Below are 57,671 nucleotides of genomic sequence, written 5' to 3'. Positions count from 1 at the left end.
ATCCGAGGCGATGCTTGACCGTATCATGCTTAATGAACAGCGGATCCAAGGAATGGCTGAAGGGATTCTGCAACTGATCCAACTGAATGATCCAATTGGTGAAACGCTGGAGACAATTGAAAAAGAAAACGGTTTGCGCATCGAAACAAAACGTGTGTCGATCGGTGTCGTCGGGATGATTTATGAGGCAAGACCGAATGTTACGGTGGATGCAGCGACGCTTGCGATCAAAACCGGGAATGCGGTCATTTTACGAGGCAGCTCATCTGCCAAACATTCCAATCTGGCATTGATGAATTCGATTCACGCTGCACTTGAAAAAAGCGATTTGCCGAAAGATGCGGTGCAATTGATCGAAGATACGAGCCGGGAAACAGCCAAAGAATTGTTCCGCCTGAATGACTATTTGGATGTATTGATTCCAAGGGGCGGTAAAACGCTTATTGAAACGGTTGTCCGTGAAGCGACGGTGCCGGTCATTCAAACGGGCGCAGGGAATTGCCATGTATTTATCGACGAATCGGCGGAAGTTGAAATGGCGGAAAACATTGTATTGAATGCTAAAATCCAGCGTCCTTCCGTTTGTAACGCAATCGAAACGATCATTATCCATAAAAACTGGTTTACAGCACATGGTTCGGCGTTAGTAGCGAAATTGCAGGAACAAGGCGTTGAGGTTTTCGGTGAAGAGATGGTTGTCCAAACCTGTCCAGGTGTCAAACGAGTAGCCGATGAGGATTGGTCTACGGAATTCCTTGGACTGGCGATCCGAGTGAAAATCGTTTCCAATGTAGAGGAAGCGATTGAGCATATTAACCGCTATGGTACGCAACATTCGGAAGCGATCATTACGATGAACAAGCAGCATGCGGAGCAATTCCTTGCACGTGTCGATGCTGCCGCTGTCTATCATAACGCTTCGACCCGTTTCACAGACGGATTCGAGTTTGGATATGGGGCTGAAATTGGTATTAGCACACAAAAGCTACATGCGCGCGGACCGATGGGATTGAAAGCGTTGACTACTAGTAAAATCATGATATTTGGCGAAGGGCAGATAAGAGGGTAAGATAGTAGAGAAAGCACTAAAGTAAGTTGTCTTAAAATATGGTACTGGGGTGGCTATCATGGCAGATCGTATTACAAGTTTCAAAGAAGTGATGGGGAATTACCCGACAGGAGTCACGGTCATTACGGCTTTTGACGAGCAAAATAATCCGATCGGACTCACGGTCAATTCTTTTGCGTCCGTATCATTGGATCCAATGCTCATTTTATGGTCCATCGATAAGAGAAGCGCTTCTTATGATTCCATTTTGAAGGCGGATCAATTCGCGGTCAATATTTTGGCGGAGGATCAAAGTGATCTTTGTGTATTATTTTCAAGTAAAGTGGCCAATCGATTCAGCCAATGTGAATGGACAAAATCTGAATTGAATCTCCCGCTTCTTTCCAATTCATTAGCAGTTCTACAATGTAATACATTCAAACAAGTGGATGCTGGCGATCATACAATTTTGATTGGAGAAGTTGTAGATATCCAAAAAGCAGTAAAGGATCCACTACTTTATCATCGAAGAAAATTCGGTCCGATACCGGAAGTATTTCATAACTAAAAAACCGCGCACTGGGAATATAATTTCCAGTGCGTTTTTTATCGTCTAGACTCCGGGCGCCTGTCGCGACTAGGCAGGCGCCCTGCGCTTTTATTCTTCAATCGTACAAACTATCAATGAATTGACACCCTTGTTTGTGACATACAGTTGTAATGGTTGTGTAGAGATGAGCATGATTTCCTAAGTCACTCCATTCATCTGTAGGCATCATGAAAAGGGAAGGGGTCATACATGATTATTGATGGTGTATTTTCCGGAGGTGGTTTGAAAGGCTTTGCACTGGTGGGGGCTTATCAAGTGTTGGAGGAGAAAGGTTATCGATTTCGGAGAGTTGCCGGCACAAGCGCAGGATCCATCTTAGCCAGTTTCATAGCAGCGGGTTATTCGGCCAAGGAAATCGAGGAGTTGCTGGATGAGTTGGATACGTCAACTTTTCTGGATCCCCGCAGAACGATTCTTCCATTTTCATTCATGAAATGGCTCGGCTTGTATTGGCGGCTCGGTCTGTACCAAGGGAAAGCATTGGAAAATTGGTTTTTGGAGAAATTGGCAAAAAAAAATATTTACACATTTGCGGACATTGCGCCAGGTTCGTTAAAGCTTGTAGCTTCTGACTTGACGAATGGCAAGATGATTGTTCTACCGGATGACTTGGAACAGTATGGGATCGTCCCAGAAAACTTTCCGATTGCACGTGCGATGCGCATGAGCTGTGGAATTCCATTTTTCTTTGAACCGGTGAAATTGAAAGTCGGTTCCGGAGATACAATCGTTGTCGACGGAGGGGTGCTCAGCAATTTTCCGATGTGGATATTTGATGGTGATCATGGAAAACGAGAGCGTCAGGTCTTAGGCTTGAAATTGAGCCAAAATATTGAAGACATGGAAGGTCATCCTATACACAATGCATTGCAACTGTTCGAAGCACTATTCTCCACGATGAAGAATGCGCATGATAACAGGTATATTTCCCGTAAACATGAAAAAGACATCATTTTTATCCCTGTCGAAGGTTATCGTGCGACGGAATTCGATATGGATGAGGAAACAAAAAATGCCTTGATGGAAATTGGACGTGATCGAACGTTACAATTCTTGAAAACATGGTAATCCAGATTGTTGGAAGTCACCTCAGCCTGTCTTTCTTCTGAGCCCCCATTCACTCGAGATGTTCACGATTCATTCAATAAATCCATAAAATTCCCTATCTTATTTGCCTATTTTTTATTATAATAGACACATACCAAAGAAGGAGTTGGGGAAGGCTTGAAGCCTATTTCTACATTTACAGCAAAAATTGTCGTCCTGGTCCTCTTAGTCGTTGGAATTGCAACAAGTGTCGGATGGTATGTTTTTGGTGTGAATAAAGGGACCGCGATTTCCTTTTCGGCATTGGAACAAACAATCCAAGCCGAGAATGGTCAGCCGGTAACTTTGCGGGAAAAATCTGATGGAACGGTCTATTTGCAAACAGATGATGCGTTATATGTGACGCAAGTCCGTCCACAGAGCGAATTGGTTGAACAGTTAGTAGAAAAATATAATATCAATTATCAATATATAGATCAAAACGGTATCGGCGGGTTGCTCATGGGTGGGCTCCTCATTGCGGGGCTTATTACTTTGTTCATCCTCCATAAAAAAGGGAAGATCGGCATTGGCGCCTCTACGATGAAAAATAGTGCATCCAAAGCAACCCCTTTGCCGGATATTACGTTACGAGATATCGGTGGACTTCCAGATGAAATGAAAGAAGAGATCCACCAAACTTTATCCATCATTAAAGATCCTAAACGTTCTACACAACTAGGCATCGAAGCACCGAAAGGGATTCTATTGTACGGACCGCCTGGTACCGGGAAAACGTTGTTAGCGCAAGCGATGGCACGCGAAATCGGCGCCACTTTCTTTTCATCGAGCGGTGCGGCTTTTACAGAACTGTTTGTCGGTGTCGGAGCATCACGAGTGCGCACATTGTTTCAAAATGCAAGAAAGCAAACACCTGCCGTCATCTTTATCGATGAAGTGGATGCCCTTGCGGCAAAGCGGAAAGCGCATGGCGGAGAAGAAGCAGAGAAAACGCTGACGGAATTGCTTGTCCAGCTGGATGGTGGTAGTGATAATGACGGTATTCTGTTCATCGCGGCAACGAATCGGAAGGATATGCTCGATGACGCGTTCTTGCGTCCGGGGCGGATTGATTATTCATTCCAAGTGCCTTTGCCTGACACGACGGGTAGAAGGGAAATCATTGATATCCATGCGAAAGGCAAGTTGTTGGCAGCAGATGTCGTCGCCTCTTTGGATACGTTGGCTGAAAGTACATCCGGCTTTTCCGGTGCTGAGCTTAGCTCCCTATTTGAAACGGCGAGCAGAAGGGCGATCCGTGATGGACGTCAAGAAATCGATAAAAGCGATTTGGATTTTGCGATCGACCGCACGATTTTGGGAAGCACTTCCCGTACGATGAATGATCCAGAGACTAAAAGAAGAGTGGCCATTCACGAATCCGGTCACGCGCTCATCGCAGCGATCACCAAACCCGGTTCGGTCCGGAAAGCGACGATCATTCCACGCGGGCAAGCGCTCGGCTATGTCGCGCCACTGCAAAAAGAGCTTCATCTTTCCACATTCAGCGAATTGCTAGACCAAGTGAGCATGATTCTCGCGGGTGGTGTGGCGGAGCGTCTATATTTGGGTGAACATAGCATCGGTGTCAGTGGCGATGTTCAGCAAGCGAAAGATATCATTGAGCGGATGGTTGACACGGGTCTTTTGGAAGACGGTTTTACATTAACGTTCAATAAAGGTGAAAAAGAAGCGAAAATGCAACAAATTTTCGGAAATGCCCTTCAGAAAACAGAAACTTTATTACAGGAAAATGCTTCCCAGTTCGAACAGTTAGTCGAGGCGTTAATGCAAAAAGAAACGCTCGATGGGACAGAAGTTCAGTCGATTGTCGATAGGAAAGCTGCTGTGTTGGAAGAAGTCGGCGTTTGTTAAACATCAATTACGTCTTGGCGTAATTGCGTCCAGATTTTGAATCGAGCTTGCTCGATTAACTCCTTTCAAAATCTGTGACATCCGCGGGCCTACAGGATGTAGGTTATGCAGTCGTTGCGAATCGAACAGCGGAGGGTTCGATTTGCCTTAATTTCTGCGATCTTTGCAGAAATTAAGGCACTTTCCTTTTAGGACGTCGCGCACTTAGACTGCCTTCCATTATTCGTTCAGCTGGAGTTTGAACACCCGCTGAACAGGAAACAAAACCGCATTCATCTCGCTATCTATAGAGGTGAGTAGCTGACGCTTCGCTTTCAGTACAAAAAGATTTGCTGAATGAAGATAATAGAAGATAAAAAACAGCCATGCATGGCTGTTTTTTATCGTTTAGAAGACATGCTATGATGAATGGAACAGAATTATGAAATCAGATGGGAGTGAAAAGGGCATGTACGAACAAAAGACGAAGGAAACAGACGCAAGTGTCATCGAATTCATTGAAAATGTGGAGAGTCCTAAAAAACGGGAAGATGCATACCGATTGCTCGAACTTTTTAAAGAAGCAACGGGTTACGAAGCTAAAATGTGGGGGCCGAGTATCATCGGATTCGGTTCCTATCATTACGTCTATAAAACCGGGCATGAAGGGGATGCACCGTTAGTCGGATTTTCTCCGCGAAAAGCGAAAATCAGCTTGTATTTCGCGCCGGGGGAAACAGAACGGGAAAGCTTGTTGGCGCGATTCGGAAAACATACGACGGGAAAAGCATGCGTCTATATTAACAAATTGGACGATATCGATACGGATGTGTTAAAAGAATTGATCACAGCATCTGTAGAATTTTTACGGAAGCAATATCCTGAACAACCATGAATTAGTGAAGAAAAGGTGCTGTATCCCAAGTCTAAAAACGACTTCGGGGACAGCACCTTTTTCATTTATTTACAATTATAATATTACACGCCACGCTTATTTCCCCACACCAAAGCATGCAATTGCGGGAGCACTTTGGCATCGTTCATGACGGGGGAGTTGACAGCCAGTTCAATGAGCCATTCGTAGCGGTGCAGTAATTTCGGTACGAGGAAGGCGTCGTCTGTTGTGGTGATGTCGTCGTTACCGGTTTGTAAAAAGAAAGGGACTGTCGGGTAACGGAGATGGACCTCTTCCGCAAATTTGAAGTCGTCCTCATCAAAAATGACGATTTTCAGGCTGGCGTTTGCATCTGCTAGTTTTTCCAGGAATCGGTCCAGTTTGCTAAAATCCGTTATCATCCCTGAACTTGGTGGTTTCGGAGACAGCGTAATATCATCGATGTTCAATAACCAATCTTGCCAGAACGAAGCCTGTGTTTCGACCCCGACTTTCCATCCTTCTGCATGACAAAGGTCGACGAGCTCCCCGATTCCTTTATGCAACGCTGGATTTCCTCCTGAGATCGTTACATGTGAAAACAATTGTCCGCCAATCGCTTTTAGTTCTTCGATGATTTCCGGCGGCCGTTTCGAGACGCTTTTGCCTGTTCCATCCCATGTGAAACTGGAATCACACCAAGAACAGGAATAATCACAGCCTGCCGTACGGACAAACATCGTTTTTTGCCCCACGACCATCCCTTCGCCTTGGATCGTCGGACCGAATACTTCCATTACAGGAATTTTCATAGCAAATCCTCCTGTCTTGGACGGTAGATAACATAGCTGGTCGGCGTTTCCCGAACGATCACTTGCAGGCAAACCGGACGATTTTCCCTTGTCCGTAGCACATCTTGAATGGTCGTCCAAATCGTTTCTGCCAATATCTCTGTTGTCGGAAAGCGATGTTGGAATTCGGGATGATCATTCAATACAGAATGGTCATACTTTTTATGGATCAAGTCTTTCAATTGTTTAAAGTCGATTAAAAAACCGAGCGGATCCAATTCATTTCCGCCAATGGTCACATTGATATGGTACGTATGGCCATGCATCACTTGGCATTTCCCAGCATCTTCATCGGGAATGAAATGAGCCGCCGAAAAATGCATATCTTTGTTTAATTCAAATCGATAGCTATGTTGGACTTGTGGGTAAAATTGCTGCATCATTTGGCAACACCTGCAGACTTTTGAGATAAATATGTCGCGAGACCTTCATTACGCAACACGCATGCCGGGCATTCCCCACAACCTGAGCTCGGAACCCCGTTGTAGCACGTGAGTGTTTTCTCTTGTACAAAATCGAGTGCACCAAGTTTGTCCGCCAAAGCCCATACTTCTGACTTATCGAGCCACATTAACGGTGTATGAATGACAAAGCGCCCATCCATTGCCAAATTCAACGTTACATTTAATGATTTGATAAAATTATCACGGCAATCCGGATAGCCGCTAAAATCCGTCTCACTGACACCGGTGATCAAATGTCGTGCGCCGATCGCATCTGCATAGACAGCTGCGAAAGAAAGGAACAGATGATTTCTTCCGGGGGCGAATGTCGACGGTAATTCGCCATCCACTTCGGTCACTTCGATGTCATCCCGTGTCAAGGCATTGGCTGACAATTGATTGATTAATTGCATATCAAGCACTTTGAACGAGACACCGAGTTCCTCCGCTATTTTCCTTGCACATTCGATTTCATCCGAATGGCGTTGTCCGTAGTCGAACGTTACAGTTGCGACTTCCCGGAAATTGTCCAATGCCCAAAACAGGCATGTCGTACTGTCTTGGCCGCCACTAAAGACGACGACCGCTTTTTCATTTTTCAATATCTACATCTCCTTAGTTTTTTATAGAGGGAGTTTGCGAACCTCTTTTTTGAACCTTGTCCATCATACCATACGAAAAGAAAGGATGGCTTTACCTGGCGCATAAAAAGTATTTTTTCTCGCGATCTTGTGCATCCTACAAAAAAGGAGGTGTGAAGCCGTGGCTCAAGAAATTCTTTGTGAAGTGAACAACTGTAAATATTGGAGCTCAGGCAATAAATGTAGCGCCAAATCGATTTACGTTGTCAGCCAAAAAGGTAAAAAGGCAACGAGCAGTGAAGAAACCGATTGTAAAACATTTGTACCAAGAGATTGAACACGGCAGATTCTAAGTCGCGTCCGAGGAATTCAACCCTCAATTTGCATCTAGAATCACACATAAGAAGCCTTCTTAACAGGAAAACCTCCTTCTATGACGAACTCGTCATGGGCGGAGGTTTTTCTCGATGAATAGATAAAGAATTCAACTATTTGAATTGTTAGATAGATAGATGATACCTTTACATTATAAAGGAAAGGGGAAAGAGAATATGAATCAAGCAATCCCAGAAATACGATTAAATGACGGCTTAACGTTGCCTGCAGTAGGGTTAGGTACATATAAGCTGAATGGAAATGAAGGCGCGAATGCGATTAAGCATGCCATCGATCTTGGCTATCGGCTGATCGATACTGCCTATAACTATGAAAATGAAGGAACGGTAGGGGAAGGGGTTCGACGGAGCTCGGTACCTCGGGAAAGATTGCGGATCACTTCTAAACTGCCGGGGCGTTACCAAACGTATGACAAAGCGATGGTCACAATCCAAGAATCCTTATATCGTGCTAATCTAGATTATTATGATCTTTATCTGATTCATTGGCCAAATCCGAAGCAAGGTCTGTATGTGGAGGCTTGGCAGGCATTGATTGAGGCAAAAAAACAAGGACTCATCCGATCCATCGGTGTATGTAATTTCCTTCCTGAACATTTGGAGCGACTACAGAAAGAAACGGGTGAACTGCCGAGCCTCAACCAAATCGAATTGCATCCTTTTTTCAACCAAAAAGAACAACGGCAATTGCATGAGAAACATAATGTGGTGACTGAATCTTGGAGTCCGATTGCCCGGGCCAATGAACTGCTTGAAAACGAAATGCTTCAACAGATTGCCGATCAGCATGGCAAGTCGATATCGCAAGTGATTTTACGTTGGCATACACAACTGGGAGCCGTTCCGATTCCAAAGTCCGCCTCTCCAGAACGCCAACTGGAAAACATCTCGATTTTCGATTTCACCCTAAATGATGAAGAGATGGAGAGAATCGCAACGTTGACGCGTCCGGATGGGCGATTGAAAAATCAGGATCCGGCTGTTTATGAGGAATTTTAACTTGATTCAGCAAATGTTTTTGTACTGAAAGTAAAGCGTCAGCTAGAAAACTCTCACTTCTATAGATAGCGAGATGAATGCGGTTTTGTTTCCTGTTCAGCGAATGTTCAAACTCCAGCTGAACGAATAATGGAAGGCAGTCTAAGTGCGCGACGTCCTAAAAGGAAAGTGCCTTAATTTCTGCAAAAAAACGCAGAAATACGGCAAATCAAACCCTCCGCTGTTTGATTGGCAACGCCTGAGTGACCAACATCCTGTTGGCCTAAGCCTCCGGCGGATGTCACAGATTTTGAAGGGAGTTAATTGTGCTTATCTAAGTGCCTTAATTTCTGCAAAGAACGCAGAAATACGGCAAATCGAACCCTTCGCTGTTCGATTCGCAATTCAAAATCTGGACGCAATTACGCCGAGGCGTAATTGATTAGAATGAAGCGCATCGCTAAGAAGCGGTGTGCTTCATTTTTTTATAGATGTGGCACTTCATTTTCACGCTTTGTTGGCCTTTGAATAATCTAGATAGAGGCTCATTTGGATAGGAGGAAAAGTATGGTCAGTTTTTTATCGTTTAGTGGGACTGTCACGTCGATCAGTGATTTTCCAATCGGACAAAATGCCGGCAGTGAAGGTTGTTATACATTATTTACGGTAGATAACGGTTATGGAAATATCGTCAATTTTGTCGTGTCGCCTACGACTTATTTTGTGGATCAGTCAATAGTGGCAGTCGGGGATCGGATCACTGGATTTTATGATGCAAACGCCCCTGTGCCCCTCATTTATCCTCCGCAATATCGAGCTCTTGTTATGGCCAAGGACCATCCGTATCAAAATGTGAAAGTCGATTATTTCAACAGACAACTCGTCAGTAGTGATGGGATGTTGCAATTGAATCTTTCTCCCAATACACCAATCGTCCTCCAAAACGGGCAGGCCTTTAGGGGGGATCCTGCCAATCGGAATTTGATTGTGGTCTTTGGTGCGACGACTAGAAGTATACCTGCCCAAACGACGCCTTACAAAATAATCGTGTTATGTCCATAGGAGAATGGATAATTTTTTCCTATTTTGCGAAGGTTCGGATATCGTGTAAAATAGTTAGAGAAGAGGTGAATGGGAGAAGGGAGACATCACATGATTTCCGAACAGTTCTTTAATCATCAATTGCTTGATATCGTATTTGAAAGTGCCAATTATGGAACGGTCATTGTGGATCGGAATGGGAAAATCCAGTATATGAGTAACCAATATTGCGAGTTCCTAGAAGTGAATCGGGAAGATGTCATTGGGGAGTATGTCGCAAATCTGATTGAAAATACAAGGATGCATCTTGTCGTTCAAACCGGTCAATCGGAAATGGCGGATTTACAGTTTCTACGCGGTAGTTTCGTCATCGCAAATCGGATTCCCATTATCGAAAATAAAGAAATCATCGGTGCGATAGGGACAATCCTATTCCGTGATCTTCATGATTGGAAGGAAATGAATAATAATATAAAAGAATTATTGGCAAGGAACAATCTTTATCATCCCGAGGACGAACCAACAAGTGGAATCAACTATACAATACATGATTTGAAAGGGAACTCCAACGCAATAATAGAATTGAAAGAACGTATTAAAAGAGTGGCCGAAGGGGATATTTCCATCTTAGTCAGGGGAGAAAGCGGGACAGGGAAGGAAATTATTGCCCAAAGCATTCATCAACTCAGTTCGCGTAGTCAAAAACCATTTGTCAGTGTAAATTGTGGTGCGATTCCGGAACCTTTAATCGAATCTGAGTTATTTGGCTATGAAGAAGGTGCTTTTACAGGAGCAAAAAAAGGCGGGAAAATCGGCAAATTTCAATTGGCGGATGGTGGAACTTTGTTTCTGGATGAGATTGGAGATATGCCCCAACGCATGCAAGTAAAGATGTTGCGTGTTCTTCAAGAAGGGGAGGTGGAACCGGTCGGCTCCCTTCAATCTCAAAAAGTGGATGTCCGGATCGTAGCTGCAACGAATCGCCCTTTGGAAAGAATGATTGAAAACAGGGAGTTTCGTGAGGACTTATTTTATCGGATCAATGCCGTGCAATTAATGGTTCCACCTTTACGTGATAGAACCGAAGATATTCCGATTCTTGTCCAGCATTTTCTTGAAAAAATAACGTCCAGAATCGGAAAACGGGTGCAATGCGTTCAGGAAGACGTGCTCGCATTATTCCAACGGTATAACTGGCCGGGGAATATTAGGGAATTAGAAAATATCCTAAATGCCAGCGTCCATTTGTCGAGTGATAGTCTCATTGAAATGACAGACCTGCCTGACTATTTGACGAAAGAAACAAGGGGAATACAGAAAAAAACATTGAAAGAAATCGTGGAAGAGACTGAAAAGAAGGCCATTGAACGGGCGCTAAAGAATTGCCAATACGATAGGAATAAAGCTGCGATGATGCTTGGAATTGGCAACTCTACTATTTACGAGAAAATTAAAAAATATCAACTGATTGAATAACAGCAATCTGGAATTCCGGAAAAATTTCCGGATTTCCGGATTTTTTTATTTTGCTCATCTATCCATCTGTATAAGTGAAGAAAAACCGCATACGATCCACTTTTCCGGTATAGATCTCGCTGAATCAGTAACGATTTATGGCATGTGGAAATCGGATCCTTTTCCGGATTCCTGAAAAATGGAATCAGTATTTGTACTGCTAAAAGTTTAATAACGTTGATAATTCAATATATTTTGATTTGGCATAAAACTTGCTTATAGAAATAGTGAGAAACGAAAGGGGGAAATCCAGTGGATGTTGGACTGTTTACGAGAAAGATGGCGAATGGGCTCCATCCGGCAACTTGGGAAAAAATCGCCTTAAAAGAAGAGATGGGGAGAAGTTGGACATACGCCGACCTCCATCGTATATCGAATAGCTATGCCAATCAGCTTCGTGAATTAGGCGTTCAAAAAGGAGATCGAGTGGGGGTCTTGCTGTATAACTGCCTGGAATACTTCGGGGTCTATTTTGCAGTTGCGAAAATCGGAGCCATTGCGGTGCGTTTAAACTTCCGGCTTTCAAGTGGGGAACTCACATATGCCCTTAATGATTCCCAAGCGAAAGTATTATGTTTCCATTCGAATTTGGCGAGTGAATTGGATAAAATACGTCAACAAGTGGCTGTGGAACAATATATTTGCCTCGAGAATGAACAGGAACCGATTCCGGAATGGTCTCAACCTTGGCGACTGTTGGAAGACGGTTCGGCGGAAGAAGTGCCCGAACAGAACGTTAAGTTAAGCGATCCGGTCATGCTGATGTATACATCGGGGACAACGGGAAGACCAAAAGGTGCAATTTGGACACATGACACGACCCTGTGGTTTTCAGCTATCCAATCGTTGAAATGGAAATTCACGGGGCAGGAAATAGGCATGACAACGGGTCCGCTTTATCATGTAGGAGCGATGGAAGACATTGGGCTGCCCGTTCTCATGATGGGTGGAACACTGGTCATTACGAAGAGTCAAGGATTTGAAATCGGGCGAATTCTATCGGTAATTGAACAGGAGGATGTGACCGATTGCTTTTTATTTCCATTTATGATTTACGAAATGCTGAACGCTACGGACATTGATCAGTACAAGTTAGAAAAGCTTCGAACGATTTACACAGGTGGGGATCCGTTATTGCCATCTGCTCTCGAACGATTGAAACAGCTGTATCCGAATGTCGGAGTTGTACAAGTGTATGGATTGACGGAAGGGACACCAATCGCTGCATCGCTCGATCCGCAAGACGGTTTTACAAAAGGTCAAACGGTTGGCAAGCCGATGCCGCTCACGGAGATCAAGATCATTGATGACCATGGCAATAGGTTGCCTGTTGGTGAAGTAGGGGAAATCGCGATTAAAGGTCCGGCCGTGTCAGTAGGCTATTGGCGAAATCCAAAAGCGACGATGGAAACGTTTGTAGACGGTTGGTGTAAAACGGGTGATTTAGGGAAGTTCGATCAGGATGGATACTTAACGATTGCGGGAAGGAAAAAAGATATGATCCGTAGCGGCGGGGAGAACATTTATGCTGCTGAAATCGAGGATATCCTTTACCGCCATGAAGACATTCAAGAAGTTTCCGTCGTCGGTATACCTGATCCGAAATACATCGAAGCGGTGTGCGCGGTTGTCGTTAAAAAGAAAGGTTCCCAACTGACGGAGGAAGAAGTCATTCGTTATTGTGTACAACATGTAGCGAGCTATAAAAAGCCGAGGAAGGTCGTATTCGTCGATGAATTGCCACGAACACCTTCCGGCAAAATCCAGAAATATATTTTACGGCAAGATTTCAGTGAAGAGAAACTAGAAGCATAAGGAGGTAAGCCAATGCAAAAAGTCCGTGTTGTAGCATGGTCCCTGGAAAAGAATATTGCAAAAATCGTTATTGACAATCCTCCGGTCAATGTTTTAAGCGCCGCTGTCATTGAACAATTGAACGAAGTTGTGGATGAAATCGAACGTCATCCGGACGTGAAAGCCGTCATTCTAACCGGTGGAGGGGAGAGGGCTTTTGTTGCCGGAGGGGATATCAAAGGATTCCCGGCGTGGATCGGGCAAGGGGTGGAAGAAGCGAAACAGAAAGCGCTTTGGCTTCAAGAACCGCTTAATAAGCTCGAACAGCTGCCACATCCGACCATCGCCGCCATTAACGGACTCGCTTTAGGCGGAGGATGTGAACTGGCTTTAAGCTGTGATATTCGGATTGCGGAGGAACAGATCATAATCGGATTACCTGAAGTGAAATTAGGATTATTCCCAGGGGCTGGCGGTACACAAAGGTTACCGCGCTTGATCGGTAAAGCAAGGGCAAAAGAAATGATTTTCACTGGGGAATCAATTTCAGCTGTAGAAGCTGAACGAATCGGCCTCGTCAATCATGTCGTGCCGCAAGGGAAAGCGCTAGGAAAAGCGCTGGAAATAGCAGAGAAGATTTGCAACCATTCTTCGCAACCCATTACATTTGCCAAGCAATCGATTGATGTCGGCTATGAGCAAACGCTTCAAGAAGGATTGGTGACCGAAGCGGACTATTTCGGTCAAGTATTCCAGACGAAAGATGTAAAAGAGGGTGTCGAGGCTTTTATCCAAAAGCGACAACCGAACTTTATCGATCAATGAGGGGGAAATGAACATGACGAACATTGCAGCGAGTATGGCAGGAAGTGTCTGGAAAGTATTGGTGGCGGAAGGGGAGGAAGTGAAGGAAGGACAAGATATCATCATCTTGGAATCGATGAAGATGGAAATTCCGATTGCCGCTGAGAAGGACGGTATTGTCAAGAAGATCCATATTCAAGAAGGGGATTTCGTCAATGACGAGGATGTCCTCGTTGAGATTGAATAGGAGGTTGTATCATTGAAACTACCAACGTCTGTCACGATTAAAGAAGTCGGTCCGCGAGATGGCTTGCAAAATGAAAAACAGTCCATATCAACAGCGGACAAAATTACATGGATCGATTCGCTCTCCGAATCAGGACTTTCGTATATAGAAGTAAGTTCCTTTGTCCATCCGAAATGGATTCCGCAGCTGGCCGATGCTGCAGAAGTATTGAAGAATATCCGCCGGAAGCAGGGCGTCACGTATGCCGCTCTCGTCCCGAATTTGCAAGGCTTGGAACGGGCATTGAACGTCGAAGTCGATGAAGTGAGCATTTTTATGTCAGCGAGCGAGGCGCATAATCGAAACAATATTAATAAAACCATAGAAGAAACGTATCCAATCTTGGAAGAGGTTGTAAAGGAAGCGAGAGCGGCGGGCAAGACAGTGAGAGGCTATTTGTCAACCGTGATCGGCTGCCCGTATGAAGGAGCGGTTGCACCCGCGCAAGTTAGAACAGTGGCCGATCGCCTTTTCTCCATGGGAATCGATGAACTGTCTTTAGGCGATACAATCGGCGTCGGCGTCCCTACACAAGTGGAACGATTGCTCGAGGAATTGCTGCCACATTTTAGTGCGAATCAGCTCGCCATGCATTTTCATGATACGAGAGGAACCGCGCTCGCTAATATTGTGAAATCGCTTGAAATGGGCATTACGATTTTCGATAGCGCGCTCGGAGGATTGGGCGGCTGTCCATACGCCAAAGGGGCTTCCGGCAATGTCGCAACCGAGGATTTATTGTATATGCTCCATGAAATGGGAATCGAAACCGGAGTCGATGTCGATGACGTGATGACATCAGCTCGGCTTATTGAAAACATCCGGGGTGAAAAATTGAAGAGCCGCCAAATGGAGATTGAAGCGGCTAACTGCCAAGAAAACCGAAAAGCTGGTGTCTAACGAATGAATCAGTGATTGGAAGGGTTATGAGCGGTTGAGGAAAAACGCAGCTTTCAGTATAAAGGGAAATAGGGAGGAAATGACATGACTACGACATTATCACAATCAGACTACCAACTAAAAAAAGAATCCGTCTTGCAAGGTGGCCAAGAAAAATATCATCAAAAAAATCAAGAACAAGGGAAGCTGTTTGTCCGTGATCGATTGGAATTGCTCTTTGATGATGGACTGAAAGCGGAAGACGGGCTGTTTGCCAATTTACTGGCAGGAGATTTACCGGCGGATGGCGTTATCACAGGCATTGGTAAAATTCATGGCCGCACCGTTTGTGTCATGGCGAATGACTCGACTGTCAAAGCGGGTTCTTGGGGGAAACGGACTGTCGAGAAAATTTTACGCATTCAAGAAACGGCCGAAAAGTTGCGTTGTTCGATGCTGTACTTAGTCGACTCGGCAGGCGCCCGTATTACGGACCAATTGGAAATGTTCCCAGGCAGAAGAGGGGCGGGACGGATTTTCTATAATCAGGTGAAAATGTCAGGGAAAGTCCCTCAAATTTGCCTGTTGTTTGGACCGTCAGCAGCAGGGGGCGCCTATATTCCAGCTTTCTGTGATATCGTCGTCATGGTGGAGGAGAATGCTTCGATGTATCTCGGCTCGCCTCGGATGGCGGAAATGGTCATTGGTGAAAAAGTGACACTGGAAGAGATGGGCGGTGCGAAGATGCATTGCTCGGTGTCAGGTTGTGGAGATGTCCTCGCGAAAAGTGAAGAAGAAGCGATTGCCTACGCGCGCAATTATTTAACGTATTTTCCAGAAAACTTTACGGAGAAGCCAGTAAAAGAGGAGGCGAAAGCACCAGCAACTTTTGAGAAAAGCATTGAAGAAATCGTTCCAAAAAATCAAAATGCACCATTCGATATGTACCAATTGATTGATCGACTGATCGATGAAGGTTCGAAGTGTGAGATTAAAAAGCTTTTTGCGCCTGAACTAATAACGACACTTGGACGGATCAATGGCCAGCCGATTGGAATTATTGCCAATCAACCTCGCGTCAAAGGTGGGGTGCTATTCCATGATAGCGCTGATAAAGCGGCGAAGTTTATCAATCTATGTGACGCTTTCCACATTCCACTACTGTTCCTTGTGGACGTACCCGGTTTCATGATTGGGACGAATGTGGAACGTGCCGGGATTATCCGACATGGTGCGAAGATGATTTCAGCGATGAGTGAAGCGACCGTCCCTAAAATGACAGTCATCGTCCGGAAAGCTTATGGTGCGGGGCTATATGCGATGGCGGGACCCGCTTTCGAACCGGATTGCTGCATTGCACTTCCGACAGCGTCCATCGCGGTCATGGGACCGGAAGCCGCGGTAAATGCCGTCTATGCGAATAAGATCGCCTCCCTCCCTGAAGAGGAAAGAGCGTCCTTCATCGCAGAAAAACGGGAAGAGTATCGCGAGGATATCGACATTTATCGACTTGCTTCAGATTTGATCATCGATGATATTGTGGAACCGAACCGTTTACGTGAAGAGCTTGCGGCGCGTTTGGATGTTTACTTATCCAAATATATGGTATTTACTGAGCGGAAACATGGCGTTTATCCAGTGTAATTTGACTACGGAAGTATCGTTTCATCCATTACTTGAATAATTAGCGGGAAAGTAGGGAGCGAAATGTTCGAGAAATACTTTGAAGAGTACAAGCTTGGGGATACGTGGCGCTCAAGGGGGAGAACGATAACCGAATCGGATTTAGTTATGTTCTCCGCCTTTAGCGGAGATTGGTTTCCGCTTCATAGCGATGCAGAATATGCCAAGCAGACCCAGTATAACGAGCGTATTGCCCATGGAATGCTTATTCTATCGGTAACAACCGGCTTATTACAGTTTGAACCCAATATTGTAGTAGCATTTTACGGTATGGACAAAGTTCGTTTTACAAGTCCGACTTTTATCGGAGATACGATTCATCTATATGGGAATGTAATCGATCTCAAAAGTAAAATTACAAATCAAGGCGTCGTGACGGTGTTACAGGAAGTTCGAAAACAAACGAACGAAACAGTGGCGGTTTTCGAAATGAAAATCTTAGTAAACAAAAATAACCGAATGTATGAGGGACCGCAAGAGGACAAAAATGGAGGGATCGTGTAGCGAATCAACAATAGAACAAGCGCCTTGTGAGCACGGCTCAAGCCAGAATGAGGAAATTTTCCCTATATATGCAACGGGAGTATTATCTCAACTAACTGTTCTATTGAAGAGAAATTGCCTGTTTAAGAGGCTCTAAGTATCCCGGCTCAACATTTACAGACCAAATCTAGCGATCGAAGGTGAATTTATGGAATTGTTGATTATTCTACTTTCACTCGGCTTTCTTATCTTTTTCGCATATCGGGGCTTTTCTGTCATCATCATAGCTCCATTATGCGCATTGTTTGCTGTCTTCTTCACCGATCCAAGTTATGTAATGCCGTTCTTTTCGAATATATTCATGGAAAAGATGGTAGGCTTCGTGAAATTATATTTTCCTGTCTTCTTACTAGGTGCCGTTTTCGGTAAAGTTATTGAGATGACAGGTATTGCGGAAAGAATTGCCAAGATCATCGTCCGTTTTATCGGTGCCAAACAGGCAATCCTCACAGTTGTACTAATGGGGGCTATTTTAACCTATAGCGGTGTGAGCCTATTTGTCGCCGTGTTTGCCATATATCCTTTTGCGGCTCAGTTATTCCGTGAAGCGAATATTCCGAAACGGCTGATCCCTGCGACGATTGCATTTAGTGCCTTTACATTTTCAATGGATGCCATTCCGGGATCGCCGCAAATCCAGAACGTCATTCCGACCAGTTTTTTCAACACGGATGTCTATGCTGCGCCCATCCTTGGATTATTCGGCGCTGCGTTCATATTTGCGTCAGGCATGCTCTATTTGGAGAGCCGTCGACGGAAAGCGGCAGCAAATGGGGAAGGGTATTATGGCATCGGGAAAAATAAAATAAGCGAGCCGACAGCGAATGGTGAACTAGCCGCTACGACAGAAACCGTTAATACGCAGACGTCATCGGCTTCAACGGAGAAAATCGAAGTGAAAGATTGGCTTGCTTTTCTTCCGCTCGTACTTGTCGGTGTGATGAATAAGTTTTTTACAGTGAATATCCCTCGATGGTATACCAATGGTTTTGACTTTGCGACGATCGGTTTGAATGATTATGGAAGCGTTAACATGAATCAGCAACTTGCGATTTGGTCTGTTGAACTGGCGTTGCTCGTCGGTATTTTCATTGCCATCGCATTGAATTTTCAAGCCGTTAAAGCGAATTTCCAGGCCAGTTTAAATGTAGGGATAAGCGGTGCTTTACTTGCGACGATGAACACGGCATCCGAATTCGGTTTTGGTGGAGTCATTGCTGCGTTACCAGGTTTTGCTGTTGTGCAAAATGCGCTCTCAACTGCTTTTACACATCCATTGATCAATGGTGCAGTATTAACGAATACACTTGCCGGCATAACTGGATCCGGATCTGGCGGGATTAGTATTACGTTAGGAATCATGGCGGAAAAGTATGTAGAAGCCGCAGCTGCTTTTGACATCCCACTGGAAGTGATGCATCGCGTGATGTCGATGGCGGCAGGCGGAATGGATACATTGCCGCATAATGGTGCAGTTATTACATTGCTAGCAGTATGTGGATTAACGCATCGTCAAGCGTATAAAGATATTTTTGTCATTACGATTATCAAAACGTTGGCTTGTTTCTTCGTCATCGGTTTGTATATGCTGACGGGTCTCGTCTAAATCTCGTAGCAACTAGAATAGGCAACCTTGTCGTCAAGGTTTGCATGTTTCGTCAAGGCATTTTTTCACTTTGAACCAAGTGATCTCCAGACAAATTGTGAAAACGGAGTCTGGAGTTAGGCTGGATGAGGCAGGATTTATGCGCACGGACAACGACGCTACCAATCGCCAGCAGTGTCTATCCACGGATCTATCCGAGCTTTGCTGAAAACATCCAGCAATTAGGGGCGAATGGTCTGATGTCGATATCGACAGAAAAAGAATTCCAATCGACGATCCGCAAAGCTTTGGAGCAGTATTTACAAACCGCATCCAAAATGTGGGAAATCGTTTGAAGCTTTTTTGCTTGGCATGGGATTTGACGATGGGTGCATTAGGAACACGTGAAACGTTGTACGAACGGTTTTTCTTTGGAGATCCGATGAAGATGGCGAGCAGATTGTATCATGTTTATTTGTAAGAGGCATTTGTGAAACGGGTGGAAAAAATGATGTAAGTGGAATCTGGTACGAAAACGATGCTAAATCGTTGCCGCACCAGATTTTTTGTATCCAACGAAAGGATCTAGCGATTTTGTTCTCGGATTGTTTCAGCGTCCGTATCACTATATTTCCCGGTGCCGAATCCGCCAGATTGTGCAAGGATTTCTTTCATCTCGTTATACGTCAGTCCGGAATTGGCATTCTGCCGTTTGACTTCTTCGATATCCGTCCCCGCTTCCGTATACTTTTTGGGATCATTTTTTTCCATTGAACCAACACCTCCTTTTGGGTAGGTTCTGTTGAATGGTGATTTTTATGTGAAGGTTCGATGAAACTTATCATACAGAATGGACGTAGACAGATGAGGGCTGAATTTGTTTACGTAACGGGTTAAGCTAATTTAATGAGAATGTCAAAATATAGAGTGGAATGAGTTGAGGTGGTTTTTGGCTGTTTTTACATGGCTGCTTTAATTTGGCAGAGGAAAGAAAGGGGAAAATTGGGTGGATAAAGGAATTTTAAAAAGGTATAGCAAATAAATTTTATATAATGGCTAGCTAATCTCTGATTTCCCTATTTTTAATGAGCTCATGTGCTTGTAATAATGAAAATCCTACAATTGAACAACAATTACTGGATGTAATGAATTGAAGGTTAGGTTGAGGATTTGATAAGAGCAATGAATAATTGGGAAGAAGAAATATTCAACTATTTCAATTTCCTGATTACAAACGCAAGACAATGATCCATTTTGGTCGTGGCTATTCTTTTGAAGCTCTCAGAGCAAAAAAAATTATTTACACAAGGCTATCGTAAAGTAAAAATGAAAAAGAAATTCAAAGAGGTTGAAGTTGCTTTAGAGAAAATGTTACCTGACCAATTCCCAAATTGGGCATAAGCTGGCCATGAATGGGTGTGCTACTTAAAGATTGAAAAAGGTGCCAAGTACTCGCACAACACTGAATTGTCTTAGTCCCTGGCACCTTTATAAAGTTAAAAGCTTCAACCGACTCCCTTATCGAGCGGCAAAGTTTATTATTGTGCAGTATATCCACCATCAAGTACAACTGCTTGGCCGGTAACGCCTCGTGCTTTTTCGCTTGCCAAGAAGATTGCATAATCAGCGATTTCACTTACGTCTAACAATCGATTTTGTGGAACGAGCGGATAGATCACATCCTCTAAAACACGCTCTAGTGGAACGTTCCTCGTTTTTGATAAGTCTTCAAGTTGACCGCGAACGAGTGGCGTGTCTACATACCCTGGGCAAAGGGCGTTGACTGTTATCCCTGACGAAGCGCTTTCTAAGGCCGCAACCTTTGTCAGCCCAATAACCCCATGTTTTGCACTGTTGTATGCAGCCTTGTTAGCAAAGCCGATTAGGCCATTAATGGATGCAATATTAATAATTCTGCCAAATTTTTGTTCTTTCATAATGGGCAAAACATGCTTTATAGAGATAAAAGGTGCAGTTAACATGATTTTAATCATAAGTTCGAATTTTTCTGTTGGGAATTCCTCAATGGGTGAGACATGTTGTAAGCCGGCATTATTAATAAATATATCGATACGTCCAAATTTTCGTTTCGTTTGTTCAATCAGTTGGATGATTTCATCTTCACGTGTAACGTCTGCTTTTACACCAATCACATCGAGCCCTTTGTTTCGAAGGGCAAGAGCAGATTCTTTGACTGCACCTTGATTGAGATCAGACAAGATTACTTTTGCGTCTTTTTCAGCGAAAATTCTGCCAATTTCAAAACCTATACCTCTTGCGGAACCGGTAATAATTGCTATTTTATCTTTAACCATTCAACATACCTCCAACAAAATATGTAATGGTCATGTCATTGTGTTCATGTTAATAAGGAATTTATTGCCGTTTCCGAATAACCTTTGGGGAAGGTTAACATTTAATTTAAGGGAATTCTATTACATGAAAATCATATCATACTTTTGAAAATAAATAACCATTTTTAAAAAATGTCAATTAATGATCATCTTGGCGTGAAACTTGCATAATAATTAGCTGCATGACTTATCATAAATAGAATAGGGGAATTCGAATGGTGGAAAAAATTGCAATTATTGGTTCAGGTGTAATGGGCAGTGGCCTTGCTCAAGCTTTTGCAGTTGGTGGTTATTCTGTTTCCTTGAATGATGTAAGTGAACAATCTTTACGCAAGGCAAAGAAGATGATTTTGGATAATTTAGCATTGCATGTCGAACAAGAAGATATAAGTGAAAAACAAAAGCAACATGCGCTAGCTAGTATTACATATATTGCTAACCTAGAAACGGCTGTCTGTGATGCTGACTTTATTGTTGAGGCTATTCCAGAAGTGATTGAACTAAAGTGGGCGCTTTTTCAACAATTAAACGGATTGATAAAACCGGAGGCAATCGTTGCTTCTAATACATCTACTTTTCCTATTTCAAGGTTAATAGAAAAAGCCCCTTTCGCAGAACGGATGATTATTGCGCATTTCTTTAACCCGGCTCATTTAGTTCCTTTAGTTGAAATTGTGCGGCATCAACAGACGAAGGACGAAGTAGTACAGAAAACATTAGAACTTTTGTATCATATCGGTAAAGAACCAATTGTTCTGAAGAAGGATGTTACGGGATTCATTGCCAATCGTTTACAAACGGCGTTAATGCGGGAAGCTTTCCATCTATTGAATGAAGGAGTGGCTAGCGCCGAAGATATCGATAAGGCGATTACAGCGGGTCCGGGATTTCGCTGGGCATTTTCAGGGCCGCTTGAAATTGCAGATTTTGGTGGACTTGATACGTGGCAGCGCGTTTTTGATAATGTTGCACCTGAATTGGCAGAAAGCAAGGAAGCCCCCGTCATTATTCGCGAACGAGTAAAGCAAAATAAGTTGGGCACAAAATCAGGAGAAGGGATTTTTTCATATGAAGAAGCAACCGTTATTCGAAAATTACGTGAACGGGATCGACAATTTATTCAACTATGGAAAGTAAAGAGGGAAAATAAAAGTAGAAAAAGAAGTTGACTTGTTCATTACTTTTGCTAAATGAGGATTCTAAAGCCTATTTATTTATCTAAAGCTGAAAGTTTTCGTATGTTATAATGAAGCCGTATAACAGAGGGAAAGTAAGGAGCAGAATGGGAATGGGCGATGATGATAAGAGGGTTCTGACTAATACTCATGATGAACTTTTGTTCAGAGACATTATAGAATATGCCTATGACGGATTAGTTGCAGTCGATAAAGAAGGATATATCCAAGTGCTTAGTCGTCCTTATGCAGATTTTCTTAATGTCGATCAAGAAAAATCGATCGGGAAACATGTGACCGAGGTAATTGAAAATACGCGCATGCATATCGTAGCGGAGACAGGGAAGAAAGAGACGGCTGAGCTTCAGAAAATCAATAATAGTTATATGATCGCGAGTCGCTCACCGATTCTTAAACAAGGAAAGGTAGTTGGCGCAGTTGGAAAGATCCTATTCAAAAATGTTGGCCAGTTCACCTCTCTTTCTAAACGGATTCAATCCCTTGAAAACGAACTGAAAATGTATAAAGGTGTATTTCATGAAGGAAACAAAGCCACTTATATGTTTGATCATTTGATTGGAGTTAGCCCCGTTTTTAAGGAAGTGAAAAGCCAAGCAAGAAAAGTGGCGGAAAGCGATTCCAATGTATTAATTCTAGGACAAAGTGGGACGGGAAAGGAATTATTTGCCCATTCCATTCATAATGAGAGTCGCCGTGCGATGGGGGTGTTTGTCAAAGTGAACTGCGCAGCCATCCCGGCTCAACTGTTAGAATCCGAACTTTTTGGATATGAAGAGGGCTCGTTTACGGGCGCTAAAAAAGGCGGAAAAACAGGAAAATTCGAAGCGGCTAATGGCGGAACAATTTTTCTTGATGAAATAGGGGAGCTCCCACTTCATATGCAAGTCAAACTATTGCGTGTTTTACAAGAAAAAGAAGTGGAACGTATCGGAGCAACTGGGACAATTCCAGTTGATGTACGAGTAATTGCTGCGACAAATCGCAACCTCGAAGAAATGGTCGCTCTAAGGGAATTCCGACTCGATTTATATTATCGTTTAAAAGTGATGGAGATAAATGTGCCTTCCTTAAACGAACGAATTGAAGATATTGAAATTCTCGCTAACTATTTTCTTGAAAAGTACCAAAGTATTATGAAAAAGCGTGTGTTGGGAATTAGTGATTACGCTTTATCCCTTTTGCGCGGATATTCGTGGCCAGGGAACATTCGTGAATTGGAAAATACAATTGAGCGTGCTTTGAATATGGTAGCCGAAGACGACGTGATCAAATCACAACATCTACCCGATGGCATAACAGGCAATTATAAGGCGGTTTCTATTCGTCCATTGGCTGAGGTTCTAGATGAGGCAGAACGAAATGCAATTATGGAATGTTTGCGCCAAGTGAATGGAAATAAAACCGAAACCGCCAAAAAACTGGGGATTAGCCGTACGGCGCTCTATGAAAAAATAAATAAATATGGCTTATAACCCGATACCTCTCATTGCAATGCAGTGGGAGTTTTTTGTTTTCAAAGTTACTCCTTAAATAACAAAGTGTAAGATTTTCCGTACAATTTAAGTGTGGAATTTGAGTAGGTGTATTGAAAACCTAACAACCATTTGAAGAATTTCGGATTCATTGTACGGAATGGTTAACGATTTATGAATATTTTTCAGATTTGCGCTTTCAATTTCTAATAATCTTTCTTGTTTCATTGAATTTTTTACTAAATTGGAATCTTTTTCAGGGAATTTTCAGTTTTTCTTTGGAGATGGCATGGTAATTGCATAACGAATAGGTGAGTGGTTCATGTCATTTGTATTACATGTTAAAGTACGTTGGGGAAATGAGAATGACAATAGTACGATTATTATTGAAAACGTTCTCATGAAAAGTTTAGGGGGAAAATCATTTAGTCTGACTTGGGGAAGGAAGACTACAATGACATTGTTTGTGAAATATATCATACGTGTGGCTATTTTTTAGTTTGCTAGATATGTTTCAGACAGTAGAGAAGGGGTGTCATACATGTTCATTGAAATTTTTGCTATTGTTCTAGCACTTGCACTATTAATCTTTTTAGCCTACCGGGGATATCCAGTCATCATCATCGCCCCAATCGTTACCTTGCTTGCCGTTATTATGTCTGGGGGCCTTTTGCTGCCAAGCTATACTGAAGTTTTCATGCCTTATGCGGCAAACTATGTTAAGTCGTTTTTCCCTATCTTTTTATTGGGAGCTGTGTTTGGAAAAGTAATGGAAATGAGTGGGGCAGCTGCATCAATCGCTCGAACGATTGTTCAAACTTTAGGTTCAAAGCGAGCTATTCTAGCTGTTGTATTAGCCTGCTCTGTACTGACGTATGGAGGAATTTCGTTATTCGTTGTTGCATTTGCGGTTTACCCATTTGCTTCTGCTATCTTTAAAGAATCTGATATTCCGAAGAGATTGATTCCAGGAACAATTGCACTTGGAGCTTTTACGTATACAATGGATGCTTTTCCTGGGACGCCACAAATTCAAAATATTATCCCGACAAACTATTTTGGGACAGATTTATATGCTGCCCCACTGGTTGGAATCATCGGCGGAATTATGATCTTCATCGGCGGAATGCTTTGGTTAGAACGTCGACGGAAGCAAGCATTAGCAATTGGAGAAGGCTATGGGGAAGGCCATATTAATGAGCCGGAGAATAATGAACACCAAAGCTTACCGAATTTTTGGATGTCAATTGTGCCACTCGTGGTTGTTATCGCACTAAACTTTATCTTTAGTCGTACGGGGATGTCCGTGAAGAATTGGTATGATGCCACAATATTAAAAGAGACTTATAATATTGCGGATGTTAGCACAATCTCATCTTCGTGGTCATTAATTGCAGCGCTCACAATAGGGACTTTGGTTGCAATGTTATTAAATATCAAAAGAATTAAATTGAAACTTGCAAGTGGATTGACAGCTGCCACGGCGGGAGCGTTATTGGCAATTTTCAATACAGCATCTGAGGTCGGTTTTGGAAATGTCATCAAAACACTACCTGGCTTTGCATCCATTCAAAATTGGGTATTCAACGCAAGTAACAATCCACTCGTATCAGAAGCGGTTGCTGTTAACGTACTTGCAGGGGTCACTGGCTCCGCGTCCGGTGGATTATCCATTGTCTTAGAAGTTATGGGAAGCCAGTATTTACAAATGGCAGAAAACTTGGGGATTAGTCCTGAACTCCTGCACCGAATTGCGTCAATGGCATCTGGTGGTATGGATACACTTCCACATAATGGAGCTGTTATTACATTACTTGCCATTACGGGGCTGACACATCGTCAATCCTATAAAGATATTTTTATCATCACTATTTTGAAAACAGTTACCGTATTTATCCTCGCTTTTACGCTGTCGTTATTCTTATAAGCGGTCGAATGAAAATAACGTGGTCTTCAAAAAAACATTGAAAAAGATGCCAGCGTACTTAAACAGTTTCGGATTGAGGAGTTCTTTAGTTTGAAAAGAATAGGACTTGCATCCATGATCAAATTTTATGGATGCAAGTCCTTTTGTTATGCCTTCATACACTAACAGGAACGCTCTGTAACAATGATTGGACAACTAGTGTAACTTTGTAGATTTAAATCAAAGGTGAAACAATTAAGCTTTATCATAACGTATTCTGTAACGTTTACTCTCATTAGTTGTGAGTTTTCCATTTATCTACCAATTATTGAGGTGCTATGCTATGATTTTTATATGAAAAGAATTTTCAGTAAGTAAAGAAAAGTGTATAAAATTTTTGTGGAGGTTAGAATGTTGAAAAAATATCTATTTGCAGGAATTTTACTTGGAACCATTGTTTTAGCAGGATGTATAAATGAAGCGGAAGATGGGGAATCATCAGAGGATCTGACTGATGGTCAAACAGTGGAAAACGAAAAGTCATCTGATATTGACAAAGTAGTTGTAGTAGCAACTCCATTAGATTTAACTCAAGTGCAAAAGAAAAGTATTACAAGGAATATATTTCTATTGTAGAAAAATTAAATACAGAATATAATGCAGACTTTGTAATTGAGCCAATCACAAAATTTTTAGATGAATATTGGGTTGAAGTAAAGGATTTTGAAGAGATGTTAAAAGAAAGAATAAATGTATCATTTATTGTTTCAAAAAACAACGATATTTATAATCCATCTCTTATACCGAAGACAGTGGAAATTCATACAGGTTCAAATTTAGCGATTCTTCATTTTGAAGGCTCATTTGAAACACAGTTAAATTCCAATACACCTGACGGGAGACAGCTGTTCTCGTCTATGAACTCTATCTCTTCGGAAATTGAAAATGGTAGCGGTAATTGGATCCAAACAGGATATGATTAATCAACAGTCGATGATGTACGTTCTTATCTTATTGCTGTAGGGGGAAAATACTCGGAAAGTGGTGTTTCTTCATCTCATATCATAGAGGTAGAATTTTATTGTAATAAAAATGGTGGTATTAGTTGATGTTAAAAGACAATGGTCATATTAATCTTGGTCTACTATCGATTTTTCAACAATCGAAACAATAGCCACCACATATCATCTTAGAGATGTGTCAGTCTGCATACAACCCATACAGCAAGTCCTATTGTCATTTATAGAGTTGTTGCTATTTTAAATTTTATTTGTCTGTTTTCTTGAAGATTAAAGGGTTGTTCAGGCGGATTTATTTTCTTGTTCAATTAATTGCTAGGTTAGTTGAACTAGAAAGGAGTGATTTGCGATGAAAAATACGCTTGTCACAATGTTTACAGGATGGTTCCAATGAATAACTTATCTAGCTGAATAGAGGAAAAGATTTAGTTGTAAAAGAAATAAATGGTTTTCATAAAGATTAACTGGTGAAGGTGGAGATTATCATTAGACAATTTAAGGTTATGTTATTGGTCATAGCTATTTTTTTCGTATCTGCTTGCAGTAAAAAAGATAATATAGATCATTTCTCTTCTAAAGAAGAAGCATTGGAACATTTTGTCCAGAAGGAAAATATCCAAGGGAATGTTGATTTAATCACAACGGTAAGAGATGAAAGTTTATTAGTAATACAGCCAAGTGGAAATACATATTTTGTCGGGGAATTAGCAGGAGACAAGGAAGGATATTACGCGAAGAGAATATCAGACAACGTTGAGATGACAAGAGGAGGGAGCTGGGAACTAAATACGATGGACAAGAATAAATACACTATCTTTTTTGAAAAGAACAAAAAAGATGCGAATTATATACAGTTCTCCAATGGAGAATACGATATCTCCCTTGTAGAAGGACATACGATAAGTCAAAACGCCTTAGCTTTAACAAATGCGATAAAGGAAGTTGAGACAGTAAAAGATTAGATCAACAATCGGCCGCGTTACTGAAGTAAGTATTTGGGCTATCTAACGGAGTAATTGGTAGTTTTTATACAAAGGCGATTGTTCACACGTCACTAGCTATTCAACGATTTTTTGAGCAGTTCGGCATTTCAATACCTGTATTCAATTAAGAACGTTTTGGACATACATAATGGAGGTTGTGTTCATTTGAAATGGTTTTTGGCGATCCCTTTTCTGTTGCTAGGATCTTTTTTATTTTCACTAACTATTGATCAGATGGGAAATATAGGTCATATCATGATGAAATTGCTAGGTTTTGGCTGTATTTACATGGGTGATTTAATTGTCAAAGGAAAGAGAGGGGATAAAGCGATTGAAAAAAGGGCTAACAATTAAATTTTATATATTATCTTGCTTAGTTCTTATATTTTTATTGAGTTCGTGTGCTAGTAAACATAAAAATCCTACCATTGAACAAAAATTACTGGATGTAATGAAAGATACTAATGTCCAAGTAGAAGAGATCATCCATTTAGAAGTTATAAAAGATGGGGTTCTGGTTTTTTATACGCGTGACAACAATCTTTACAATGCTTTTATCAAGTTAAAGGGAGCTCAGTGGGAGTGGTATTTAGGAAGCGGCACGCTTCCTCTACAAACAGATCAGGGGCTCAACTCGGCATTTACGGATTTTGATGATTTTTTTATTCGATACGGCGTCATAACAGATCCGAAGATAAGGCGAGGAAAAGATGAAGAAAGTAATGATCATGCAAAAATTATACAAAACGAAGATGGATTGAGAATTTATTTCTTTGTAAATAAATCAGTTTCATTCGATAGAAAGAAGATGAGAACACGATTTCATACACTTGTACCTGTTTATGAAAATTAAAGTTAAAGAGAATATCAATTGAAATTAATCTCAAGGGGGTGGAAAAAGTGAATAAAAGCTTTTTGTCGATTTCTATTATTTTTTTCGGCATTTCTATTATTCTAGGTTCGTGGTTCGTTTCAAACGCTCTGAAAGATATAGCATTCAATCAACACTTAGGGGCAGATACAGTTACCGTTACACAACCAGGGGAAAATGAGTGGGAACTAATCGTAGTGAATGAAAATAATATTATCTTATTTAATACGATTAGCGGAGAGTATTGGAGAAAATTTATAGAAAGTGGGGAAGGACCAACAGCTTGGGAAAAGTCACCCTTACCGTGGGAAGAATAACAACATCTTTTTAAAGAGTATAATTCAAGTTGTAGTGTAAATAAATATTCGAGGTGTAAAAAATGTCCTTCAAGATGATTATCCAACTTATTTTAGCTTCGCTCCTTTTAGTATTTTCTACTGGGGCTGCATGGTATGAAGGTAGCGCAATAGAAGAGGTACCTTGGGAATGGAAACATACAGCGATTTTTTCACAGATTGCGAATGGCCAAGTCGAAGATAGATATGATATTTTACAAATCGACAATTTTGTATATGCTACGAAATTTGCACCTACCTTTCCTTTACTCATGTTACTAAGTGTTACGTACCTCATCATCCTCATAGGATACACTTCACTCAAAAGTAACAGGAGGGTGTTTAAGTATTTTCTATCTGGTATAGGCGCTTTATTTCTAGTATTAAGTGGTTTCGTATCAAATTCTCCAACGATTGGCTTAAAAATCTTTTTCGTTAGTTTTCTGCTGATAGGAATATTATTAGTAGGTATTGGATTGTTTGGATTCCTGAATGATAGGACTAAACGTACTTCAAGAGAAAGCGAAAATGGAACAATTCATCGGGGTAATAATGCGTAAAAAAATCGGATAGGCAGTGATAACCGTGTATGAACTTGAAGACTCGTTTTTTTATATTGATACATCATCGTTCATTATAGCTGGTGCTGTTATTGTTTTAGCGATAGCTAGCTATTTCTTTTTTAAAAGCAAAAAGGAGTAATCACTATTATTATTTTATTCAAAAAAAGTGATCGCCTTTCAATAAATCCACTGTTTGTATTTCTCTGAAATCATGATATCGGATCGAATTTAGGGTATAATCACTAGTACATATTCACTAGAAAACTAGAATGAATCAGTTACATATTTTTCAAGGGGTGTTAAAATGAAGCGGCAAAGTATTTCGACAAAGGTATCTCTGATTTTATTGGTTGCAATTGCAGTGGTTATGGTGATTACAGCTATCGTTGTGAGCTTGGATACAAGAGAAATCATGACCCAGTACACCGAGACAGAATTATCCAGCAAAAGTAAATCTGTTGCGAATGATGTAGATAACTTTTTTAGGTTAAAAGGAGCATTGGTCAACCAAATTACAGCTGACCAAACTGTGCTTCACTACCTAGAGACGGCGCTCTCGCGTGAAGAGGCATTGACAAACGCCTATTATAACGACATGAATCAATCGCTGGAAGCAATTAAAAGCATGAATCCGGATGTGGCGATGATCTGGGTAGCAAGCGAGAAGGCAAACTTTTTGACAGGGACGGGTGATGTTCTTTCCGATCCTGATTTTGATCTGTACAGTAGGCCATGGTATCAGCCGGTGAAGGAAGCGGAAGGTGTCTATTTTACAGAGCCGTATATGGATCAGGTATTTGGCAAAGTAATTTTAAGTGTGATGAAACAGGTTAAGGTCGATAATGAGACAGTAGGAATTGTAGCAGTCGACCTTTTTCTTGATTCCTTACCTTCCATTATGGAACAGTCTAAAATAGGGCAAACAGGTTTTAGCCTACTACTGACGTCGAGTGGACAAGTGATGTATCATCCCGATAAAAGCTTGATCATGCAAGAGCCCCTTACTAGTCAAGCGGGTGATATCGGCGAGGTTGCCAAAAAGATGACCGCTGGAAAGAGTGGACTGGAGAAGGTGGAGATTGACGGAAAGCAATACTATCTTGGTTTTGAGCCCGTTCAGTCCGCAGGCTGGTCTGTGGCAGCGACTGTCACTCAAGATGAAGTGGTTGCGCCCGTAAAAAGTATGACAACGAAACTGATCATCTATTTCATCATTTCAGTGCTCATTTTGGTAACACTTATTTATTTTTTATTAAAGCATATGTTGAAAAATATTGCGGGTATGTCCGGCATGATCAACCAAATAGCGGTGGGAGATTTGACACAACGTCTTGATATTCGCTCGAATGATGAATTAGGTCAGATGTCGAGTGATCTGAATGGAATGTTAACTAATTTAAATGGGCTTATTCGGATTGTGAAAGAGACTGGTTCGCAGGTGGCTTCTTCAGCCGAACAGTTGAATGCGAGCGCGGATCAGACTGCACAGGCAGCGCAAATAGTAGCTGAAACAACGGAGTCTGTGTCGAATGGAGCCATGCAACAGGTCGATCGTACGAAGGAGGCCACCAAAACAGTGGACCGAATGTCTGAGACACTTAACAAAGTGTCCGCTGATTCGAATGCGGTCGCAAAAAGTTCTGAAGAAGCGGTTCAAAAGGCAAAGCATGGTGAAGAAGCAGTTGTGTCCGCAATTACCCAGATGGAAATCATCGAAGATACCGTCAATACATCAGCAGAGATGATGGAAAAGCTAGGTAAGCGGTCTGATGAAATCGGTCAGATTGTGGATACGATTTCTGCAATTTCCAACCAGACTAATTTGTTAGCCTTGAATGCTTCGATTGAAGCAGCGCGCGCAGGTGAGCACGGAAAAGGCTTTGCGGTTGTAGCGAGTGAGGTCAAGAAACTTGCTGAACAATCTCAACAGGCGGCAGGTCATATTGGAGATTTGATCAAAGAAATTCAGACGGATACAGAGCTGACGATCCATTCGATTAAAAACGGTACACGTGAAGTGAAAAAAGGTACGGAAGTTGTACATACAACCGGTGTAACTTTCAATGAAATCACTACCATCGTTTCACAGGTCTCAAGGCAGATGCATGCCATATCTTCGTTCATACAGCAGCTTTCCTTGGATAGTGAGCACATCGTTGAAATTATTCGAGGCGTAGATCGACTTGCTCGTTCAACCGGGGAAGAATTTGAAAATGTGGCTGCGGCGGCTGAAGAGCAGACGGCGACACTTGAAGAAATCGCTGCAGCAAGCCAACATTTATCGAGCATGGCAACTGAACTTGAAGAAGCCATTTCCCAATTTAAAATTTAGTTTTAGTGTAGTAGGATTTAAATGATCATTTTAAACCCGTCATTTGTAATAAAGAATGACGGGTTTTCCGTTTCGATTTTAGAAGCTAGTTATTTCCTAATTATATCGTTTTGTCAGGTTCAGGAGGAGCTAAGATTGTGCAACAAAGCCTCGTCATTTCTTCCACTGTTTGCTGCATACCCGTTCTCACCCATTCAGTCAGAATCGAGTAAACAGCGCCACTCCAAAAACATTGTTGATAGTGTCCTTTTACATCTCCTTCCGTAACTTTTTCCTGCAATTTTTTATTTATCTGGTAAAGGATCGTTTCACCAAAATTTGCTTTTAACAGAATCTGAAACGTTTCAGAAAACGGTTTTATACTATCGAACATCGTATACCAGAACTCATATAAGTTTTTGTCTGGATCATGCAAACCCATTGCTTTTGCAGTATTATTAACGACTTCTTGGACCATACTGTGGAGCACATCTTCCTTAGAAGCATAATTTCGATAATAGGCGGTCCGGGATACGCCGGCCCGTTTGACGATTTCAGTGATTGAAATTTCATTGAAGTTTTTTTCTTTCATCAATAGTACTAAAGCAGATTCAATACATTCTTTCGTGAGACGATTTGATTCAAGATTCGATAACCTAAGCACTTCCATCCGTTGCCATTCAGAATTTTCCTTGGACATTACATTCCCCCCTTTTCTGTTCAGCCCTACCTTACATTTATTGACTCATATTTAAAGTGGATGTTAAAATCACATTGACGTTACAAGTGTAACGCCGAGACGATTGTAACGTCAATGATTGAGTAGTGTCAATTAAATGATCGTGAATCATCATGAAAACTTTTTCTTCTTCGTACATCGGTTGAATATGGAAGCTTCTTTAGAAATGCCGAAGATCGTGTAATTTGTTTTGAATGTTAGGGTATAAAGAAACTAATGAACGAAAAAAGTACTTTTGAAAAATGAGAAAAAGGGGAGTTATTATGGAACCAATGATGCCTGTAGAGATCCCGCAACCGAAAACGTATGGTCCGCTGGGAAATTTACCTTTAATCGATAAAGATTCGCCAACCTTATCTTTCTGTAAAATTGCCGACGAGTACGGTCCGATTTATCGCTTCGAGGCCTTTGAAAGGTCCATACTCATGCTATCTGGTCCTGATCTAGTAGCGGATGTTTGTGATGAGTCACGTTTTGACAAAGCGATTGGGCACTTACTGAAGGTCCGTGACTTTGCTGGAGACGGCCTATTCACAAGTTTAACGGAAGAACCGAACTGGAAAAAAGCGCATAGTATTCTGATGCCTTCATTTAGCTTACCAGCCATGAAAGGGTACCATGGGATGATGGTAGATATTGCTGTGCAGCTTGTCCAAAAATGGGCACGGTTGAATCCGGATGAAAGCATCAATGTTCCGGAGGACATGACACGTCTGACGTTGGACACCATTGGCTTATGTGGATTTAACTATCGCTTCAATAGTTATTACAGGGAAACGCCTAATCCATTTATTGTCAGTATGGTTCGTGCACTGGACGAAGCCATGCATTACAGCAATCGATTGCCAATTCAAAACAAATTGATGATCAAAACAAAACGTCAATATGAGCGCGATATTCAATCTATGTTTTCCTTAGTAGATAAGATCATTGCAGATCGTAAAGCAAAGGGAAATCAGGGTGAAACCGATTTGCTCGCTCGCATGTTGGATGCGAAAGACCCCGAAACCGGAGAACAATTGGATGATGAAAATATTCGTTATCAAATCATTACATTCTTAATTGCGGGACATGAAACGACGAGCGGATTATTATCCTTTACCATTTATTATTTACTTAAAAACCCAGATATATTAAAAAAGGCTTACGAAGAAGTGGATCGAGTACTCACAAGCTCAGTTCCAACCTATGAGCAAGTATTAGAGCTGAAATATATTCGCATGATTTTAAATGAATCTTTACGTTTATGGCCGACTGCTCCTCAATTCGGTTTGTTTGCTAAGGAAGATACCATGATTGGGGGGAAATACCCGATTAAGAAAGGGGAAGGTGTTTCTGTCATTTTGCCCCAGCTTCATCGAGACAAGGAAGCGTGGGGAGAAGATGCAGAGCAATTCCGTCCCGAGCGTTTTGAAGATCCGAGCAAAATTCCCCATCATGCCTACAAGCCGTTTGGAAATGGCATGCGCGCATGTATTGGGATGCAATTTGCGCTTCATGAAGCCACTTTGGTCCTTGGTATGATTTTGCAGCAATTTGAATTGATTGATCATATGAACTATCAATTGAAAGTAAAGCAAACATTAACGCTGAAACCGGATGAATTGAAAATACGTGTTCAATCACGAGACAAGAAAATAAACTACAGCTATGCAATTCAACCAGATGAAGACGTAAGCGCTGCCCCTCGTCAAGAAAAACAAGAGCAGAAAGCGGCCATCATGGGCGTGAATAATAGACCGTTGCTCGTTCTTTACGGTTCGAATATGGGAACGGCCGAACATGTTGCAAAAGAATTAGCAGACATCGCCCGTTTACATGGGATTCGAAGCGAAGTGGCTCCCCTCAATGATCGGCTAGGTCGATTGCCGACGGAAGGCGCCTTATTGGTGGTCACCTCTTCTTATAATGGGAAACCGCCGAGCAATGCCATAGAGTTTGTCCAATGGTTGGAGCAGGTTGAACCAGGTGAACTAAAAGGTGTTACGTATTCCGTATTTGGTTGTGGTGACCATAACTGGGCTGCGACGTATCAAGATGTCCCGCGGTTTATTGACGAGCAACTTGCCGAAAAAGGGGCCACCCGATTTTCTACCCGTGGTGAGGCCGATGCGAGCGGAGATTTCGAAAGACAGCTCGATATATGGAAAAATCAAATGTGGACAGATGCCATGAAGACGTTTGATTTAAAAATGAACGAAAATGCGGAGAAAGAACGGAGTACATTAAATATTGAGTTTGTTAGTGGCTTTGAAGAGACGCCACTCGCTCAATCATACGAAGCGGTTCATATGAAGGTAGCAGGAAACAATGAACTGCAACAATCTGGTAGCGAACGAAGCACACGGCATATCGAGGTGCAGTTGCCGGAGGAAGTGACGTATCAGGAGGGCGATCACCTTGGCGTCTTTCCGAGTAATAGTGAAGCGAATGTCCACCGTATTCTACGGCGCTTCGGTTTAAATGGAAACGATCAAGTCGTTTTGACAGCAAGCGGCGTCAGTGCGTCCCATCTGCCTTTAGAACGACCTGTATCCCTTTCTGAGCTTCTCAGCCATAGCGTGGAGCTGCAGGAACCTGCCACTCGCGCTCAAATACGAGAAGTGGCAGCTTTCACGGTTTGTCCTCCGCATAAGCGCGAATTGGAAGCTTTGTTGGAGGAGGGAACATACGAAGAACAGCTATTGAAGAAACGGATTACGATGCTGGATCTTCTGGAAAAATACGAAGCGTGCGAAATGCCGTTTGAGCGGTTTTTGGAGCTTTTACCTCCACTGAAACCAAGATATTACTCGATTTCAAGTTCCCCTCGGATGGATGCGGAACGCGCCAGTATTACGGTAGGGGTTGTCCGTGGTCCTGCTTGGAGTGGACAAGGTGAATATCATGGAGTTGCCTCCAATTTCTTAGCAGAGCGTCAGCCTGGTGAGGAGCTCGTGACATTTGTACGTACACCAGCATCCGGATTTCAACTCCCCGAGAATCCTGAAACACCGATCATCATGGTAGGACCTGGTACAGGGGTCGCGCCATTCCGTGGTTTCCTACAAGCCCGCAATGTCATGAAGCAGGAAGGGAAGACACTAGGCGAAGCACATCTGTATTTTGGATGCAGAAATGAAGCGGATTTTATTTACCGTGAAGAGTTGGAGCAATATGAAAAAGACGGAGTGGTTACCCTCCATACGGCCTTTTCCCGCAAGGAGGGCATGTCGAAAACATATGTGCAAGCCTTAATGGCCCAGGATGCCGAAGCATTAATCCGCATTCTTGATCAGGGAGGACGGCTTTACGTGTGTGGAGATGGCAGCAAGATGGCGCCGGAAGTGGAAGAAACCTTACAAAAAGCCTATCAATCGGTTCACGGAGTAGGCGAACAGGAAGCGCAAGACTGGATGAAAAAGCTTCAAGAAGACGGAACCTATGCGAAAGATGTTTGGGCAGGTATTTAATAAATATAGTTGTACTTAAGCAAACGTCTGCCTTGCTGGAACAAGGTTTGAAAAGAAAAGTCGATTCCATTAACTTACATGATGGAGTCGACTTTTTTGTTGTCATTTATTTTTATGCCAAGATATGTATCACTCCTGTTTTTTTAAAAATAGTATTGACTTCCTGATTCAACTAAAGGATGGATTTGTCGCTGGTAAGAATCGGAAATTATGATAAACTGTCTTGGAAGACATAGGAAATTTATTAGTTGAACAGAGTTGTTTTAACTTGTGTTCAAACATCGGGTCATTTTGTGGAAGGGAGGTAAAAAGCAATGTATTTTAAAATCACGGGAATTGTATTTATTGTTATGGCAGGATTTATATATACTTTGGAACGCGGATTCTCTTTGCTTTCTGCGAGTATAGTTCGGGCAGGATTTTTCGCTGGACAAATAAATGGTGGGGTCCCGGACGTTGAAACTAATGGTTACTTTGATAATTTGTTTGTTCCAGCATTCTTAATTCTAGGGATAATAGTATTAATTTATGGTTTTAGTAAATCTGTGAAAAATTAAATAATATAACAAACGGATGCTTTACTTGAAGATCGTTGAGCCGAAGTAGGATTAAGAAATAGAAGTTGAATTAATATAGGGGCTGTTTGAGAATGGGATTGTTTTTTCAGAGAAGAAATAATAAGAAAAGTGCAAGACCAGTTATTGTTATAAGGATTATAATGGCGATGATAATGGGAATCTCTTTGATATGGGGAATCGTCAACGGTTCGACTTTCTTTTTCCTTAGGTTAATATTCATCATAGCCGGATTAGTTTCAATTATAGATGCGGTTGAAGCCTATTTTCAAAAAGAAAATAAAAGGGTTTATCTAATTGATCTAGGATTTGCGATTCTATGGTTTATTTTTGCGTTTCTTTTTTCAAATTAACTTTTTAGAGTATATTTATAGGGAGAAGGGTCCATTTGAAAAAGGTACTGTTTGGGTTATTTATAATTATAGCAATGAGTTTTTTATACCTTTATCAGTCGCCTATTATGAGTACAGGAGAAGCGATAATCAGTGCAGAAAAACATTTGCAAAATCCCCCAGATGAGTGGAGAAATTTAAATTTAAATGTTGATTTACAGGGAATACAAATAGAAAATATTAGTGCATTTCTAAAACAAAAGAAAGGATTCTGGAATGAATTAACAAATAGAAAGCAATGGGAAGTCACAATAAAATATAATGGTATTGAGCCGACGGTTGTTATAAATGCCTATACGGGGGAATTTATTGATTTATATGGACCGTTAAATTAAAGAATTTACATTCTCATTGTTTGAGTAACGAATGCTTTACTGGAGCAATAACAGCAGTGCTTTCCTTATTGTGCTCCCATGAAAATTAAACTCCAAACTTCGCAAAAATGGCAACACTAAAGAAGACGCAACTCATGTTTTTTTAATGCGGCGCCTAGATTTGGAGCGGTTTATTTGTTGGATCAGGAGACTTCTGGTTCAGAGATTGTAACGCTATAACCTAAGTTTCGGGCCCTCGAACAGAATACCGTACAATGGATTGTTGTTTTTGTTTATAGTTATTTGTTACATAAAAGTGGATTGAATATACGAGGGAGATATTTATGCATGAATTTTATTTGATAAAAAAGACCGAAACACAAGATGACGATTTTTTTCTATATTTTTATAGGAATAGAGACAATTACAAGGATATAATTGTTGATTACATTACAGTTGATATCAATGTATTCGAATATATTTTTGATTCACTTACATGGATTCCATGTATGAATCCCGCTTTTCCAGGAAACCCCGAACAAGTAGGGATTAATGAGATTGGAATAACACTATTTGATGAACATTCGGCTTCCTCCCTTATTTCTATTTTTACTGCTTGGAGAGATTTATTTAAGAATGGTCCAAGTGTAATCCGAAAACTTATTTATTACCATGAATACTCCAATGATGATGTATTGAGTTTTGATAGAGATGACACTATAGAGACATTTGATAAAATCATTGATATTTCTAAACAATTGTCTGATGGCAAGTACTACTTATATCATTGCGGTATATGAAAACCAAAAAACAACTCAGGTTGCAAGTTATCTTTGTGCAGGTAGTTATTAAAGTTAAAAAGTGAATAGAAAGGGGAAATACATTGAAGAAAGCAATAACAATAGGTTTAATTTTTGTTTCCATTTTACTTTCAGGATGTAATACGAACAAATTAAGCAGTGCTGTATTTACTAACACTACGCCAGCCGTAATTAAAATAGACAACTTAACCTATCTAATGAGCGATGATGCTTTAGCTACTAACGAGGTTGAAGAACAAATAGGTAAGATTACTCGTATTCAAGCAGTTGTATCTTATTCTGAAGACCAAAATCCATATAAAAGTCCGAGTAAAATTTTTGAAATAAAGGATATAAATATCGACGAAGCAATAGCAATTAAAGTTAATGACAAGTTATTTAAAGCATTTATTGAATGAACTTGGGAAAAGTTTCGGAATTAAATTGAACAAACGGGTTTAGTGAAAGAAGGACTGTCTGTTAGTAGTGGTGAATTATTATTTCACAGACGTTCTTAAGGATGGTGTTAAATAGGTGTGGAAGGACTATATAAATTCAATATCAAAAGATTATTTTTTTAAACCACCGGCATCTAATGCTGAAATAATTCAAATTACAAAGGAACTAAATGTGGAATTACCAAAAAAGTTGTTTGAATTATATAGTGAAACAAATGGAGTGTTCGATAGATTCGACTGTCCTTTAATATGGTCATCTTCACGGATAGTAAAGGAGAATCTATTTTTTAGAAGTTTTGGTGACTATAAAGATATTTATATGCCATTTGATCACTTGTTATTTTTTTCAGATAACGGATGTGGTGATCTATTTGGCTTTAAAATATTAAATGGTAGCATTCAAACAGAAGATATTTATGTATGGAACCACGAAGATGACAGCAGAACGTGGATTGCTTCATCATTGGAAGTATTTATTGAAGGTTGGATTACTGGTGAAATTACAACTTAGATAAAGGTATTTGCTTATTAAAGTAACGGATGCTTTTGTTGAATAATCGGCTGCCTTTTATAGGGCAGCTTTTTCTTATTGGGTAATCAAACCCGATCAGTGATTGAATCGATGTTTTACGGCTGTATCTCATAAACTATTTCAGTTAGTTGTACAAGATATTTAGCAAATACATCCAATTTGAAACAAGCTTATGATAAGATGATACAAAATGTAAAACATTCTGGAATTAGAACGGGATTGTCATAGACAAGATGAATGTGATACTGATTGGGACAAGTATTTAATTATTCTGTAAAGTGGCATAATTAGATTAGGCATTAATGTAAGACTATACTAGTAAGGAGGGTTATATTAATGAAAAGAAAAACATTTTACTCAACTGCTATAGCATTAGGCGTGATGGGTGTATCCTTTTTTGCAGGTAACGCTATTCTTGGGACAAGTGCTGAAGAACATAGAGCAGAAGAAGTAGAAGTTCCTATGGTAGTAACCAAAGAAGACCTAGCGCGGGTAGAGTTTAGTAGTGTTGAAGAAAGTGCAATTAAAATACCTTTAAATCTTGATGAAAAGAATATAGACCATATTGTTGCAGAAGCAAGAGGAGTTAACACAGAAAAACGGCCTGGAGGATACTTAATTGAAACTTGGTATCCCACAGATACAAAGAATGGTGATTTATTAGTAGCTCAGAGTGTCAATGAGTATGGAGTAGCTCAGTCTCTTATAAAAGTAGTAAAAACGTGGTATCCAGAAGAACTGGGTGGATTTAAAGAATTGAATCTAGGTGGATATCAAGCCATACTTAATGAAAATGAAGAAGATGCTAATACTCTTCATATAATTACAGACAATGAAATATTTACAATGGCTGGGCAAAAAACCGAATTTTTGTTAGAGGTGGCTGAGGAAATCATTAAGGAGTTTAAATAATTTTACCATATCAAAAAGCAATGATCTAGATAAGCGGTTGACTAACTGAGTCCTTACGTTTATGAAAAAGCTACCTTTTACAGGGCAGCTTTTTCATGTAGTCAACGATCAGGTTTTGCAATAAAGTGATGAAACGATTTGGAGGTGTTTGCATGGATAATCTAAACTTTATGGGAACAGGGAATTGGTTAGGGATACTTTCCTTGATATTGATTGTACTTTGCTTTTATTTCAGCCTATCTTTCTTCCAATACTTAAAATTAGGCGATGAACGGCTTATTAAACAGTCTAAATTTGCAGCAGTCTTTTTTCTTGCACTGAGTTTGTTAATACCTGCAATATTTAATTTTTATGTCTATTATCAAATGATGAAATAATACCAGTTTTTCATTTTAGATTTACCATAACCGAATGCAAGTGTTTCAGAAGTGTCTCTGTACTTGGAAGCTTTAAGGTGAATTTTCATAGAACTATATACAGAAAAAAGCCAGGTGTTAAGACATGTTAAATCGTCATAGCACCTGGCTTTTATTATTCTTTATCAAAATCGCAATCTTTCAACGGAATCAATTTTGTTTTATATTTCACTTTATAGACCAGCCAAACGATGAGGAAAAGGGGTAACCCGATGTAGGAAACGAGTGCACCGTTCCAATCGATTTCGCCACCTACGAAGGCTTGGAAGTTTTGTCCTAAAATGATGAATGTACAAAGGACCAATGCCAGTAACGGACCGAATGGGAAAAATCTTGCCCGGTACGGAAGGTCGTCGATATTGCCGCCTTGTGCAAGATAGGCCCTGCGGAAACGGTAATGGCTGACAGCGATGCCGAGCCATGTGACAAATCCGGCCATCCCGGAAGCGTTCAGCAACCAGACATAGACGGTCCCATCTCCGAAGAACGTGGATAGAAATGCAAGGGAGCCGACAAGCGTCGTAGCAATCAAAGCATTGACTGGCACACCTCTTTTATCCAACTTGCCAAGGAATTTAGGCGCTTTGCCATCCCGCGCCAAGTCCCAAAGCATACGCGTAGATGCATACATACCGGAGTTACCTGCTGACAAGACCGCTGTTAGGATAATGGCGTTCATGACAGATGCGGCAAAAGCGAATCCGGCCCGTTCGAAAACGAGGGTGAAAGGGCTGACAGAAACGGATTCACTCAGTAAACGCGGATCCGTGTAAGGTAAGATCATCCCGATGACGAAAATCGATAAGATGTAAAAAAGAAGGATACGCCAGAAAACGGTGCTGACCGCTTTCGGGATTGTTTTACCTGGATCTTTACTTTCTCCGGCGGCGACACCTAGTAATTCCGTACCTTGGAAAGAAAAGCCTGCCGCCATGAAAATCCCTAAAATCGCAAAGAAGCCGCCATTGAATGGTGCATCTTCAATCGTGAAGTTGGTGAAGCCGATCGCTTCGCCGCCCATGATGCCAAAAATCATCAAGAAACCGATGATGATAAAGATGATGACGGTGATCACTTTAATGAGTGAAAACCAGAACTCCGCCTCACCGAATCCTTTGACGGACATATAGTTAAAGCCGAACATGATGAGTAGGGCGAGTGCACTCCAAACGAAGGAAGGGCTATCCGGAAACCAAAATTTCATAATAAGGACAACTGCAGCTAGTTCCGCTGCAATCGTAATGGCCCAGTTATACCAATAGTTCCAGCCGATCGCAAAACCGAATGCCGGATCGACGAATTTGGTGGCATATACTTTGAATGAGCCAGCGACAGGCATATAAGCCGCCATTTCTGCAAGACTTGTCATTAAAAAGTAAACCATAATACCAACAGCCGCATAAGCGAGCAATGCGCCGCCAGGTCCTGCTGTATGGATCGCGCCACCGCTCGCGAGGAAAATCCCCGTTCCGATCGATCCCCCAAGTGAGATCATCGTTAAATGACGTGCTTTCAGCGACCTTTTCAACTGTGGTGCGTTGGATGATGAAGATGTTTTTGCCAAATTGTATTCTCCTTTATTTGACGGAAGGTTGCAGGCTTAGACATATAAAAAAGCCGACGAAAAAGATCGACGGCTGGTTGTCATAAGTCCGAATAATCCTTCCGAAGATAGTTCTCCACGTTGTTCGAAAAACGTGACAATGATGTCCCTATTCGAAAACATCACCAGCCCGGATTGTCAATGAACGATCCACACTTCGGCAACTCATCCTTTCAAACGGAGTCGAAGATGTCATTGCATCTCGTCCGATCTACTCTTATAAGCTGCGGCCTCTATCCCATCAGTGCATGGGAGTATTGAATTAACAATATTAGTATAGGGAATGGAAATGGATTAGGCAAGGGGAAAGCCCTTTGTCTTTTCCTTCGCAATTTTCACTATTAAAGGAAAAGAAACCTTTCTCTATGAAAATAGGGAGACAGAACGGTGCGTGTCACGGATGGCATCGAATGGAACGAAGGATCTGGCACTTGTTTCTGCTGACCTATTAGTTTTGTTAGTTGGCATATTTCACTGAAAAGACATGAAGCACAGCATAATGATGGGCCGTGATTCTCTGTTTGGTTGTATAATCATGACGGATTGAAATTCTACTATAGGTTGGACAAGCAAAGGCTAGCTGGAGGGGAAAAAGAATGAAAGCAACGATTGGTGTTTTAGGTGATACAGCCGTTTCAAAAGTAAATCAATACCGTACAAGTAAAGGGAGCTATTTCATATTGACAATGATGGGAGGTTTTTTTGTCGGATTTGGAATCATTCTCATTTTTACGGTGGGCGGTTTGCTCGGTCCTACTGGTTTTGCAGGAACAAAAATAATCATGGGACTCACATTCGGCATAGCCTTAAGCCTGGTGTTAATGGCGGGCGCCGATCTGTTTACGAGTAATAATATGATCCTGATGATTGGCACATTGGCGAAGAAAACGACTTGGCTTGAAACGATCCAAATTTGGCTTTTCAGCTATATTGGCAACTTTGCTGGCGCCGTTCTTATTGCGGCACTTTTTTTCTATACAGGGCTTGCCACGGGAGGGACGGCGGATTTTCTGAACATGGCGGCAGCCGACAAGATGAATGCCCCATTTATGGAGTTGTTGTTTAGGGGGATTCTGTGCAATATTCTCGTCTGCTTGGCCGTTTGGTGCTCCTTCAAATTGAAGGAAGAAACCGCGAAGTTGATCGTCATTTTTTGGTGTTTATTCGCCTTTATCACATCTGGTTTCGAGCATAGTATTGCAAACATGACCTTGCTGTCCATTTCGCTAATGGTTCCGCATCCTGAAACCATTACACTGGCTGGTTTGGTAGCAAACTTGGTGCCAGTCACAATCGGTAATGTGATCGGTGGCGCTATATTTATCGGAGCGGGTTATTGGTTCGGAAATACGGAACAGAAAAAAGGAATCTAACATCGTCAAATATGAGGGTCACTTTTTCACTCTGAAGCGCATTCTATACACATAGAAGAAAGATAGCCATACTTAAAATGATTCGAAATTATTTTGCGAGAATGTCTCTTTTTTTTTTAGCGAAAAATCACTTGCGAAAATCGAAAAAAGCTACTATTGTAAGGAAGGAAAATTTGAATCGAACAGTTTTAGAGGTTATTAAAGGAGAAATCTAGACGATGTTTGGGAAAAATAATCGTATCCGAAAAAAAGTATATCAATCCATTGAAGGGTTAACGGATGAACAGTTCAACAAGATCCCTACAAACGGAGGGTGGTCACCAAAACAAATATTCGAACATCTGGTTCGAATGGAAACGTTGATTGCCACGAAGATCGCTGAAGAACTGAAAAATCCTGATAGCCCAAAATGTACAAAGAAACCACTTGCGCTTACGTCGGGCCGTTTATTGAAAGTGGAAGAGCCAGCGGATACCGTGCCGACGGAAGTGTACAAATCGATTGTCGAGATGAAAAATGAACTTTATGAATCACGTCTCTTCTTATTAGATGTCTTTGAGTCTGCAACGATGGATGTTCTTTGTGAGAAATCATTCAAACACCCTCATTTGGGGCAAGTTCCTTTAATCCAATGGTTTTCCTTTGTCGGATTGCATGAAAAGTGGCATTTGAAACAATTGAAAAAAACACTTGAAATGAATGCAAAGTGAGAACTTATCGAACACCTTCTTCCCAAGCGATTGAGAATCGCCTGGGAAGAAGGTGTTTTTTCGTTCAGGCTACAGAAAAGGGAAGATCGTCGAGTGCTTTATATGAAAACGACATCAATGAAACTTGGCTCGCATGCAATAGTACATTGTGTGAGGAAGAGGTGTTTTTTGGGATTTCCTCTCCGGACTTGTACAACTATATTCGTTTGCCTTTATTCATCTAACATGACTCTATATGTTGAATTTTCTGTGGGTTCAGAGGGATTGGTAAAATGTTCTTGATTCGTTTTGTTCAAAGTAGACAAATCATTGTACAAAGATGCTGTTATTGTGGGAAAGGTTATGCACTGTATATAGCGAGGGTTTGTTCATTTTGTTCAATAGACATAAAGACCTGCCGGGTAAAACTATGTATAATAAAAATTGTTACTGAAGAAAACGTTTTCGATAGGATAAAAAAGTTGAGCTGCTGTTCTTTTTACGGAACTCGAAATTATTTAACTAACTTGTGTAAAACTGCTCTACACGGGGAGATAATTCGCATTCCAAATGTAACCATTTGTTATAGGGAAATAATTTTGAAGTAACAGGGTAAACTTTTATTTATCGTCTAACATTCAATGTAGCTTTAAATACAGCATAAAAGAAAAGGAGTGCGGCAAATGTCTACAATAAATGAAAATTACGATGCACAAGTGACGCAGGTTGAACATGCCACGGGATTAGACGAATCGTTACATCCAAAAAACGATAAAGATCGGACAGTTAAACCGAAAGACTATATTTTCATGTGGATAGGCGATGGTGTCAATTTAGGGAATATGACGTTAGGAGCCAGTGTAATTGTAGCGGGAGTGGCAACATTGAACATCTTCCAGACGATCCTGGCAGCTCTAGCTGCAATTGCCATCATCTCCACTGTTTTTGCATTAAATGATCGACTCGGCTATAAAAAAGGAATTCCATATGTTGTACAACTTAGAATGTCCTTTGGGATAAAAGGAACAGTTATATCGTCACTATTACGTGGTATACCTGCTATTGTCTGGTACGGTATTCAAAGCTGGATTGGCGGAACTGCCCTAAATGAGATCGCGAAGATAGTTACAGGTGGATCTTTTGATAATATTTTCATTTGTTTTGTTGCGCTTCAAGTAGTCCAAATTGTACTTTCATTATTTGGCTTCCATGCGATTAAATGGGTAGAAACGATTGCATCTGTCGTATTTATGGTGGGGCTTATTTATGTATTTGGAATTCTCATGTCAAACTATAGCACTGAAATTGCACAAAACTGGGTACAAGCAAAAGGCTCATGGGGCTTACCGTTCTTCGGACTCATTATGGTCTTCCTAGGGAATTATGCTGGAATCTTTGTAAGTGCAGCTGACTATTCTCGAGAGTTGAAAACGGGTTTGAGTGATAAGAAGCGCGGAGCATTATACTTTTTGCCGATTACGCTTTCTTACGGTTTTGTTATTGTAATCGGGGCAATGCTTGCATCTGCAACTGGTATTACGAATCCTGCACAAGCACTCCCGATCGTTATTGATAACCCTTATATTTCTGTAGGTGTATCTGCCTTTATCGTCGTTACGGTAATTGCGACAAATATGGTGGCAAACATTATTCCGCCAGTCTATGTGATTACAATGTTGACGAAACTGAAATATAAGCCATCTGCAATTATCACAGGATTGCTTGCTCTATGTGCATTCCCTTGGTTGCTAATTCAAGAATCATCGGCTACGGGTTTGAATATGTTCATCTTAATTTATTCCGCGTTTTTAGGACCTGTTATTTCGATTTTGTTAGTCGAATATTATATTTTAAGAAAGCAGCGTGTGGATGTTGCTGATTTATACAATGAAGACGGTCCATATGCCGGGTATAATCCAGCTGGCTTGCTCGCGATGCTGATCGGTGCGGCATCTGCATTCTTAGTAGTCGATCTTGCATGGATCATCGGTGTAGTCGTAGCAGGAATATCTTACTATCTTCTATCGAAGTTTGCCTTTAAAGGGTCAAGCTTCAAAAAAGGAACGATTTTTGAAAAATAAAAACCTTTCGAATTACCTCTTTGAGAATCTATCTCCAAGGGGTAATTCTGGTTGTTCAAATTGCACAAACGGTTGTGTAAAGTGTATATAATCCATACCTTCCTTAGTCACTATACATAATAAAAGTTGATATTTTTGGTTAACTGACCTAAAGAAGTATCGCTGTTTATTTTGTATAATGATGTTGTTCACTATTCACTATAGCACTAAAACTTTCAGGAGTGAAAACAGTGCTAATCGGACATTGTCGCTGAACCCTATTGTTCAATAGAGTACGCAAACAAAGAAAAAACTGCTTGGCGCGTACGAACAAAGGTTTTGATAGTGAGTAGTATCATTTAAGGAGGAATACTTTTTGGATCAGTTTAATAGAAAAAAAGCGATGTCTGCAGGCTATAGTGATGATGTTTTGCCGACAACTGAAGAAAATCGAAATTGGGGCATAGGGAATTTTTTCTCCGTTTGGATGGGTTCTGTTCATAACATTCCAAACTATATTGCCATTGGCGGCCTTTTTGCTTTAGGAATGTCAGTCGGCCAAGTTTTTACGGCCATTTTGGTTGCTTCCCTTGTAATAGCAGCGATGCTCGTTCTGAATGGTCATGCGGGCTCAAAATATGGATTGCCGTTTGCGATGCTACTGCGTTTATCATATGGACCGAAAGGCGCAATGATTCCTGGTGTTTTAAGAGGCGTTATTTCGGCGATTATGTGGTTCGGGTTTCAAACCTACGCAGGAAGCCAGGCATTATCAATCTTAATTGGAAAGCTTTGGCCGACGTATTTAATGTTAGGCGGAGATTGGAGCTTATTGGGATTATCATTGCCGGCATTGCTTTCTTTTTTACTCTTTTGGTTATTTAATGTTGCATTGATCTATGGAGGAATGGGGTTCTTAGGGAAATTTACAAATATCCTCTCACCTCTTGTTTACATTGTTTTTGGAGGAATGGCAATTTGGGCCATTAACTTAGCAGGTGGAATCGGTCCCATTTTAGCGTATACCGGCTCCGGAGTTACAGGAAATAAAATAATTATCTTCATCGCCGCTGTAACAGCCGTGATTGCAGCATGGGCGGCACCGATTGTAAACGTTTCAGATTTCACGAAGCTTGCGAAATCTACGAAGACGCAAGCGATTGGACAAACTGCCGGACTTGTTGTGGCCTATCTATTATTTGCGGTTGCCAGTATCGCGATTATTGTTGGATCTGAAATCGCTTTTGGGACACCGATATGGAACGTATTAGATGTTGTCGCTCGATTTGACGGGACGTTTGCAATTGCAATTTCCGTTCTTACTCTATGTTTGACAACATTATCGGTTAACGTTACTGGGAATATTGTACCTGCCGGTTACCAACTAGCTTCCTTATTCCCTAAAAAACTTACTTTCAAATCCGGTGCAATTATTGCAGCGATCATTGGAATTCTGACTATGCCATGGAAATTGATGGAAAGTGCAACGAGCGTGTTTACTTTTTTAAATATTGTTGGCGGGATATTAGCTCCGGTTACTGGAATTATGTTAGCCCAATATTTCATCCTATCCAAAACGAAAATTGACTTAAATGCGTTATATGATGCAAAACAGGGTAGGTATTATTATAAAAAGGGCTTCAATATCAATGCGATTGTCACAACAGTCATTGCAGGCGTCGTTTGTTTGATTGGTAATGTTGTTCCCTTCTTTAAGCCGCTTTACGATATGTCCTGGTTTGTGGGGATCATTACTGCGTTTGTTCTTTACACCGTGCTTCAATCCGTGCAGTCTAAAGGAACTCTGTTAGAAAAAACTCCAGAGTTACAAGAGGAGAATAGTTAACGTAAGAAGTGACGAAACTGATGTTTGGAAAAAGTGTTAAAAATGAAAATGATTGATAGTTGAAAGGGGAAATTCAAATGGCATTTGATTTAATTATTAAAGGCGGAAATGTGGTATTGCGTGACGGTGTTTACAAGGTCGATCTCGGTATTAAAGATGAAAAGATTTCTTGTATCGCTGAAAATATTACAGACAATGCGAAAGAGGTCATTGATGCAACTGGCCAATATGTCATGCCGGGAATGATTGATACACATGTACACATCAGCGAACCTGGACGTGCAGAGTGGGAAGGATTCGAAACGGGTTCGAAATCATTAGCTGCCGGTGGGACAACAAGCTATGTGGAAATGCCGCTGAATGCCCTGCCAGCAACAACCAACAAAGCTGCATTGGATTTGAAGCTGGAAGCAGCTGTTGACCAAAACTACGTCGACTATGCATTTTATGGCGGACTCGTCCCTGGGAATGTGGATAAGCTAAAGGAAATGTCTGACGCTGGCGTTCTCGCTTTCAAATGCTTCTTATCCGATATTACAAGTGATATTCCGGATGATTTCGTAAATGTGGATGATTTCACATTGTACAAAGGTATGCAAAAGTTGGCTGAATTAGATCAAATTCTTTGTATCCACGCAGAAAACGCAGCTGTTCCCTCTGGCCTTGCGAAGGAATTTGCAAGAGAAGGCAAAAATTCCGGAGTGGAGTATGCGGAATCCCGCCCAATTTTCACAGAAGTGGAAGCTGTTCAACGTGCAATCCTTTTTGCTAAGGAAACAGGCTGTAAATTGCATCTTGTGCATATTAGTACGTCAGAGGCCATTCAGACGATCTTGAAAGCGCGTGAAGAAGGTGTAGATGTAACAGTAGAATCATGCCCGCATTATTTTGCCTTTACTGCTGAGCAAGTTGATGAAATTGGTCCGAAGGCAAAATGTCAACCGCCAATCAGAAAAGCGAAAGACCAAGCAAAATTATGGGACGAGCTGCTAGCTGGAAATATTGACTGGTTAACGTCTGACCATTCACCATGTACGGAAGATTTGAAGCAAGGAAATCTTTGGGAAGCATGGGGTGGCATTAGCGGAGCGCAAAACAACGTAGACCTGATGTTTGATTTGGCGGTTAAACAACGTGGACTTCCGGTTCATAAATTTGTTGACTTGATCGCAACGAATCCTGCTGAACGCTTTAATATTTCCCATAAAGGTGAAATCGCGGTTACGAAAGATGCGGATATCATTTTAGTGGATCCGAACCAATCATATACAGTGAAAAGGGAAGACCTTTACTACAAAAACAAACATAGTGCATACGAAGGCAGAAAAATTGACTGCCGTGTCACAAAAACGATTGTTCGCGGAAATATCGTATTCGATTTAGAACAAGGAATCGTTGGAGAACCGGTCGGAAAATTAATTTCTGCTCAAAAATGATTTTAATCCATCCCTTTGTCATTGTCAGAGCCGGCAATGGCAAAGGGAAAATTACTTGGAGGAATGAAAGATGACTACATACGATTTAATCATTAAAAACGGGAACATTGTCACAGCAGAATCCATTGTTCAAGGTGATATTGCGATTCAGAACGGCAAAATCCAAAAAGTATCAATTGGCCAGCCTCTTGAAGGTTCCGCAGGTCGAGAAATCAATGCAGAAGGTCTTCATATTTTGCCGGGATTAATTGACACGCATGTGCACTTTAACGAGCCGGGAAGAACAGAATGGGAAGGGCTTGAAACAGGAAGCCGAGGCTTAGCAGCTGGTGGCGTAACAACTTTCTTCGATATGCCGTTAAACAGCACACCGCCAACGATCAACAAAGCGAACTTGGATTTGAAAAAGGCTTGTGCCGATGAAAAGTCGATTGTGAATCCTCGTTTCTGGGGTGGACTTGTTCCGGAAAATATTAACGATTTAAAAGAGCTCCACGAAAACGGTGTCATTGGTTTTAAAGCGTTCATGTCACCGAGCGGTATCGCTGATTTCAATCATGTGGATGATGAAACGATTTTCAAAGGGATGAAAGAAATCGCAACGCTTGGCTCCCTACTTGCTGTTCACGCTGAAAGTACTGTGATTTGTGATCAACTTGCAGCGGAGAAGCAAGCGCAAGGTAAAACGACAGCAAGAGATTTCGTGGAATCTAGACCGATCATTTCTGAAATTGAAGCGGTAAGACGCATTATCTCTTATGCAGAAGCGACGGGCTGTAAAGTACATGTTGTCCATGCGAGCAGCAGAAAAGTCGTGGAAGTCATTCAGGCAGCGAAAGACAGAGGCGTAGATATTACAGTTGAAACTTGCCCGCATTATTTAGCACTGACTGTCAAAGATCTTGAAGAAAAAGGTGGATTGGCAAAATGCTGTCCTCCATTACGTGATGAAGATGAAGTCGAAGATTTATGGGTTGCGGTTGCAAACGGTGAAATTAATGTCATCGCTTCTGACCACTCTCCAGCTCCGGCATCTATGAAAACAATCACGGACAACTATTTCGAAGGTTGGGGCGGAATTTCAGGTGCTCAGTCCACATTGAACATTCTATTAACTGAAGGATATTTCAAACGAAACCTTCCGTTAGAAAAAATTGTTGCTTTAACAGCGACAAACCCGGCGAAATTATTTGGACTTGAAAATAAAGGGACAATTGCTGAAGGATACGATGCTGACTTAGCGATTGTCAATTTAGAAGAAAGCTTTGAACTGAAGAATGAAGATTTATTCTACCGTCATCAGCACTCTCCTTATGTCGGCATGACATTTAAAGGGAAAGTCCAATCGACGATCGTCAACGGTGAAGTCGTTTTCGAAAATGGCGAAATCACGGCTAAACAAAAGGCGAATGCCTAAATTCAAAAATCCCTAACCGCTCAAGGTTAGGGATTTCGCTTTAGCTTCGGTTATGGGATTTCTAGTTTTCAAATGCTTCTTCATCCGCTTTTAATATGGAACCGATAATGAGTGCTACGCGGATCCGTAAAGAATCGGCTGGATCGCGGAGTGAGCAGTTAAGCAGCTCTTCTGTTTTTTCGATTCGATATTTGACCGTATTTCGGTGAATGAATAATTTTCTGGAGGTTTCCGAAAACTCACATTGGGTATCCAAGTATACTTGGATCGTTTTTATTAATTCTTGATCTTCTTTCGTTTTGGGATAAGCCAATGATTTTAAAGTGTTTTCGTAAAGCGCTCTTAAATCTTTACGGGGTAGGGTATTTAACAATTCTTCTAAATCCCTTGTTTTGTAGAATTGGGTAAAGCCCTTCATATTCTGGTCGTATCCATTCAAGATAGCTTCCACGGCTTCGTAATAAGCTGTCGGTATATCTTTAAGGGAAGGCACGGAATGGCTGACCCCGAAAGAAAGACTAAAATCCCCATTGCAGTTGGCTTGAATGTTTTCGATAAATTCAGTAATGGTATTGATTTCTTGATCGCTATAATCCGAGAATTGTAAAATCATAGCGAAGTACTTACCTTTTGTAAATAAAGTCGCTTCTAAATTTCCATGTATGATTTCATCTTCAAGCTGGTCATACACGCTATTATGCAGTTCCCCCACCTTTTTTTCGTACAATTGCAGATTATCATATCTTTCGCCTTGGGCATCAATCGTACAAATTACACAGACATTTTCCAAGTCTTTTTGTAACCCATAGTAGTTGGACCGGCTGAAAATCTCTTCATCCGAATGGATCTTCATCTCGATTAAATCCGCAAAGAAGTTATTTTTCAATAATCGTGAGTTTTCTTCAATTGCCTGTTCTTTAATAATTGTAAACGAGATGACATTCCCCGCCTGTTCAATCGCCATTTGTGAAGAAGGGTAGGGCAAAGTGAGTGAATCGAAGATGACCAGCATGCTTGGATATTGGCGCTTCGTTTGAACCGGAAATGTGGAAACGGATTGTTGTTCCTGTGACGGGATGGTAAAAGTAGCCCCTTCCCGTGCAGCCGGTAAGTTTTCTCTTACCTCTTGCAGAATTTCCTTTTCAATCGCCTTCATCGATTCTTTTGAAAAGTCGTGACTTTGAGCGATTTTTTCCCCCCTATGGTTCAATAAAAGGGCAGGGCGCGCCAAGAAATGGCCTAATTGTTCCAACAAGGCATTTAAACTGTAGCCTTTAATGAGCATATTGGAGAACTCTTTTTGAACATGTAAGGCATAATATAATTGTTCGGCTTCATGGTCATTTAAATAATTCAAGATATGGCGGGAAACGTCCCCGAGTGTATGCTGAGTTGGTAAATCAATAATCGGGAATGCCAGATCATCAGCCAGTAATTTCACCTCGGCCGGCAAGTGCTTAAAGAATCGATTGATTTTAATGACCAGGCCTGAACAATTGAGTTCATGCATTTGTTTGATTAACTCGCAGAATTTCTCCGTATCATCCTTGAATGCATAGCCGGTGGTAAGGAGAAGGTGGTTTTTAGCTAAAAAATGAATTACGTCAGGCGTATCAGATATATTAACAGATTGCACGTTTCTTGTTAGACCGCGATGGCCGGCAAGTACAATGCTTTCTTTCATGCCTTCTAAGATTAATAAATCGTTCATGGTTTTCATGTCAATACCCTCTTTATGAAAAAAATTCTACAGCTACAAACGATCAACTCCACCTTGGTGAATTTACGCTTATGTCAATTCTTCTTTTGTTCGAGTTGTCTATCGCTCCTTAATTTTACGTGAAAAGTAAACAAAAATCAAATTATAAATTGGTCATTTTAGACAATGACATTCGAAATGGTTGGCTATAAAATAGAACAGATGAAAGTGTGGAAAAAGGGGAAGCTAGGAAACGGTTAGAATCAAGTTTTGAGGTGAAGAGATTGTTTGATTCAATGGATAGGGCTTTCGGTAATCATAACGAAGTGTTTGGATTGACGGTGCCTGCAGCAAGTGAAGATGTTTCCCGTATACTTGACAAAAACCCAAAAGGGAAAATCCATAGTGTTTTTACGAATAGTTTCAATTTAGCCTTTGGCGAAGAACTCATCCATGTCGGTGCAGTCGAGAACGGGCTCGCTCCATTCGGAATGGGGCTTGACCAAGCAACTGCCAAGCACTTGACCAAGCTAATGAGCGTGAATCAGGCCGTTTATTGGGATAAAAGGTCCATGTCCATCATTTTACCCGGAGGGATTTTCCTTTTGCTCAGTCAGGTGAAATGGACAGATCATCGGATGCGACAATTGGATGGCGAGCGTTCTTATCTGAAAGACAATTTTGAGTTTGTGGCAAGCAGGCTTCTGAAAGCAGATTGGCAAACGGGCCTGGCCGAAACAGAGGAAGAAAAAAAGCGGATCGTCGATTATTTGCTGGATTCATCGTCCTCCGATGAGGGAAATCTTGTTTTAGAGAAGCTCGAAAGCTTGCAGAAGCTTGTCAGTCATCCTGGAGATTTGGATGCGAAACAAGTTTTTGATTATTGGATTGGCAGGGGGCTCGGACTGACACCAAGCGGAGACGATTGTATAACGGGGATTTGTGCGGCCCTTTCCGCGTTGGAGGGCACTGACCAAACGTTTCGACAACAGCTGAAATCCTATTTGGCCGAACATGGTCGAAAACGGACCACGCATATTGCGTTGGAATATCTTTTGTATGCGACTGAAAACAAATTTCATTCACACCTCCTTGAGTTATGTTATGTTATGGATAAACCGCGGGGGACTGAATTCTTGCATGCTCTTGAAGAGATGAAGAAAATGGGCCATACGTCCGGAACAGATACGTTAGTGGGCGTGTTGATGGGTATAAAAGCTGCTGTACTCCTCAAAAAAAGAAAAGAAGGGTGATTGTTATCAAAGAGTTATTAAAAACAAGCAATTGGATTTCGGGCTTACAGTGGCTCTTTTTTATTTTTACGAATATTGTTGTCATACCGGTTACAGTCGGAGCGGCCTTTGATCTGTCGCCAGAGACGATTGTCAATATGCTACAGTTATCCTTTATCGTGACAGGACTTGCATGTATCGTCCAAGCGTTTCTAGGACATAAGCGCGCCATCATGGAAGGGCAATCCGGCCTTTGGTGGGGTGTTATTTTAACGCTTTGTACGACGGCTGCGGCGCAAGGGATGCCTTTGCCTGTTTTAGGCGGCAGCTTGACGGTTGGTATTATCATTACCGCCATTTTGACTTTTTTGATCGGTATAACAGGACTTGGGCCACACATCGCTAAATTGTTTACGCCTGCGGTAATGGGGGTATTTATGTTCCTGTTCGGCTGTCAATTGATCGGCATCTTTTTAAAAGGGATGCTCGGCATTCCTTTTGGCAATCAATCTGAGGGCGCAAATATCCATTTATCCATTTCATTATTATCCATTATCATCGCGATACTTGTAATCGTTATTAGCGTAAAGGCACCTTCAAGTATTCGACGTTATGGATTGCTAATTGGAATTATTGTTGGCTGGATAGCGTTTGCAATTATTTTCAAACCGGAAAGCCCTATCAGCGAAAATACAAAGTTTGCGCTTGAGTTATTCCCATTGGGCAAGCCGGCATGGGACGTCGGCATTATCATTACGACTATTTTAGCTGGACTCTTAAATACGGCGAATACGTTTGGCGCATTAAAAGGGACAGAAAGTATGTATGAGGTGGAAACGAAGAAGTCCGAATACAGAGCATCATTTACGATTACAGGTGTATTTACGTTAATCGCAGGTATTTTTGGTCTTGTTCCCAATTCACCTTATGTTTCATCGATTGGTTTCTTAAGCCAAACAGGAATTATAAATAGAATTCCATTTGTACTTGGTGGACTTATGTTCCTCGTAATGGGGCTTATCCCGCCGCTAGGACACTTTTTCTCACAGATTCCTCTAAGCATTGGTAGTGCAGCGTTATTTGTTTCGTATTTGTTGCTGTTGAATTCTTCCTTGAACTTCTTTAAGCAAGTTGAATTCAATACAGTTAACGTTTACCGTTCCGCTGTTCCTTTGTTCGTAGGCGTTGTGATCATGACCCTTCCTGCATCTTATTTTATTACCATTCCAAGTGTGGTCCGTCCATTGCTGAGCAGTGGTTTGCTAGTCGGGATCATGCTAGCACTTCTTTTGGAAAACCTGTTCAAATGGGATAAGTACGGTGTAGAAGCGGAAGCTAAGCAAAAGGAAGACACAAGCTCTATTCCTGATAAAACCGATTTGCAGACAAAATGAATGAATAGCATAAAGAAGGGCTGAGAATTTGATCTCAGCCCTTTTGTGATCTTATATGAGTTTGCGAGTCAAGAAAGAGATGACTTCTTCGAAAGCATGCTGAACGACCGGGTTTTCCCAATCTTCATCGAATTGGTGCTTGCCGTCGGGAATAGTGATGAATTGTTCATCCACGCCGTTTTTTCTTAACGCTTCGGCCATCAAGACAGATTGCTCATAGGGGACGTCCTCATCATTGGTTCCGTGGAGAAGGAGGGTTGGTGGGAAATCAGCATGAACGTGGTTAAGTGGGCAATACTTCGACAGTTCTTCTTTTTCTATAATAGGAATAAGGCCAGTCAATTCCTCGATCCAAACACCATGCTGTCTTGCGTACATATAAAGCGCATACCGTTTTTCAATCGGACCGACTGAAATGATGTCGTTTGAAACGAGCATTTTAGCAAGTTCCCTTGGAACATTCGTCATTTTTGCATAATGGGGGCTTGGCTTTAAAGCCCAGTCTCCGAGAATATCCCCATACCCGTAAAAAGAAACGATAGCTTTCGGTTTTTTCGTGAATGTCCCTGTCAGGAGGGCGAGAAATCCGCCTGCGGAGCTTCCGATGACAGCAATGTTTTCTGGATCATAGTCAAACTGCTGAGCGCCTTCTTTTTCAACCCAATCCAAGGCATCAGCAATATCCTCTTTGATTGCGGGTAGCTTGGATTCAGGTGCTAAGCGATAGTCGATTGAAAAGATGTTAAAGCCGGCTTTATGGTAATATTCGATCTGCTCGGATTTCATATCTTCACGCGAACCCCAAAGAAGACCGCCGCCGTGGATATACATAATGACGGGACGGTTTGTTTGGGACGCAGGATAAAAATCTCCTTTGAGCTCGAAATTTTTTTCTTTCTTAAAAACGATAGTTGTTTTCAACATGATGTCACACTCTTTCTTTCATTCATTGTTAAAGCAGTCACGCATTATTTTAGTATTGTATAATAAAATGGACGAAATTTCGAGGAATGTTTTTTATGATGTCAATCGCGCATGAGAGATGAGGTTACCACTAACAATACCACTGATAGGGAAAGGACGGCGGCAAATGGAGCTTAAGGTGAAAGATTTATTGGCCATGGAGCCAATGAAAGATGCTGTGATTTTAGGGGGGCAACATTATATTCATAATACAATTGAAGGGGTAACCATCATGGAAGGCCCGGATCTTGCAAGATGGATTAAAGGCGGAGAAGTGATCTTAACCAGTCTCTATTCAATCCGAAACTTCGATGAAAAAGAAATAAAGGCGTTTTTTGCAAATTTAGCCGAAAAGAGAGTGAGCGCGTTCGTTTTCAAACAATCCAATGCGGACATTTCCAATCAATTGATTGAAGCGGGCGAAACTTTCATGATGCCGGTCATCCAATTGCCGAATGAGATCCCTTTCGTCGATGTTATGTATCCGATCATGGGGGAGCTTTTTAATCATCAGGTCACCAAACTGCAGTATTATAAGGAGATCCATGACCGCTTCACGGCCTTGTCCCTTGCTGATGAAGGCCTTGAGAAGATTATTAACACTTTGGAAGAACTGATCGGCAATCCGGTTGCTTTGTTTGATCGGAACTTCAGTTGCATGATTTCGACATACCCTGGCCTTGAGACGTTCGAAATGGTTGAAAAAGTCCATTTTTATGAACCGACAGTAGGCATTAAATTTCCACATTATCGGCAGATCGTCAAATACCCGGAATTGGATAATTGTAAAGGGCATCAAATTGTCGTTCCGATTGAAACACTGAATGATAACAAAATGTATTTATTGATTGGCGAAATCAATAAATCGCTAGGCGAACTGGACTTGATCGCCGTAGAAAATGCGGCCATTTCTTTGTCACTTGAATTGGTCAAGCAGTTTGCGGTTGAGGAAGTGGAGAAGAAATATAAAAATGACCTCGTTGAAGAGCTTATTAGTGGCAAAATCCAATCCATCAGCGCCATTTATGAAAAAGCGAATGTCATCGGCTGGGATTTCATGGGGCCTTTTGTAGCGGTTCTCTTCAAAATCAATCGCCTGACAGACAGTGTATTGAAACAAAAAAGCGGGCTTTCCGATCGAAGTCATTACCTCGTGCACGAAGCGATCCATCATTATTTGCCGAATGGCATTATTTCGAATCGGAGCAATTTGTTTATCGTCCTGTGGAAAGTGGAGAGGACAAACCCGAATGATCCTTCCTGGATGAAAGAGATCAAGGGCATTTCCCAAAAGATTCAAGCGCTTGTCAACAAACAAGTTAAAGAGATTGCGGTTCAAGTTGGCATAGGGAGTGCAGTCAGCGATATTACCGACATTCCGAAAAGTTATCGGGAAGCCCATGATGCGCTAGATTTAGGTGAGACGTTGAACGGCTTGGAATCGATTACGGCCTTTTCGGAATTAGGGATTTTCAGACTGCTGCGTCATATAAAAGATTCCTCTGCACT

General features: G+C 41.4%; 57 protein-coding genes and 2 riboswitches (2 of these 59 cut by a window edge). Of the genes, 48 read left to right on the top strand and 9 right to left on the bottom strand.

The genetic code is table 11. The features are described 5' to 3' along the window. The 5 genes from ACFPRA_RS04860 to ACFPRA_RS04840 form a co-directional block, all read left to right on the top strand. A protein-coding gene (locus tag ACFPRA_RS04860) for a glutamate-5-semialdehyde dehydrogenase (RefSeq protein WP_381431309.1) crosses the window boundary here: on the top strand, positions 1–1,069 show its 3' portion. It extends 179 nt beyond the left edge of the window; 1,069 of the gene's 1,248 nt are visible here — the last part of the coding sequence; its start codon lies off the left edge, out of view; it ends in the stop codon at positions 1,067–1,069. A gap of 58 nt (positions 1,070–1,127) precedes the next feature. Further along, a complete protein-coding gene (locus ACFPRA_RS04855) occupies positions 1,128–1,616 on the top strand; it encodes a flavin reductase family protein (protein WP_381431307.1) in 489 nt (162 codons plus the stop codon). Between the two features lie 231 nt (positions 1,617–1,847). Continuing rightward, positions 1,848–2,726, top strand: coding sequence for a patatin-like phospholipase family protein (locus ACFPRA_RS04850; protein ID WP_381431305.1), 879 nt, complete (start codon positions 1,848–1,850; stop codon positions 2,724–2,726). A 156-nt stretch (positions 2,727–2,882) separates the two neighbouring features. Next, the gene (locus ACFPRA_RS04845) at positions 2,883–4,619 is read left to right on the top strand and encodes an AAA family ATPase (protein ID WP_381431303.1); all 1,737 of its coding nucleotides are present in this window, start codon (positions 2,883–2,885) and stop codon (positions 4,617–4,619) included. 448 nt (positions 4,620–5,067) lie between these two features. Beyond that, the gene (locus ACFPRA_RS04840) at positions 5,068–5,493 is read left to right on the top strand and encodes a DUF1801 domain-containing protein (protein ID WP_381431301.1); all 426 of its coding nucleotides are present in this window, start codon (positions 5,068–5,070) and stop codon (positions 5,491–5,493) included. An 83-nt stretch (positions 5,494–5,576) separates the two neighbouring features. On the opposite strand, the gene queE is transcribed toward ACFPRA_RS04840, so the two are convergent. The 3 genes from queE to queC are packed head-to-tail and all read right to left on the bottom strand — an operon-like array spanning position 5,577 to position 7,368. Further along, positions 5,577–6,284, bottom strand: a complete 708-nt coding sequence (queE, locus tag ACFPRA_RS04835; protein ID WP_381431298.1) for a 7-carboxy-7-deazaguanine synthase QueE — start codon at positions 6,282–6,284, stop codon at positions 5,577–5,579. After that, complete coding sequence (queD, locus tag ACFPRA_RS04830) at positions 6,281–6,706, bottom strand: 6-carboxytetrahydropterin synthase QueD (RefSeq protein ID WP_381431296.1); 426 nt, start codon at positions 6,704–6,706, stop codon at positions 6,281–6,283. Before queD ends, queE begins: the two co-directional genes overlap by 4 nt. Beyond that, positions 6,703–7,368 (bottom strand): 7-cyano-7-deazaguanine synthase QueC, encoded by a 666-nt coding sequence (gene queC / locus ACFPRA_RS04825; RefSeq protein WP_381431294.1) that lies wholly within the window; start codon positions 7,366–7,368, stop codon positions 6,703–6,705. The genes queD and queC overlap by 4 nt, the downstream gene beginning before the upstream one ends. Positions 7,369–7,375: 7 nt before the next feature. After that, positions 7,376–7,419: riboswitch (PreQ1 riboswitch) on the bottom strand. Between the two features lie 109 nt (positions 7,420–7,528). On the opposite strand from queC, the gene ACFPRA_RS04820 reads away from it, so the two are divergent. The 13 genes from ACFPRA_RS04820 (at position 7,529) to ACFPRA_RS04760 (ending at position 19,331) form a co-directional block, all read left to right on the top strand. Continuing rightward, complete coding sequence (locus tag ACFPRA_RS04820) at positions 7,529–7,684, top strand: DUF1540 domain-containing protein (protein ID WP_239388508.1); 156 nt, start codon at positions 7,529–7,531, stop codon at positions 7,682–7,684. A 214-nt stretch (positions 7,685–7,898) separates the two neighbouring features. Then, positions 7,899–8,741: an aldo/keto reductase gene (locus tag ACFPRA_RS04815; RefSeq protein ID WP_381431291.1), complete on the top strand. Its 843-nt coding sequence runs from the start codon at positions 7,899–7,901 to the stop codon at positions 8,739–8,741. A gap of 546 nt (positions 8,742–9,287) precedes the next feature. After that, positions 9,288–9,782, top strand: coding sequence for a hypothetical protein (locus tag ACFPRA_RS04810; RefSeq protein ID WP_381431289.1), 495 nt, complete (start codon positions 9,288–9,290; stop codon positions 9,780–9,782). Positions 9,783–9,872: 90 nt separating this feature from the next. After that, entirely contained in the window at positions 9,873–11,237 is a 1,365-nt protein-coding gene (locus ACFPRA_RS04805) for a sigma-54 interaction domain-containing protein (RefSeq protein WP_381431288.1), read from the top strand. Between the two features lie 291 nt (positions 11,238–11,528). Then, positions 11,529–13,091 (top strand): class I adenylate-forming enzyme family protein, encoded by a 1,563-nt coding sequence (locus ACFPRA_RS04800; RefSeq protein ID WP_381431286.1) that lies wholly within the window; start codon positions 11,529–11,531, stop codon positions 13,089–13,091. Between the two features lie 12 nt (positions 13,092–13,103). Then, positions 13,104–13,895, top strand: coding sequence for an enoyl-CoA hydratase/isomerase family protein (locus tag ACFPRA_RS04795; RefSeq protein WP_381431284.1), 792 nt, complete (start codon positions 13,104–13,106; stop codon positions 13,893–13,895). Between the two features lie 13 nt (positions 13,896–13,908). Further along, entirely contained in the window at positions 13,909–14,121 is a 213-nt protein-coding gene (locus ACFPRA_RS04790; RefSeq protein WP_381431282.1) for an acetyl-CoA carboxylase biotin carboxyl carrier protein subunit, read from the top strand. Positions 14,122–14,133: 12 nt separating this feature from the next. Next, positions 14,134–15,060: a hydroxymethylglutaryl-CoA lyase gene (locus ACFPRA_RS04785; protein WP_381431280.1), complete on the top strand. Its 927-nt coding sequence runs from the start codon at positions 14,134–14,136 to the stop codon at positions 15,058–15,060. Positions 15,061–15,144: 84 nt separating this feature from the next. Continuing rightward, positions 15,145–16,683, top strand: a complete 1,539-nt coding sequence (locus ACFPRA_RS04780) for an acyl-CoA carboxylase subunit beta (RefSeq protein ID WP_381431278.1) — start codon at positions 15,145–15,147, stop codon at positions 16,681–16,683. A 63-nt stretch (positions 16,684–16,746) separates the two neighbouring features. Next, a complete protein-coding gene (locus tag ACFPRA_RS04775) occupies positions 16,747–17,226 on the top strand; it encodes a MaoC/PaaZ C-terminal domain-containing protein (protein ID WP_381431275.1) in 480 nt (159 codons plus the stop codon). A gap of 187 nt (positions 17,227–17,413) precedes the next feature. Then, positions 17,414–18,871: a GntP family permease gene (locus tag ACFPRA_RS04770; protein ID WP_381431273.1), complete on the top strand. Its 1,458-nt coding sequence runs from the start codon at positions 17,414–17,416 to the stop codon at positions 18,869–18,871. A 125-nt stretch (positions 18,872–18,996) separates the two neighbouring features. After that, positions 18,997–19,206, top strand: coding sequence for a 4-hydroxyphenylacetate 3-hydroxylase C-terminal domain-containing protein (locus tag ACFPRA_RS04765; protein ID WP_381431271.1), 210 nt, complete (start codon positions 18,997–18,999; stop codon positions 19,204–19,206). Further along, complete coding sequence (locus ACFPRA_RS04760; protein WP_381431269.1) at positions 19,203–19,331, top strand: 4-hydroxyphenylacetate 3-hydroxylase C-terminal domain-containing protein; 129 nt, start codon at positions 19,203–19,205, stop codon at positions 19,329–19,331. Before ACFPRA_RS04765 ends, ACFPRA_RS04760 begins: the two co-directional genes overlap by 4 nt. 104 nt (positions 19,332–19,435) lie before the next feature. Here the strand turns inward: ACFPRA_RS04760 and ACFPRA_RS04755 are convergent, their stop codons facing one another. After that, complete coding sequence (locus ACFPRA_RS04755) at positions 19,436–19,621, bottom strand: gamma-type small acid-soluble spore protein (protein ID WP_381431267.1); 186 nt, start codon at positions 19,619–19,621, stop codon at positions 19,436–19,438. Positions 19,622–20,388: 767 nt separating this feature from the next. Next, positions 20,389–21,165 (bottom strand): 3-hydroxybutyrate dehydrogenase, encoded by a 777-nt coding sequence (locus ACFPRA_RS04750; RefSeq protein ID WP_381431265.1) that lies wholly within the window; start codon positions 21,163–21,165, stop codon positions 20,389–20,391. A 254-nt stretch (positions 21,166–21,419) separates the two neighbouring features. Here ACFPRA_RS04750 and ACFPRA_RS04745 point away from each other — a divergent pair, with 254 nt between their 5' ends. The 12 genes from ACFPRA_RS04745 to ACFPRA_RS04690 all read left to right on the top strand — a co-directional run bounded on the left by ACFPRA_RS04745 (position 21,420) and on the right by ACFPRA_RS04690 (position 31,881). After that, the gene (locus tag ACFPRA_RS04745; RefSeq protein ID WP_381431263.1) at positions 21,420–22,373 is read left to right on the top strand and encodes a 3-hydroxyacyl-CoA dehydrogenase family protein; all 954 of its coding nucleotides are present in this window, start codon (positions 21,420–21,422) and stop codon (positions 22,371–22,373) included. Between the two features lie 119 nt (positions 22,374–22,492). Further along, positions 22,493–23,872, top strand: a complete 1,380-nt coding sequence (locus ACFPRA_RS04740) for a sigma-54 interaction domain-containing protein (RefSeq protein ID WP_381431261.1) — start codon at positions 22,493–22,495, stop codon at positions 23,870–23,872. A gap of 541 nt (positions 23,873–24,413) precedes the next feature. Beyond that, positions 24,414–25,799, top strand: a complete 1,386-nt coding sequence (locus ACFPRA_RS04735; RefSeq protein WP_381431259.1) for a GntP family permease — start codon at positions 24,414–24,416, stop codon at positions 25,797–25,799. 393 nt (positions 25,800–26,192) lie between these two features. Then, positions 26,193–26,414: a hypothetical protein gene (locus tag ACFPRA_RS04730; protein WP_381431257.1), complete on the top strand. Its 222-nt coding sequence runs from the start codon at positions 26,193–26,195 to the stop codon at positions 26,412–26,414. 95 nt (positions 26,415–26,509) lie between these two features. Then, positions 26,510–26,761, top strand: coding sequence for a hypothetical protein (locus ACFPRA_RS04725; protein ID WP_381431255.1), 252 nt, complete (start codon positions 26,510–26,512; stop codon positions 26,759–26,761). Between the two features lie 503 nt (positions 26,762–27,264). Beyond that, positions 27,265–27,759, top strand: a complete 495-nt coding sequence (locus ACFPRA_RS04720; protein WP_381431253.1) for a hypothetical protein — start codon at positions 27,265–27,267, stop codon at positions 27,757–27,759. 186 nt (positions 27,760–27,945) lie between these two features. After that, complete coding sequence (locus ACFPRA_RS04715) at positions 27,946–28,134, top strand: hypothetical protein (protein WP_381431250.1); 189 nt, start codon at positions 27,946–27,948, stop codon at positions 28,132–28,134. After that, a complete protein-coding gene (locus ACFPRA_RS04710; protein ID WP_381431248.1) occupies positions 28,112–28,633 on the top strand; it encodes a hypothetical protein in 522 nt (173 codons plus the stop codon). The genes ACFPRA_RS04715 and ACFPRA_RS04710 overlap by 23 nt, the downstream gene beginning before the upstream one ends. Before the next feature lie 47 nt (positions 28,634–28,680). Then, complete coding sequence (locus ACFPRA_RS04705) at positions 28,681–28,968, top strand: hypothetical protein (protein WP_381431246.1); 288 nt, start codon at positions 28,681–28,683, stop codon at positions 28,966–28,968. Between the two features lie 62 nt (positions 28,969–29,030). Beyond that, positions 29,031–29,546 carry a YjdJ family protein gene (locus ACFPRA_RS04700; RefSeq protein WP_381431244.1) on the top strand — a complete coding sequence of 172 codons (516 nt, stop codon included), beginning with the start codon at positions 29,031–29,033 and terminating at the stop codon, positions 29,544–29,546. A gap of 16 nt (positions 29,547–29,562) precedes the next feature. After that, positions 29,563–29,688, top strand: coding sequence for an LPXTG cell wall anchor domain-containing protein (locus ACFPRA_RS04695; RefSeq protein ID WP_381431242.1), 126 nt, complete (start codon positions 29,563–29,565; stop codon positions 29,686–29,688). Between the two features lie 165 nt (positions 29,689–29,853). Next, positions 29,854–31,881: a methyl-accepting chemotaxis protein gene (locus tag ACFPRA_RS04690; RefSeq protein ID WP_381431240.1), complete on the top strand. Its 2,028-nt coding sequence runs from the start codon at positions 29,854–29,856 to the stop codon at positions 31,879–31,881. A gap of 100 nt (positions 31,882–31,981) precedes the next feature. Here the strand turns inward: ACFPRA_RS04690 and ACFPRA_RS04685 are convergent, their stop codons facing one another. After that, positions 31,982–32,560 (bottom strand): TetR/AcrR family transcriptional regulator, encoded by a 579-nt coding sequence (locus tag ACFPRA_RS04685; RefSeq protein WP_381431238.1) that lies wholly within the window; start codon positions 32,558–32,560, stop codon positions 31,982–31,984. Positions 32,561–32,862: 302 nt separating this feature from the next. Between ACFPRA_RS04685 and ACFPRA_RS04680 the strand changes: the two genes are divergently transcribed. The 9 genes from ACFPRA_RS04680 (at position 32,863) to ACFPRA_RS04640 (ending at position 40,411) form a co-directional block, all read left to right on the top strand. Continuing rightward, a complete protein-coding gene (locus tag ACFPRA_RS04680) occupies positions 32,863–36,051 on the top strand; it encodes a bifunctional cytochrome P450/NADPH--P450 reductase (protein ID WP_381431236.1) in 3,189 nt (1,062 codons plus the stop codon). A gap of 314 nt (positions 36,052–36,365) precedes the next feature. Continuing rightward, entirely contained in the window at positions 36,366–36,608 is a 243-nt protein-coding gene (locus tag ACFPRA_RS04675; protein ID WP_381431234.1) for a hypothetical protein, read from the top strand. 92 nt (positions 36,609–36,700) lie between these two features. Beyond that, a complete protein-coding gene (locus ACFPRA_RS04670) occupies positions 36,701–36,979 on the top strand; it encodes a hypothetical protein (protein WP_381431232.1) in 279 nt (92 codons plus the stop codon). A gap of 35 nt (positions 36,980–37,014) precedes the next feature. Beyond that, entirely contained in the window at positions 37,015–37,353 is a 339-nt protein-coding gene (locus ACFPRA_RS04665) for a PepSY domain-containing protein (RefSeq protein WP_381431230.1), read from the top strand. Between the two features lie 323 nt (positions 37,354–37,676). After that, positions 37,677–38,132, top strand: a complete 456-nt coding sequence (locus ACFPRA_RS04660; RefSeq protein WP_381431228.1) for a hypothetical protein — start codon at positions 37,677–37,679, stop codon at positions 38,130–38,132. Between the two features lie 83 nt (positions 38,133–38,215). Continuing rightward, the gene (locus ACFPRA_RS04655) at positions 38,216–38,551 is read left to right on the top strand and encodes a hypothetical protein (protein WP_381431226.1); all 336 of its coding nucleotides are present in this window, start codon (positions 38,216–38,218) and stop codon (positions 38,549–38,551) included. 115 nt (positions 38,552–38,666) lie between these two features. Next, positions 38,667–39,101, top strand: a complete 435-nt coding sequence (locus tag ACFPRA_RS04650) for an SMI1/KNR4 family protein (RefSeq protein ID WP_381431224.1) — start codon at positions 38,667–38,669, stop codon at positions 39,099–39,101. 357 nt (positions 39,102–39,458) lie between these two features. Next, entirely contained in the window at positions 39,459–40,034 is a 576-nt protein-coding gene (locus tag ACFPRA_RS04645; RefSeq protein ID WP_381431222.1) for a hypothetical protein, read from the top strand. Positions 40,035–40,186: 152 nt separating this feature from the next. Then, positions 40,187–40,411: a hypothetical protein gene (locus tag ACFPRA_RS04640; RefSeq protein ID WP_381431220.1), complete on the top strand. Its 225-nt coding sequence runs from the start codon at positions 40,187–40,189 to the stop codon at positions 40,409–40,411. A gap of 154 nt (positions 40,412–40,565) precedes the next feature. Here the strand turns inward: ACFPRA_RS04640 and ACFPRA_RS04635 are convergent, their stop codons facing one another. Then, complete coding sequence (locus tag ACFPRA_RS04635) at positions 40,566–42,014, bottom strand: amino acid permease (RefSeq protein ID WP_381431218.1); 1,449 nt, start codon at positions 42,012–42,014, stop codon at positions 40,566–40,568. Positions 42,015–42,114: 100 nt separating this feature from the next. Further along, positions 42,115–42,297, bottom strand: a riboswitch (Lysine riboswitch). 352 nt (positions 42,298–42,649) lie between these two features. Between ACFPRA_RS04635 and ACFPRA_RS04630 the strand changes: the two genes are divergently transcribed. The 6 genes from ACFPRA_RS04630 (at position 42,650) to ACFPRA_RS04605 (ending at position 50,874) form a co-directional block, all read left to right on the top strand. Next, complete coding sequence (locus ACFPRA_RS04630; protein WP_381431215.1) at positions 42,650–43,426, top strand: formate/nitrite transporter family protein; 777 nt, start codon at positions 42,650–42,652, stop codon at positions 43,424–43,426. A 218-nt stretch (positions 43,427–43,644) separates the two neighbouring features. Beyond that, positions 43,645–44,136, top strand: a complete 492-nt coding sequence (locus ACFPRA_RS04625) for a DinB family protein (RefSeq protein ID WP_381431213.1) — start codon at positions 43,645–43,647, stop codon at positions 44,134–44,136. Between the two features lie 662 nt (positions 44,137–44,798). Next, positions 44,799–46,196, top strand: coding sequence for an NCS1 family transporter (locus ACFPRA_RS04620; RefSeq protein ID WP_381431211.1), 1,398 nt, complete (start codon positions 44,799–44,801; stop codon positions 46,194–46,196). A gap of 355 nt (positions 46,197–46,551) precedes the next feature. Further along, positions 46,552–48,021, top strand: coding sequence for an allantoin permease (allW, locus tag ACFPRA_RS04615; RefSeq protein ID WP_381431209.1), 1,470 nt, complete (start codon positions 46,552–46,554; stop codon positions 48,019–48,021). 77 nt (positions 48,022–48,098) lie between these two features. Then, entirely contained in the window at positions 48,099–49,457 is a 1,359-nt protein-coding gene (allB, locus tag ACFPRA_RS04610; RefSeq protein ID WP_381431207.1) for an allantoinase AllB, read from the top strand. Positions 49,458–49,527: 70 nt separating this feature from the next. Further along, the gene (locus tag ACFPRA_RS04605) at positions 49,528–50,874 is read left to right on the top strand and encodes an allantoinase (protein WP_381431204.1); all 1,347 of its coding nucleotides are present in this window, start codon (positions 49,528–49,530) and stop codon (positions 50,872–50,874) included. 61 nt (positions 50,875–50,935) lie between these two features. Here ACFPRA_RS04605 and ACFPRA_RS04600 read toward each other — a convergent pair whose 3' ends face one another. Further along, positions 50,936–52,594 carry a PucR family transcriptional regulator gene (locus ACFPRA_RS04600; protein WP_381431202.1) on the bottom strand — a complete coding sequence of 553 codons (1,659 nt, stop codon included), beginning with the start codon at positions 52,592–52,594 and terminating at the stop codon, positions 50,936–50,938. Positions 52,595–52,857: 263 nt separating this feature from the next. Between ACFPRA_RS04600 and ACFPRA_RS04595 the strand changes: the two genes are divergently transcribed. Next, positions 52,858–53,826, top strand: coding sequence for an oxamate carbamoyltransferase subunit AllH family protein (locus ACFPRA_RS04595; protein ID WP_381431200.1), 969 nt, complete (start codon positions 52,858–52,860; stop codon positions 53,824–53,826). Continuing rightward, complete coding sequence (locus tag ACFPRA_RS04590) at positions 53,823–55,199, top strand: uracil/xanthine transporter (RefSeq protein ID WP_381431198.1); 1,377 nt, start codon at positions 53,823–53,825, stop codon at positions 55,197–55,199. Before ACFPRA_RS04595 ends, ACFPRA_RS04590 begins: the two co-directional genes overlap by 4 nt. Positions 55,200–55,250: 51 nt before the next feature. Here the strand turns inward: ACFPRA_RS04590 and ACFPRA_RS04585 are convergent, their stop codons facing one another. Continuing rightward, positions 55,251–56,123 carry an alpha/beta hydrolase gene (locus ACFPRA_RS04585; RefSeq protein WP_381431196.1) on the bottom strand — a complete coding sequence of 291 codons (873 nt, stop codon included), beginning with the start codon at positions 56,121–56,123 and terminating at the stop codon, positions 55,251–55,253. Positions 56,124–56,289: 166 nt separating this feature from the next. Here ACFPRA_RS04585 and ACFPRA_RS04580 point away from each other — a divergent pair, with 166 nt between their 5' ends. Continuing rightward, positions 56,290–57,671, top strand: partial view of a PucR family transcriptional regulator gene (locus ACFPRA_RS04580; protein WP_381431194.1) — the 5' portion only. 277 nt of this gene lie beyond the right edge of the window; the window shows 1,382 of its 1,659 coding nt (coding positions 1–1,382); its start codon is at positions 56,290–56,292; the stop codon falls past the right edge of the window.

This window comes from Sporosarcina soli (assembly GCF_042655805.1).
GTDB classification, from domain to species: Bacteria; Bacillota; Bacilli; order Bacillales_A; family Planococcaceae; genus Sporosarcina; species Sporosarcina soli.
The sequence above is the reverse complement of the archived record's forward strand: the minus strand, read 5'-3'. Positions and strand labels throughout refer to the sequence as shown.

Coding starts and splice junctions, on each gene's coding strand:
- ACFPRA_RS04855 (WP_381431307.1), top strand. CDS start 1,128: ATGGCAGATCGTATTACAAGTTTCAAAGAAGTGATGGGGAATTACCCG.
- ACFPRA_RS04850 (WP_381431305.1), top strand. CDS start 1,848: ATGATTATTGATGGTGTATTTTCCGGAGGTGGTTTGAAAGGCTTTGCA.
- ACFPRA_RS04840 (WP_381431301.1), top strand. CDS start 5,068: ATGTACGAACAAAAGACGAAGGAAACAGACGCAAGTGTCATCGAATTC.
- queE (WP_381431298.1), bottom strand. CDS start 6,284: ATGAAAATTCCTGTAATGGAAGTATTCGGTCCGACGATCCAAGGCGAA.
- queD (WP_381431296.1), bottom strand. CDS start 6,706: ATGATGCAGCAATTTTACCCACAAGTCCAACATAGCTATCGATTTGAA.
- ACFPRA_RS04815 (WP_381431291.1), top strand. CDS start 7,899: ATGAATCAAGCAATCCCAGAAATACGATTAAATGACGGCTTAACGTTG.
- ACFPRA_RS04810 (WP_381431289.1), top strand. CDS start 9,288: ATGGTCAGTTTTTTATCGTTTAGTGGGACTGTCACGTCGATCAGTGAT.
- ACFPRA_RS04805 (WP_381431288.1), top strand. CDS start 9,873: ATGATTTCCGAACAGTTCTTTAATCATCAATTGCTTGATATCGTATTT.
- ACFPRA_RS04795 (WP_381431284.1), top strand. CDS start 13,104: ATGCAAAAAGTCCGTGTTGTAGCATGGTCCCTGGAAAAGAATATTGCA.
- ACFPRA_RS04790 (WP_381431282.1), top strand. CDS start 13,909: ATGACGAACATTGCAGCGAGTATGGCAGGAAGTGTCTGGAAAGTATTG.
- ACFPRA_RS04780 (WP_381431278.1), top strand. CDS start 15,145: ATGACTACGACATTATCACAATCAGACTACCAACTAAAAAAAGAATCC.
- ACFPRA_RS04775 (WP_381431275.1), top strand. CDS start 16,747: ATGTTCGAGAAATACTTTGAAGAGTACAAGCTTGGGGATACGTGGCGC.
- ACFPRA_RS04770 (WP_381431273.1), top strand. CDS start 17,414: ATGGAATTGTTGATTATTCTACTTTCACTCGGCTTTCTTATCTTTTTC.
- ACFPRA_RS04765 (WP_381431271.1), top strand. CDS start 18,997: ATGAGGCAGGATTTATGCGCACGGACAACGACGCTACCAATCGCCAGC.
- ACFPRA_RS04755 (WP_381431267.1), bottom strand. CDS start 19,621: ATGGAAAAAAATGATCCCAAAAAGTATACGGAAGCGGGGACGGATATC.
- ACFPRA_RS04750 (WP_381431265.1), bottom strand. CDS start 21,165: ATGGTTAAAGATAAAATAGCAATTATTACCGGTTCCGCAAGAGGTATA.
- ACFPRA_RS04745 (WP_381431263.1), top strand. CDS start 21,420: ATGGTGGAAAAAATTGCAATTATTGGTTCAGGTGTAATGGGCAGTGGC.
- ACFPRA_RS04740 (WP_381431261.1), top strand. CDS start 22,493: ATGGGCGATGATGATAAGAGGGTTCTGACTAATACTCATGATGAACTT.
- ACFPRA_RS04735 (WP_381431259.1), top strand. CDS start 24,414: ATGTTCATTGAAATTTTTGCTATTGTTCTAGCACTTGCACTATTAATC.
- ACFPRA_RS04725 (WP_381431255.1), top strand. CDS start 26,510: ATGTTAAAAGAAAGAATAAATGTATCATTTATTGTTTCAAAAAACAAC.
- ACFPRA_RS04700 (WP_381431244.1), top strand. CDS start 29,031: ATGTCCTTCAAGATGATTATCCAACTTATTTTAGCTTCGCTCCTTTTA.
- ACFPRA_RS04690 (WP_381431240.1), top strand. CDS start 29,854: ATGAAGCGGCAAAGTATTTCGACAAAGGTATCTCTGATTTTATTGGTT.
- ACFPRA_RS04685 (WP_381431238.1), bottom strand. CDS start 32,560: ATGTCCAAGGAAAATTCTGAATGGCAACGGATGGAAGTGCTTAGGTTA.
- ACFPRA_RS04680 (WP_381431236.1), top strand. CDS start 32,863: ATGGAACCAATGATGCCTGTAGAGATCCCGCAACCGAAAACGTATGGT.
- ACFPRA_RS04675 (WP_381431234.1), top strand. CDS start 36,366: ATGTATTTTAAAATCACGGGAATTGTATTTATTGTTATGGCAGGATTT.
- ACFPRA_RS04670 (WP_381431232.1), top strand. CDS start 36,701: ATGGGATTGTTTTTTCAGAGAAGAAATAATAAGAAAAGTGCAAGACCA.
- ACFPRA_RS04660 (WP_381431228.1), top strand. CDS start 37,677: ATGCATGAATTTTATTTGATAAAAAAGACCGAAACACAAGATGACGAT.
- ACFPRA_RS04645 (WP_381431222.1), top strand. CDS start 39,459: ATGAAAAGAAAAACATTTTACTCAACTGCTATAGCATTAGGCGTGATG.
- ACFPRA_RS04640 (WP_381431220.1), top strand. CDS start 40,187: ATGGATAATCTAAACTTTATGGGAACAGGGAATTGGTTAGGGATACTT.
- ACFPRA_RS04630 (WP_381431215.1), top strand. CDS start 42,650: ATGAAAGCAACGATTGGTGTTTTAGGTGATACAGCCGTTTCAAAAGTA.
- ACFPRA_RS04625 (WP_381431213.1), top strand. CDS start 43,645: ATGTTTGGGAAAAATAATCGTATCCGAAAAAAAGTATATCAATCCATT.
- ACFPRA_RS04620 (WP_381431211.1), top strand. CDS start 44,799: ATGTCTACAATAAATGAAAATTACGATGCACAAGTGACGCAGGTTGAA.
- allB (WP_381431207.1), top strand. CDS start 48,099: ATGGCATTTGATTTAATTATTAAAGGCGGAAATGTGGTATTGCGTGAC.
- ACFPRA_RS04605 (WP_381431204.1), top strand. CDS start 49,528: ATGACTACATACGATTTAATCATTAAAAACGGGAACATTGTCACAGCA.
- ACFPRA_RS04600 (WP_381431202.1), bottom strand. CDS start 52,594: ATGAAAACCATGAACGATTTATTAATCTTAGAAGGCATGAAAGAAAGC.
- ACFPRA_RS04585 (WP_381431196.1), bottom strand. CDS start 56,123: ATGTTGAAAACAACTATCGTTTTTAAGAAAGAAAAAAATTTCGAGCTC.